The organism is Chryseobacterium lathyri (assembly GCF_019970085.1).
Taxonomy (GTDB): Bacteria; Bacteroidota; Bacteroidia; order Flavobacteriales; family Weeksellaceae; genus Chryseobacterium; species Chryseobacterium lathyri.
The window spans coordinates 633,268-690,938 of the sequence record NZ_JAHXYG010000003.1 but is presented as its reverse complement, the minus strand read 5'-3'; the positions used below and the strand labels follow the sequence as shown (position 1 = coordinate 690,938).

The window sequence follows — 57,671 nt, the reverse complement described above, 5'->3', positions numbered from 1 at the left end:
GCATCTGTAGTGTGAGGGAAAACGATAGTGTTTCCGTCTGCCACTTCACTTACAGCCTGAGCGAATGCCTTTGCTGAAAAGCTTTTAAGACCTTCATCTTTTACATTGATAACGTTTGATGCTCCATATTTGTACAATAAATCTGAAGAATCTGTTGGGTTTACAGAGATTGCCGTAACGGTATCTCCCGCCTGGTCTGCAACTGCTTTAGCATAAGAAACGGCTTCAAAAGCTGCTTTTTTGTAAACTCCATTTATATTTTCTGCGTATACGAATACTGCCATTTTTTTAAAATTTAAAGATTAAAAAATTTAAGGATTAAAAGATTGGAAATCAGATCAGGGCTCAACATATGTCCCTGTTTCAGCTTCTTTCTTTTAAATTTTTAGATTACTTTAGCTTCTTCGTGAAGTAATCTTACCAATTCATCCAAATTGTCAGGAGAAACCATTTTTACAGCAGCTCTTGGCGGCACGCTGTCATAAGTTACTCCCTGAACTTTCACCTCAGAAGAAGCAGGCTCTACTACCTGTAAAGGCTTCGTTCTTGCAGACATGATCCCTCTCATATTCGGGATGATAAGATCTTTTTCATCTACCAATCCTTTTTGTCCTGCGATTACAGCAGGTAATTTTACTGATATCGTTTCTTTTCCGCCTTCAATTTCTCTTACAGCTGTAGCTTCGCTTCCGTTTACATCTAAACCTACAGATGCATTGACGAAAGGCTGATTTAACAGCTGAGCGACCATTCCTGGTACTGAACCTCCGTTGTAATCGATAGATTCTTTTCCGCAAAGGATAAGGTCATATCCTCCGTTCTGAGCTACGGCAGCGATTTCTTTCGCTGTAGAATAGCTGTCTTTAGGATCAAGGTTTACTCTCACGGCATCATTGGCACCAATAGCTAATGCTTTTCTGATCACTGGTTCTGTAGCAGCATCTCCTACGTTGATCACTGTTACAGTTGCACCCTGAGATTCCTGAAGTTTAACTGCTTTTGTCAACGCAAATTCATCTAAAGGATTGATTACCCACTGAATTCCATTTTTGTCGAAGGCAGATTTATCTGCCGTAAAGTTAATCTTGGAAGTAGTATCCGGAACACTACTGATACAAACTAATATTTTCATGTGTACTATTTTATTTTTTCCCTTTTAGGCATAAAAAACCTTAGTGTTTTATGCTGAGATTTTGTTACATTTTACGTTGCTAATATAATTAAAAAATATATTATGCATGCATAATACTTATTTTTTTACTATTCAATACATTAAATGCATTTACTAGGCTGGTTTTGTTGCCCTAAATTCTATTTTGCTGGGCAGAACACGTGGATTCATTTTTAAAATATCCAGGACCAGATTCCCCATATCTTCGGGCTGGATCTTCCAGCTGTCTTTTTCTGAGGGAACGTTTCCGTTAAAATTGGTAGCGACTGATCCCGGCATAATAACCGTAGATTTGATGTTGTATTTTCTCAGATCAATCATTGCCGCCTGAGTAAATCCTACGACTCCAAATTTAGATGCATTGTAACCTGTTCCGTTTTCAAAGAAATTGGCGCCTGCCAGACTCGAAACCGTGATATAATAGCCTTGCGTCTTTTTTAATTCTTCTACAGAAGCTTTTAATGTGTAGAATACACCTGTCAGATTGGTTTCTATCATATCATTCCACTCTTCGGCAGTCAGTTCATCTACAGGTTTGAATATTCCCAATCCTGCATTGGCAATTACAAAATCCAGCCTTCCGAATGTCTCAGTAATATATTTTACAGCCTCTTCTTCACTTTCAAGGCTTCTTACATCTGAAACAATCCCCAAAACATTCTTTGAATATTTCTTAAGTTCTTCTTCAGCATTTTCAACATCATCTCTTTTACGTCCTGAAAATGCTACTGAAATACCGTTTTCCAATAATATTTTCGCTATTCCGAAACCTATTCCTTTGGTTCCTCCAGTTATATAAGCTACTTTATTTTCTGACATATTATTAATTTTAATGCTCTAAATAACAAAAACGCTTCAATTGAAGCGTTTTATATAGACTAAGATTTGTCAGGTATTTCTATAATTAATCTATAACAAAATAATTTATCTGAAAAATAATGAAAACTAATTTCATACAAAACTTAACCTATTTTTTTATAAATTTCTCAGAGAAATTACCATTTTCAGTTCTAATATTGATCAGATAAGTGCCAGCAGGAAAACTTCTAACATCAATTTTATCATTTTCTACCATCGACTGAACCTTTTTGCCAGCCGCATCATAGATTTCAATGTTTTTTATCTTAGAAGAAGTACTTATTTTAATAAAATCTGAAGCAGGATTAGGATACATAATTACCTTATTCTTATTTACAGTACTATTTGCTACAGATAATAATGCCTGGTTATATACTTTAACATTATCAATATAGGCTGTTCCGTCTGCATTATCATGTACGAAACGCAACTGGTTTATATCCATTGATTCTACTGCAATACCGGAATAGATCAAAATCCCGTTCAGATAGTATTTAACATCTGCAGCGGTTCCTACAACTGCAATATGGTACCAGGAATTCGGCTGCCACGTTCCCAATGCAGTGTCCATTACAGGATTTCCTGATAGTGTTTTCAGAACTTTAATTGCACCGGAATTATCAAAATCGAGTCTGACAATATATTTTTCGTCAGCGCTGCTTACTCCCTGAAAGCTAAAAATCGATCCATTAAGTTGGGACATATTGATATCGAAAGAAACCGTAAAACCGTTGTAGGGAAGCAATACAGGAAGATTATCAAATGCGCCGATGATAGGAATGGATTGGGTTCCATAAGTGTTTTCTTTTACAATCTTCAGAGAATTAATTCCGTCTGATGCATTATCCATAGAAATGATCTGGTTAAGCACGTTCGGGGGCATATCACCGGTTGGCGTGCTGATCCAGGTCCCCTGACCATGGATATTCCCGGTATAAAATCCATCTGAATATTCAAACGAAATGATCTGCTGCGCAAAGGAAAACACTGAAAACAAGCAGAATGCGACAGAGTAGTTTTTTTTCATAGTAATTATTTTAGGTTGAACTAAAAATAATCACATACATTAACTAAAAAAATATCATTTGATAGGGATATTACCATAAAAAAACGTAAAGCGCTCCGATTTTGGAACGCTTTACTGAATATGATTATAAAATATTTAATTATTTTGAATAGTTCTGGAAGAACAGCGGAATACTTTCAATTCCTTTATAGAAATTAAACAGCCCGTAATGTTCATTCGGTGAGTGAATTGCATCTGAATCCAGCCCAAAGCCCATTAGCACAGACTTAGCGCCCAATACTTTTTCAAACATTGCCGTGATCGGAATACTGCCTCCACTTCTATAAGGAAGAACTTCTTTACCAAATGCAGTTTCCATAGCCTGCTTAGCCGCTAAAAACTCTTTAGTATCACTTGGTAAAACATATGGCATTCCTCCGTGGTGAGGTGTTACTTTTACTTTAACATTCTCAGGAGCAATTTTTTCAAAATATTTTGTGAATTTTTCCGTGATCTCTTCAGGAGTCTGATAAGGAACCAGACGCATTGAGATTTTAGCAGAAGCTTTGGAAGGAATTACTGTTTTAGCTCCTTCTCCTGTATATCCTCCCCAAATACCATTACAGTCTAAAGTAGGACGGATAGAGGTTCTTTCAAGCGTTGTATAGCTTTTTTCACCCTCCACTCCATTGAGTCCGATAGATTTCTTGAATTCTTCCGGATTGTCTTTCAATTTGTTCATATCTGCTCTTTCAGCATCTGATACGGTTTCTACATTATCATAAAATCCGTCTATGGTAATATGTCCGTCTTCGTCGATTAGTTTAGCAATCATTCTGGAAAGTACGTGAATCGGATTAGGAACGGCTCCTCCATACAATCCTGAATGAAGATCTCTGTTCGGTCCTTCTATTTCAACTTCTACATAGCTTAAGCCTCTTAAGCCAGTTGTAACAGTTGGCTGTTCGTTGCTGTAAATATGAGTGTCGGAAATTAAAATACAGTCGCAAGACAACTTTTCTTTGTTTTCGTTAACGAAGTCTCCCAGGCTTACGGATCCTACTTCTTCCTCACCTTCCAAAATAAATTTAACATTACAAGGAAGAGAGTTTGTCTTCATCATCGCTTCAAAAGCCTTTAAATGCATAAAAAACTGTCCTTTATCATCCGCAGAACCTCTTGCAAAAATGGCTCCGTCAGGATGTAGTTCTGTTTTTTCAATATAAGGTTCAAAAGGTGGTTTTGTCCAAAGCTCCAATGGATCTGCCGGCTGAACATCATAATGTCCGTATACCAATACTGTTGGCAAATTTTTATCTAAAAGTTTTTCTCCAAAAACAATAGGATATCCTTTGGTTTTACATACTTCTACATTGTCAGCTCCTGCATTTTTAAGATATTCTGCAACAACATCCGCACATTTCAAGACGTCATTTTTATAAGCCGGATCTGCAGAAATAGAAGGAATTCTCAATAACTCAAATAATTCATCCACGAAACGCTGTTTGTTTTCATTGATGTAATTTAATGTCTCTTGCATTTTAAAAATTTGTTTCGTTAAAAATAAAAAAAATGCCCTGCTTGAGCAAGACATTCATATACTTTATTGTATTTAAATTATTTTGTAAATCTTACAGACATTTTTCTGTCAGACGCTCTTTCTGCATCAGATGCTTTTGCATCCACTTTTGCAAACTGGCTTCCATATCCTTCTGCTGAGACAACCTGTCCTCCCGCACCTAAAGCGGTAAGCTGAGCCTTGATAAAGTCAGCTCTTTCCTGAGACAATTTTACATTTTTAGCTTCATCTCCGGTCTTGTCAGTATACCCCCCAATTTTGATTTTTGAATCTGGGTAAGCTTTCAAAATTTTAGCAAGATTACTCAACTGCTCCTGAGAACCAGCTTCCAACTGATTGGCAGAACCCATTTTGAAGTTAACATTATCAAAGTCATACCATACATTTTTCAATCCATCTTCTGTAGCAGAAGCATATTGTCCGGATTTCAGGTATTTTACAATGCTGTCTTCCATTCCGTTAGCAAAACCTTTCAGAGCAACCCCATTTAAATCAATAGAAACCTGAGATCTCTTCTCAGCATGTTCAGAACCATGTCCTGCAGCAGCTTCATGACCGTGTGCTTCACCTCCACCCTGTGCATCATCGGAATATCTTTCTACTCCTTCTTCCAGTTTCAGAGTATTCTTGTTTCCTCCTGCCTGGATCTTTTTACAGCTTACGGCTACTGTTGCAACAGCTAAACATATAATGAATTTTTTCATATGTAAAATTTATTTTTTAAATGTCATATGGAATCGCATTATTTTAGCCGGTTATCATATTTTAACAGCAAGCGATTTCATGCTTAAATTTTTGATTGCCCAAAAGTAAGAAATCCTGCTTTTTTCGGCAACATTTTTATACTGATTTTAAAATAATTTTCCCTTTTTTGGATTGTGTAAAAATAAGGTAGCCTTCACCACCGTCTTTTATTCCATATTTCTTTTTGATATCTTCAGGTTTTAAAGGATAATTCTTTGAAATGATATTAAACTGCTCTTTCTTTTTAATCTGCTTAGATTCAACAGATTCCATTTCTAAAACTCTACCGGGGAAATCATTAATTTTCTGATCTGAAGTATAGAGATGGGTATTGGGATGAAGTTTTTTAAGCCCGAATCTTTCTGAGACCAGATTAAAAATTCCGGCTTTTAAAATACTGTTATTGGGAATGTATATGAATTTTTCAGGTTCAGAATATACAGCCTGGGTATTTTCTTCCTCACCAAATGTAAAGGTAAAAGAAGAATCTCCGCTCTCCAGATTAATACAGTTTACCATAATTTCCTTTCTTTTTTCATTGGACAGAAAAACAACGGCTTCTTTTACATCATTTTTCAGGGCTATTATTTCTATCCTGAAAATACCTGGCAATACCGAAATCAGATATTTTAAATCGATTAACGGTGAAAGTTTTATAATCACCTGATCTGCAGTCGCAAGAAGAACGTCTTTAATCTGGAGGATATCCGGCGAAAGATCTTCAAGCAGAAATACTTTATTTTTGTTGTGGTCTCTTCTTGCAGGATCTAAATAAATAACATCAAAATATTCTTTATTCGTGCTCAGAAATTCTTCCAGATTTTGATTGATGAATATCGCCTTTCGGTCTAAAACACCCCAGTTATGCTCGACAATATTCAACAATTCAGTATTCTGCTCTACCAAAGTAACTTCGCCAAAATTTTGGGACAGATAATAGGCATCGATTCCAAAACCACTGGTCAGGTCCGCGAATCTATTCCCTTTAAGGATCTGCGACTTGTAAAGTGCCGTTGTTTCCGAAGAAGCCTGCTCTAAATTAAGTTGCGGTGGAAAAATAATGCCTTCTTTCAGCAGAAACGGAAATTTCTTCTGGGCAGTTTGTTTTCCTTTAATCTGCTGGACGATTTCCAGCATGGAAACATTTGGAAACGGGGATTTTTTTAACAGAAGAGAATGCAGATCTGTATTCAGATTTGCATTGATATAGTTTTGAATTTCTTTGTTTAATAATTTGTTTTCCATAGATTTCCTGGAATTTTCAAATTTTATAAATGAATAATATAAATGATTATAAAATACTTCGACTCCGCTCAGAATGACGTTCTATGACTGTTCATTATATTTTTCAAGGCAATACCTAGATTTTATCTTTTATAAAAAATATAATCTGTCAATATCGGATCGATGCCGTTCTGCTTCAGAAGAGAATTGATCTGGCCTCGATGATAGGTTGAATGGTTCACGGCATGAAACAGCATTTCAAAAATACTATTTTCAAATTTTATTCCTCTTGAGTTCTGATATTCCACTCTGTTATCCAGATCGGATTTTTGAATGATATCAATACTTTTCAGAAAATTCTGCTGATTAATTTCATCAAGAGACTCAAAAGGGTTGACCTGCCAGACTTCAAATGAATTTTCGCCCAATATCCGTGAATTCCAGATCTGCTGGGCATTCAATATATGATTGATCAGGCTGATTGTTTTTTCATCAACTTTCGGCTTGTTTTCTGAAATATATTTTATCATTTCTTTGTTGAAATGATGGGTGTATTCAAAAAGGTCAATCAGTTTTTCTTTCATTACTTTTAGTTTGACTCTTTATGCATTATAATCGTATTGCGGGATAATGGATCTAAAATTTTAGGATCTTCATTATCAAAATCTATAAAAAATAAAAATTCCTTTTCATTAGTAAATTCAATAAGTCCCTTTAAAAATTGAACTTCTTCCAACTGTCCTTCCTGATTATTATAAGAAGCAATCAGTTTAAACCTGTAAGGTTTTGCAGAAAAATCAACATCATATTGAACATAACCTTTTTTACCCTGATTAGGGCCGTCCGGAATTGTATAATCTCTGCCATCGATTACCATTCCACTGTATTCAACATACGTAAAACCATCCGGAAAAAAAGTAAAAGATCCCTTATTATTTTTATCATCTGTTCCCGTCCATTTTCCATATAAATCTTTTACAGATTGTGAAAAACATGTTCCAAAAAACATTAGAAGAAGAAATATCCAGCTTTTTCTCATGATAATCCTAATGTTATTCAAACATTTCAGCCCAACGTACAGCTCTAATCCCTTTTTCGCTGTAAAGATCTTCAATGGACCTTTTAACGTCTAATTTGGGGTATAAATTCACTCCTATCAGCTTTATTTTACCTTCTTCCACCCATTTCTGTTCTTCAACAGCATGGTCATAGATCTTTTTCTGAATAATTCCCTGTTTTAAAAGCTCAAGATAACCGCCCGCTTCTTCTATTTCAACGAACAGTGCCCAAGATTTATCTGCAATCTGGCGGGTAATGGCTTCAACATAATAGCTTCCGTTCGATGCATCTTCAAATACATTAATAATGCTTTCATAAGCGAGAACAATCTGCTGCTTAAAGGAAATCTCTTCGGAGTTGTCGGTGCTTCTGTTTACAAGATAATTATTGCTGAACACCGCATCTGCTCCTGCAATCATTGCGGATGCCAGTTCTAGTGTCGAACGGATCAGATTATTTTCACTGTCTGCAACAGCCTTATTCCTTAAAGATGTCTCTGCAAAAATATATGGTGTTTCATTTAAACCATATTCTTTGGAAAGTTGGTTAAAAACTATTTTAAAAGCTCTCAGCTTAGCCATCTCAAAGAAATAATTCCCACCCACTGCTATTCTGAAAATCAGCTTATTTAAAATTTCAGGACCATAGACTTCAATAAGCTCTTTGGCTTTTGCCAGCGCAATTCCCAGCTGCTGATAAATAGCAGCTCCGGCATTCTGATGAAGTGAAATATCAACACAGATGTTTCTTCTGAAGTCTTTTGATAAAAGTTCTTTAGTCAGCTGGTCATCAATGATGCCTTCATTTTCTTTAAAAACATCAATCAGTGAAAAATACTGGTCTTCTTCTTTCGGGCTGATATGACCGGCAAGGTCTTTATTATTGACAAAAATTGTTTTTTGCTCAAGGTTTTCTACGTTGTGGTCTAAGACAAATGCAAATACATCTTCTTCCAGGCTTTCGTGATATCTTGCTACAAGATGGGTGTTTTCTTCAACTTTCGGCAGGTTTGCCAATGGTTTCTTAACTTCACTGTAAAAAGGTTTTACATCAATTCCTTCCAGATTTTCCTTATTTAAGATGGAATAAATGTCTTCTGTTTTAAGCTGTTTTTTTACTAAATTTTCCCAGTTTGGAAGTATATCTGCTGACATTGGCTGTTTATTATGGGTGAATGGTGAATTTTGCTTTGCAGGCAATGGTAAAATTATTAAAATTGACTATTAACCATTAATAATTCACGATTACGTTTATCATTTTTATGTGAATGGTGAATTTTGCGTCGCAAGTCAATGGTGAGTCATGAAAATTGACTATTGACCATTCACAGCAAAGCTAATTGACTTTCACATTTCAAATTTCTTATTTTTTAGCACTATTTGTGCTGTCTACTACCAAAATGAAGATCTCTTCATCCGGTTTTTTCATAAAATAATTTTCCCTTGCGTATTTTTCTTTTTCCGACTTATTGTTCATCAGCTTTTTATAAAAAGTATCATTTTTTTCGTACTCTTTTTTATAGTATTCAAGCTGGTCTTCATATCGGCTGATTTCACCGTTCAGTTCATTAATAACAAGGAAAGAGGTTTTATCAAAGAAAATCATCCAGACCAAAAACATACAGATTGTAATGGTATATTTATTCAGAACATATTTCTGGATCATTTTAAATGTTTCAGATTTCGGCTGAATGTCTTTAATAAGTTTGTTTTCTTCCATTTTAATGTTTTCTCAACGAATTTTTAATAACAGTAGTTAAAAAATCAATCGCTACGGAATTCTGTCTCATATTCGGAATGATCAGATCTGCGTCATTCTTGGATGGCTCAATGAATTCCTGATGCATTGGCTTCAAAGTGGTCTGATAACGGTGAAGGACTTCACTCAGATCTCTTCCTCTTTCCTGAGTATCCCGCCTGATTCTTCTGATCAGTCTTTCGTCTGAATCTGCATGAACGAATACTTTTAAATCAAATTCTTTCAGCAGTTCTTTGTTCGTCAATACCAGAATACCTTCTACTACCAATACATTTTTAGGTTCTACAGTGACGTGGTCGCCAGTTCGGGAATGGGTTACAAAGCTGTAAATGGGCTGTTCTATAGACTCATTGTTTTTTAAAGCTTTTACGTGTTTTATCATTAAATCGAAATCTATAGACTTTGGATGGTCATAATTGAGCGCCTCTCTCTCGGTCAGTGTCAGATTCGGGTTATCGTGATAATAATTATCCTGAGAAAGGATATTCATTCCTTCAATATCAAGCTGTTGCAGTATCTTATCAACAACTGTAGTTTTGCCGGATCCTGTTCCTCCGGCAATTCCTATTACAAGCATTCTTTTTTGTTTCTTTATAGTTGGTACAAATATACTATTTTAGATGAATGCAAGTAAAATAATAACTGTATTCTATTAAGTTATAATTTAGCTAATTTTGTAGGAAAATAAATTTTTTAGATAAAATTAAAATATGAAAACAACAAATTTATTGAGAATCTTCTTAGCTTCCCCAGGTGATGTAGAGCCCGAAAGAAAAATGATTTATTCACTAAAAGATGAATGGGATTTATTATTTGGCGGAGGAAATGACATAAAATTTGAAATTAGAGGATGGGAAAATTATTCATATCCTGGAGTGGGTGAAGATGCACAAGATGTTGTTAATAAAACCATTAAAGATGATTATGAAATTTTTATTGGGATTTTTTGGCAAAAATTAGGGACTCAAACTAAAAGAGCAGCTTCTGGTACTGTAGAGGAATTTGAAAGAGCAATGACCAAGTTTAAACAGGATAAGGAAAATACACATATATTAATGTATTTTAAAACCTCTACACCTGACAATATCAATGATATCAATTTAGAAGAATTCTCAAGAGTCAAAGAATTTAAAAATAAAATTTCTAAAGAAGAAGGAGTACTCTACAAAGATTTTGATAACACTGATGAATTAAAAAAGTATTTATCAATACACGTATCCTCACTTGTTAAAGATAAGTTCTCTAAAAAAGATGAGAAAAGTGAGAAAAAACAATTGGATATAAATCTTCCAGACTCAAATGAAAAAAATATTAAAATCTTCAATGATGAAATTGAAAAACTTGAAAGGTTGGCTAAAAATATAGATGATGGTGAATATATGGTTGAACAAAAAGAATTAAAGCAATTGGCTGAAAATACTAGTAATTTTTTTAATAGTAATGTTCAAGTTACATCTAGAATTAGCTCTTTAATAAAAGAAATTGGTGAAAAGATGAATATTCGAACTGATGAAATAGGAAAAGCTAATTCTATAAAAGATGAAAGATTAAAACAAAAAAAGGTAAAAAAAATCATGAATAATATGGCTGATGATTTTGATAATTATTCAAATGGTTTAGATTTACTTATACCTGAGTTTTCAGAAACATTTAACTCAGGTATCGAAAACTATACAAACTTGATTCTAAAATCAACATCATCTGATAGTATTGATGAGGAAAATAAAAAGCAGTTTAATGATGTTTTACCTGATTTTTATGAATCCTTAAATGGTGCAACAAATAGTATTGCATCATTTTTAGAAACTTTTACAAGATTATCTGCTGACGAAAAAACAAAATTTGGTAAATCAAAACGAAAGGCTGAATTATCAACAAATAACATTTTCAAAGTTTTCATACAAGGAAAAAAGGTTTTTAAAGAATTATTAGATGTTAACAATCTTTCTTAATTAAAGATTCTTTTTTAAGATTTAAGAATATTTTGATAAATCTATACTCAGAAATAGATACAAAGATAATTTTGACAAAACTAAGAGGCTGTCTAAAAAATAGACAGCCTCATTTCAGTTATGTTAAATAAAAGCTTTATTTTTTAATGAATTTTGCAGATAAATTAATTTCTTTTACGGTCAGGATATAATTTCCGGACGGAAGGTTTGAAACATCAATTCTGTTGCTGTTATTCTTTATCGTTGTTTCCATTACTTTTCGGCCTTCCATGTTATAAATTTCGGCTTTTTCTTCTTTGTTCCCTTTCAACAAAACGATAAGAACATCAGAAACCGGGTTTGGATATACTGAAACTGGGTTTTCTTTAACTGTTTCTTTGGTACCCAGTGTACAGCTGTATTCCGGAAGAACATAGCCTGCAGCTGTAAATTCCTCTGTCATAGCGGTGATATCATTACAATTGAACCCGAACTGTCCCAGCATATCGATACCGGCCTGTCTTACGGCAATGGCCGCATTTTGCTGGTTTGTTGTTGAAGTTGTTAAATCTAGTCCTTCCAAAAACGCTCTGTCTGTTTTCTCTTTTCCTATTCTGTTATAAATTCTCATCAGTGCCGCAGACCAAATCTGCGATTTATCATAATAGGATCCGGATCCCGGATATGTCATTGTAGTATTGGTTATTCTGCCATCCCAGAAAGCATTATGTCCATCCCAGCTGAACATCCAATTGTATTCCGGAGCAGATGAAGGCCATTGATTTAAGCTTCTGCTGTAAGACTGTGCCCAGTAATCGCCGCATCCTTCACTCAGACCATCTGCATTGGAAATTCCTCCTGCCAGCCAGTGATGAATTCCGTGTCCCAATTCATGTAAAATTACATCAGCATCTTCAGCATCGTCTACACCGCCTTCACCAAATCCAAGTGACTCACTTCCTGTCAGATAATGGGAGTTATCCTGACCACTAAAACCATGCGGATCAAATCTTAGTACCCCATTGTTTTGTGAAGGCTTGCAGACAATTCCTAAAGTTACGTTGATGTATCTTAAACTATTATCAAGGTGCCAGTAAGCATTCACTGCTTCAAATCCATCATCACTTCTGTTAAACAAAAACTGATTGGTAGACTGTGTAAAAATTCCTTTTGCAGGTGCCTCTATCTCCTTAATTTCTGCATACGTTCCCTTTAAGGTATAAATTCCGCCTGTAAAATCAATTTCAGGAATTGTCACTAAAGTTCTTGCAGCATCCAGGCTGGCGTTGGTAGCGTCGTTATTATCTACAAAATCACCTGCATAAGCTGATCCTGTTTTAGATAAAGGATCCGGTTGAAAAATGTAGGCACTCCCAGTTACCAAAGCCTTCTTTGATGTTACTTTTTTATCTTTTTTCTTATGAAGTGAATCATTTTTATCATGATGTTTTACAGAAATGTCTTTCATGCTGATCACATCACCTGTTTTTGCATCCACAATGGTTTCCCAGCTGCCGGGATTATCAAAAGAGCTGATCAGTACCCTGTAAACCAGTTTTGTTTCTCCTGAATCTGTAATGTAGATAAACAGCTTATTTTCTTCATAGGTAATCTCTCCTTTTGACCGGGAAGCTCTATGGGCTTTTTTAAGCGCTTCTGAAGCAGACACAGAGGGAACCGTATCAGTTTCTTTCAGGTTTTTCTTCAAACTTTCTGTCCCTGTATAACTTATTTTACCGGATTTGTTGAAATGGACCACAATTTCAGACTGAAAAACAGGAACGTCTTTTATCATCTGCTGAAATCGCAGGGTTTCTCCTGTATTGCTTTTGCGTACCGAGCTTAATGTGAGTCCGCTGAATCCCGGAATTCCTAAATTTCTTGAGTTTTCTTTGATCCAGCTTTTAGCCGGAGCTTCAAAAGATGATTCCTGAGCATGTAATACGGAACAGCATAATATACTCCCAAGAACCAGCGAAGTAATTTTTTGTTTCATTTATTTATATTTAGGGTGTGTCTTAATTGCTAATATAAATAAATATGACGAAATTTTTCACCAATAAGTGTATATTCTCTAAAAAAAACATGCTTTTAATAAAAAACACTGCCAATTGGCAGTGTTTTGCTTATACTATTTCGCTTGTTAATTCTCTCGAAAGCAGTTTTTCATGCATGGGCTTAAGGAGATCCATAGAACCTGTTTTTACTGTGCATTTGCCTTTGTAATGGACGAGCATTGTACATTGCTCCGCCTGTTCCAGGGTATGCCTGCAAATCTCTATCAGACAGTCTATCACATAATCAAATGTGTGAATATCATCATTATGGAGAACCAGTTTATATACTTCATCTGTGTCATCCAAAACCAATACTTCTTCTTCATATTGACGTTTTGGATCTTCGTAATCTTTTATGCTGTTATAAAAAATCATTTCTACCTTTTTAAACTTCCCCTATTTTATCGGCCAGGTCATTAAGTACATTCGGCCCTTCGTATACTAATTCTACGAGCTCTACACTCTTATTATTCATTTTCAGAATCTTGAAATGATAATTTTCCAAATCAAATTCGTCGTTTTCCTCCGGAATATCTTCCAGTTCATGCAGAATGAATCCTGCGAGTGAGTTGTATTCGCTTTCTTCAGAAAGAGGTAATTTTTTAGGCAGATATTCGTTGATTTCATCCAGTGGCTGCGTAGCCTGAACCCAATAAATATTATCTCCTATTTTATCTACCAGCTTATCTTCATCATCCTCTTCATCCTGAATTTCTCCTACAAGCTCTTCCAAAATATCTTCCAGGGTAATAATACCTTCTGTTCCTCCAAATTCATCAATAACTATTGCAAGGTGCTGTTTTTTCTGCTGGAAGATTTTCAGGAGGTCCGAGATCTTTTTGCTGCCCACAACAAAGAATGCATCACGCATAAGATCTTTAAGATCCTCATGGTTAAGGTCTCCTTTTCTCTTTACAAATTCCCTGATAATCTCTTTGGTATAGAAAATCCCAATCACATTATCTATGGAATCAAGATACACGGGAATACGCGAATAGCCACTATCCATGATCTTGTTGATAATTTCATTGATATCTTCTTCAAAGTCAATAGACGTGATATTCTGTCTTGGAACCATGATCTGCTTGGCGGAATGATCTGTAAAATCAAATGCATTTTTAATGATCTCATAATTCTCTTCTTCAATCTCGCCACTATCAGCACTCTGCTTTACCAGAAGCTGAAGTTCTTCGGTGGAATGAATTTCCTGTTCGGAAGCCGGATGTATCTTAATTAATCTTAGAAATGTATTCGACATCAGGTTCATCAACCAGATAAATGGTTTGAAAACCGTGTAAAAAACTCTTAATGGAACTGCTGTAGCCATTGTAGTCGCTTCCGACTTTCTAATTGCAATAGATTTCGGGATAAGCTCACCAAATACAATATGCATCACAGTAATTAATACGAAACTTGTCACCACTGAAATTGTGGTAATTGTTGTCTGGGTAAGCTCCACATTCAAAGAGTGGAAAATACTTTCAACTACGTGGTGCAGGGCACTTTCACCTACCCAACCCAACGCAAGAGATGCCAGGGTAATACCAAGCTGTGTAGCAGACAGGTATTCATCAAGGTGCTTGATAATATGCTCCGCCTGTTTTGCCATAGAGTTACCTTCGGCTGCTTTTAACTGGATCTGTGAATAACGAACCTTAACAATTGAGAATTCTGCGGCTACGAAAAAGCCATTTAGTAAAACAAGAAATAAGGCTAGCAAAAGCCTGACTATATCCGAGTCCATTTAGAAATTGTATAATATTTTAGTTTACAAAGATAGATAAAATATAAATAACAAAAAAAGCATCGATAATATCGATGCTTTAATATTATGTTAAAATAATTCTTTACGAATTTTTCAAAGCTTCTGCTCCGGAAACGATCTCTAAGATTTCGTTTGTAATGGCAGCCTGTCTTGCTTTGTTGTAGAAAATGACAAGATCATTTTTAAGTTCCTGCGCATTATCTGTAGCTTTGTGCATTGCTGTCATTCTCGCGCCATGCTCAGAGGCAACTGAATCTAAAACTGCTTTGAAAACCTGGGTTTTGATCGCTTTAGGGATCAAATTATCAAGAATTTCATTTCTGTTCGGTTCAAAGATATAATCTGTTTCCACCTGAGTTTCTTCAGCTTTTTCAGCCATAGAAATCGGAAGAAGCTGTTCAGTAGTTACTTCCTGAGTAGCAGCATTAACAAATTTGTTGTAGATTAAATAAACTTCGTCAAATTTACCTTCTTTAAAGCTGTTCATTACTCCTTCAGTAACATGAGATACTGTATCAAAGTTTAAGTTATCAAAAACAGCACTTTCATTAGAGTATACCGTACGGGTTCTTCTTACCGCATCAAAAGCTTTTTTACCGATGGTAAGCACTTCAACTTCGTATTGAGACTTATCTCTAAACTGGATGTTAAGCTCTTTTACGATAGATGAATTGAAAGCTCCTGCAAGACCTCTGTTTGAAGTAACAGCGATGAAAAGAATCCTCTTCACTTCTCTTTTTTGAGCATAGATAGAAACCTGATCGGGATCAGAGCTAGAATTTACATTCTGGATGATTTCCTGCAGTTTTTCAGAATAAGGTCTTAGCATTACGATGGCATCCTGTGCTTTTTTAAGCTTCGCAGCGGAAACCATTTTCATAGCACGTGTAATCTGCATCGTAGATGAAATTGACGTAATTCTACCTCGTATTTCTTTTAAGTTTGCCATTAATTTGGGTTCAAAGTTTATGGTCTAAAGTTTAAGGTTTAAAACGGATTCTAAACCTTAAACAATGAAGATTTTAGTTATATTTAGAAGCTAAGTCGTTAGCAGCCTGTTTAAGAACGTTGGTAATATCGTTGTCGATTTTACCTGCTTTAATAGCCGCCATTGTGTCAGGGTGCTTAGATCTTAGGAATTCGATATATTCAATCTGGAATTCTTTTACTTTTCTGATCGGAACGTTTCTCAATAAGTTCTCAGTTCCAGCGTAGATCATAGCCACCTGGCTGTCTACAGGAAGTGGAGAGTTTACCGGCTGCTTAAGGATCTCAACGTTTCTTTCTCCTTTAGAGATTACCGCTAAAGTAGAAGCATCAAGGTCAGAACCGAACTTAGCAAACGCTTCCAATTCTTTATATTGAGCCTGGTCTAATTTAAGAGTACCGGATACTTTTTTCATTGATTTGATCTGAGCATTACCTCCTACTCTGGATACAGAGATCCCTACGTTGATCGCAGGACGAACCCCTGAGTTGAATAGATCAGACTCCAAGAAGATCTGTCCGTCTGTAATAGAGATTACGTTAGTCGGAATATATGCAGAAACGTCACCAGCCTGAGTTTCGATAATTGGAAGTGCAGTTAATGAACCACCACCTTTTACGATTGGTCTTAATGAATCTGGTAAATCGTTCATCTGGCTCGCGATTTTGTCATCAGCAATAACTTTCGCTGCTCTTTCCAATAGTCTTGAGTGAAGATAGAAAACGTCTCCAGGATAAGCTTCACGGCCCGGTGGTCTTCTCAATAGTAGAGAAAGCTCACGATACGCAACCGCTTGCTTGGATAAATCATCATAAACGATCAATGCCGGTCTACCAGTGTCTCTGAAGAACTCACCGATAGATGCTCCAGCCATAGCAGAATATACCTGCATTGGAACCGGATCGGATGCGTTAGCCGCAACAATTACAGTATATGCTAAAGCTCCTTTATCAGAAAGGGTTTTAACGATTTGCGCTACAGTAGAAGCTTTCTGACCAATAGCAACATATATACAATATACAGGCTTACCTGCATCAAAGAATTCTTTCTGGTTGATGATCGTATCGATCGCAACGGTAGTTTTACCGGTCTGTCTGTCCCCAATGATAAGCTCTCTCTGACCTCTTCCTACAGGGATCATAGAATCAATCGCAACGATACCTGTCTGTAAAGGCTCAGTTACCGGCTGTCTGAAGATAACCCCAGGCGCTTTTCTTTCCAATGGCATTTCGTATAAATCCCCAGTAATAGGACCTTTACCATCGATAGGGTTACCAAGAGTATCTACTACTCTTCCTAACATACCTTCTCCTACTTTGATAGAAGAGATTCTGTTTGTTCTTCTTACTGTATCTCCTTCTTTTACTAATTTACTTTCCCCAAGTAGAGCAACACCCACGTTGTCTTCTTCAAGGTTAAGTACAATACCTTCTACATCACTAGAAAATTTCACCAACTCTCCGTATTGTACGTTTTCTAACCCGTATACACGAGCAATACCATCACCGATGGTTAAAACTGTACCTACTTCCTCAACGTTGGATTGAGTGTCGAAGTTGGCCAATTGCTGTTTTAAGATCGCAGATACTTCTGCCGGATTTATTTCTGCCATTGTATGGTTGTTTTTTCTTTAATTTAATTGAAAATCTTTTTTAACCTGGTTAAGTTTTGTCTTTACAGATGCATCGATCTGCTGATCACCTACTCTTAAAATGTAGCCTCCTAAAATATCTGGCTTCACATTTAAATTCAGATCAAAGTTTGAATCTGATTTTACTAGATTGGTAGATCTTAGAATCTGATCAAGGTTCTCTTTAGAAAGCTGAGTCGCTGTAGTAAGAGTTATTCTCTGTACTCCATTGATATCCTCTACTTTATTGATGAACTCCTGAGCAATATTTTTCAGTTGGTTCTCACGTCCGTGCTTGATCACTAATCTGATCAGGTTCTGTGAAGAAACTGAAAAATCTTTAAAGATCTGGTCTGCTACCTCTATTTTCTTTTTTGCATCAATGTAAGGTGTAAGGAAGAATTTATTCAAATCTGCAGATTGAGACATGATCTTCTTTACATCTTTCATTTCAGAAAATACAGCAGCTGTCTGACCTGTTTCATTGGTGAAATCAAGCAGTCCCTGTGCGTATCTTTTAGCTACTTTAGATGTAAGCATTCTTAGTTAAGGTTAGATTTGTTTAAATAATTTTGAACTAATTCGTTTTGAGCTTCGTTGTTATCCAACTTCTGCTTAAGGATAGATTCAGCAATATTTACAGATAAAGCACCGATTTGAGTTTTGATGTCTGCCATAGCAGCATTTTTCTCAGCATTGATTGTCTGTTTAGCTGCCTCAATCATTTTATCTCCTTCATTTTTAGCAGCATCTTTAGCTTCACCTACGATTCTATCTTTAATCTCTCTGGCTTCTTTAAGGATAGCATCTCTTTCGACTTTAGCTTCACGAATAATTCTTTGGTTATCCTCCTTTAAAGTTTCCATCTCTTTTCTTGCTAATGTAGCTTGATTAAGAGCATCAACAATAGAAGTTTCTCTGTCGTTTACTGCATTTACAATTGGTTTCCAAGCATATTTTGCAAGAAGAAACAATAGGATAACAAAAGTAAGGGTCATCCAAAACAAAAGTCCAATTCCAGGTTCTATAATTCCCATATCTGTAAATTCTTTTTTAAGTGTTATTTTATGGATTGTTTTTAAAATTCTTAGCAGCAGCCAACCGCTTCACTGCTAAGAATGTTTTTTTGAGGATAGATTACTTGATGAAAGCACCAAAGATAATCGCGATAAGACCAGCACCTTCAATAAGACCAGCAGCAATAAGCATTGCTCCTTGAATCTTACCAGCTTGCTCTGGCTGTCTAGCGATAGCATCCATTGCGTGACCTCCGATTTTACCGATACCTAGACCTACACCTAGTACTGCTAAACCGATACCTACGTAAACTAAACCTGCTCCAGTTGACATGTCCATAATAAATAAATTATATTAGTTAAAAAATTATTTTAATATTTTTCTTTTCAATTAATTAATGTGCATGTTCTTCGTGACCATGCTCGTGCTCGTGTTCTGCAACTGCAATACCAATAAATAAAGCTGATAATACAGTGAAGATATATGCCTGTAAAGCTGCTACCAATAATTCCAATACAGAAACAAATAATGCTAATGGTACAGATGCAAATCCCAAGAATGGAGATTTGAAAATGAAGATCAAGGAAATAATCGCCAAGATCATAATGTGTCCTGCTGTAACGTTAGCGAAAAGACGCATCATTAAAGCAAAAGGCTTTGTAAAGATTCCAATAATCTCAATTGGGACCATGATAGGATACAATAAGATCGGAACTGGTGGCATAAAGATATGTTTCCAATAATCTTTATTAGCACTGAATAATGTAATTAATAATGTAATGATTGCTAAAACTGCAGTAATTGCTATATTACCTGTAAGGTTTGCTCCAAACGGGAAGAAAGGAATTAATCCAAATAAGTTGTTAAACCAAATAAAGAAGAATGCGGTTAATAAATAAGGCATATATCTTTTATATTTAACAGATCCAATGTTTGGAATAGCCACTTCATCTCTTATAAATACAATTACTGGTTCTAATAATTTTCCAGCTCCTCTTGGCAATTGAGACTTTTTATAGTTTCTTGCCATGCCTATGAATATAATTGCCATAAAAATCACTGACAACAACATTGAAGCTGCATTTTTAGTAATTGAAAGATCAAAAAACACTTCGCTTGATTTTTGTTTTCCACTGATAATTGAAAATAATGTTGCTTTTTCAATCCCTTTAGTAGAAACTACCTGCCCATGCTCTAAAGTATATCCATCATGCTCATGTCCGTGAGATATACTGCTAGAAAGAAAAGTATGCCATCCTTCATTATCCTTAATAATAACAGGCAAAGGGATAGAAACGTGATGTTCTTCACCACTATCATCTTTTGTAGTCCATAAATGCCATTCATTTGAATCACCAATATGTTCCATGATCATTTTGGTTGCATTGAAGCTGTCTCCGGCTTCTTTGTGTTCTACTTTTTCAGCTGACTTTTCACCATCAGTTTCATGTTGTGCAGTAGCAAAACCACTAATAAACACAAATAAAAATGCGAAAAATAATGAAGAAATTTTTCTGTTCATATCTCTTTTTTAATCGTGTGCAAATATATCGATTTTATTAAACTTTACCAATATTAAAAATTGATTTTTATCATCAAAAAAATCAAGACTTGTTAATGAGTTTTATTATGGATAAATAGATAAAGAATGATGCAACAACAAAGCAGATCACGATAAAGAGAAAATTTTCTCTCGTTTTATCAACTATTATTAAAGAAGTAATAATCCAAAAAATATCTTTACCAATATTTATTGTAAGAAATCTCATTCCTGCGTCAGGTTTACCATATAAATATTTTTTAAATAATATGTATATAACAATATTTAGAAATGTAGCTAAAAATACAATAATAAAACTATCCCAAAAATTCATTCTACAAAAATAGAATTATAATTTAGAAAACAAATCTCAATACCTTATATAATATATATTGTCAAAAATTCCTTATTTTTGCAAACCTATAATTTACAATACATATGTTTAATAGTTTACAGGATAAATTAGACAAGGCTCTACATAATATTTCCGGACGCGGAAAAATCACAGAAATCAACGTGGCGGAAACCGTAAAGGAAATCCGTAGAGCGCTGGTAGATGCCGATGTTAACTATAAAGTTGCAAAAGATCTTACCAAAAGAGTTCAGGATAAAGCTTTAGGACAGAACGTTCTTACTTCCCTTACACCGGGACAGTTGATGACGAAGATTGTTCATGATGAATTAGTAGATCTGATGGGAGGTTCCCAGGAAGGAATCAATCTTTCAGGAAAGCCGACCGTAATTCTTATTGCAGGTCTTCAGGGTTCCGGTAAGACAACTTTCTCCGGAAAACTGGCCAATTACTTAAAAACAAAAAGAACTAAAAAACCTTTATTGGTTGCCTGTGACGTTTACCGTCCCGCTGCGATCGACCAGCTTAAAATATTGGGCGGACAGATCGGGGTTCCGGTATTTACAGAGGAAGGTTCTACCAATCCTTCTACCATTGCTGAAAATGCAATTAATTTCGCAAAAGCAAACGGTCATGATGTAGTGATCGTCGATACCGCTGGACGTCTTGCGATTGACGAGCAGATGATGAACGAGATCAAATCTGTACATTACTTCATTAAGCCTCAGGAAACTTTATTCGTAGTAGACTCCATGACCGGGCAGGATGCTGTAAATACAGCTAAAGCATTCAACGATGCGCTGAATTTTGATGGTGTTGTTCTTACCAAATTAGACGGTGATACTCGTGGTGGAGCTGCCCTAACGATCCGTTCTGTGGTTGAAAAACCAATCAAATTCATTTCTACAGGTGAGAAAATGGAAGCTTTAGATCTTTTCTACCCGGAAAGAATGGCAGACAGGATCTTAGGAATGGGAGATGTAGTTTCCTTAGTAGAAAGAGCCCAGGAACAGTTTGATGAGGAAGAGGCTAAAAAGCTTCACAAAAAGATCGCTAAAAACGAATTCGGATTTGATGATTTCCTTAAACAGATCAACCAGATCAAAAAGATGGGTAATATGAAAGACCTTATGGGAATGATTCCAGGGGTTGGAAAGGCAATCAAAGATGTTGAGATCAGTGACGATGCTTTCAAACACATTGAAGCAATCATCTACTCTATGACACCCGACGAAAGAAGAAGACCTTCTATCATTAATACCCAGAGAAAACAGAGAATTGCAAAAGGTGCAGGAAGAAAGATTGAAGATGTGAATCAACTGATGAAGCAGTTCGAACAGATGGGCAAAATGATGAAGATGATGCAGGGACCTCAGGGAAAACAGATGATGCAGATGATGAGCAAAATGCCAAATATGCCAGGCATGGGCGGAATGATGGGAAAATAAAAATAACAAGGCCTAAACAAAAAGACATAAAAAAACTCTCAGAATAATTTCTGAGAGTTTTTTATTTTTATTTGAATTTATATCCTAATCCGATCTGGAAGAAATTCATTTTCAGCTTTTCATCGTTTACTGGATCTTTGATCATATTGGTCAGTCCGAAACTGTAACGGGCATCTACAAATAATCCTTTGTATACGTTATAATCAGCCCCTAGAACCAAACCGAATTCAGCAGACTTAAGGTTATCATCAAAGTTCTTTTCCAGGAATTGTTCACCTTCATTTACAGCCTGTGGATTTGCCATTCCTCCTGATACATCAATATTTACTTTCGTGTTGGTTCTGAAGCTTACAAAAGGTCCTGCGTATACTCCAAGTTCAGGGGTAGCATAATATCTTGCAGTTACAGGAACTACAATTCTGTTGAAATTGAATTTTTCCGTAACAGTAATTCCCATTGTTGAAACTTCAACTTTCCCACCCAGGTTTGCATACTGAACTTCTCCCTGCACAGCAAATTTATTATTGAATTTATGCTCTACCAAAGCGCCTACATAAAAGCCTGATTTAGATTTCAAGCCTCCACTTACCCCTTCAAATGCATCAAGATCGTCATTTGAGTTCAGTTTTGATAATGCATACCCCGCTTTTACACCGAATTTTGTCTGCGCATTCATTCCTGCACAAAAAGCAAGAGCTGATGCCAATAAGATTTTTTTCATGGTTATTTTATTTTAAAAAAGTTTTTAAAGATAAAAAAGCCCTAAAATAATTAGGGCTTCTATTTTTACAAATGCTTTGTTAATTACTTAGCAAATACATATTTAACTCCGAAAGTTACAGAAGATAAATTCAAACCGAACTTATAGTTGTTTACGCTCTTAGCACCATCAACGTCTAATTTAGAAGTGTTGTATCCAAATTCACCGATAGTAGCTTCAATGCTCCAGTTTTTGTTTAAGAAATAATCTAAACCTGGCTTAACGTTAACACCGATTGAAGTATAGTTAGCTTTGTCAGAAGTAGACGCAGTGTTCGTAGTTGATCCTATTGTAGTTGTTGTTGTAGCTTCGTCTTTAAATTGTCCGAATTCCATTGGAACTTCTAATTGACCGAAGATATATAATTTGTCAGCTAAAGTCCAATATTTTCTTACGAAAGGAGCAACAACAAATGCAGATTGAGTACCTTTAGTTTCAGAAACAAAGCTACCACCTGCAATTGATCCAGTTGTAGTTTTAGTAACTTTATCACTTGCATAACCTACTCCTAAACCTACAGCAAGGTTAGTCCCTACAAAGTATCCTGCAGTTGGAACGATTCTGAAGCTTTCTACTTTAGTATCATTGTTGTTGTTTTCTTCCTGAGAATAACCAACTTGTCCTGAAATATATGCAGTTCCTTTTGCAATTTGAGCATTAGATAAACCGAAAAGTGCAACAGCACCCGCTAATAATAATTTTTTCATTTTAAAAAATTTTAATACTTTCTGAGGGCAAATTTACAGTGGCTCTCGCTAATATTAAAATTTGTTAACGTGATTAATATCATCGATAAACATTGGTGTTTTCCGAAAATAAAGCATATTCATTACAGGATTTTGATTTTTTCACAATATTTAGAATAAAAAAATTACAATTTTTCAATAACAGCGAAAAATACTTAGTTTATTTAATTTTACCAATTTCTTTAAATTATGTTTTTTTTCCATAAACATCATGAATAATAAGATTATAAACCGTTAATATTTAACATATTAGTCTTAATATTAAGCAAATATTTATATCTAAAGACAATTTTTCTTCTTTATTAAGTATACATTGTAAAAAAGAAACTCCGGCCTTTAACAGCCGGAGTTCTGAATTATTTTCTACTTTTTCTTATTTGATGAAGAAGTTGTATCCAATATTAATGGCACCTACGTTCCAGTTGGCTGTATACCATCCGTAGTCACGCTTGTTGCTGATTGTCTGGTATCCTAAATAAAGTTCACCTGTAGACATCTGGTATCCAAATTTAGGCTGAGCATAGAAACCACCATCTACTCCATCTTTTGTAGAAATTCCGTATCCAAGATCTAATCCTACAAAGATAGGAGCTCCTGAGAATTTATATTTACCGGAAACTGCTACAGGAATAAATCCGAAATCATCAAAGTTATCTTTTCCAAAGAAATGTGAATACCCTGTGGTAACTCCAAGATCAAGTCCTTTTGTAATGTTCCACATATAGGCAGCATCCACCCCTAATGTAAATGAAGAAGCATCACCAGCATCACCTACCGGAACACCGATGTGACCTCCCAGTTTAAAACCTTCCTGCGCCTGTGCAGCACCGCCTAGCAGCGCAAAAGCACCTAGTAAAAATAGTTTTTTCATTTTTTAAATAGTTTGATTGATGCTGCAAAATTACTAAATATTTTATTATTAACATAAAATTAACGGGAGACGTCTCTTAGAAATAAAAGAAGCGGGCCTAAATTGGCCCGCTTCATATTTTTAACAAGTTCTTAAAAATTAATTTTCTCCGAATTTGAACCCAACACCTACCTGGAAGAAGCTGTTAGTCAGTTTTCCATCTCCGGAATCCTTAGCTAAGTTAGAAACTCCCATGTTGTATCTGGCGTCAAAAAACAAACCATTTTCCAAAGCATACTCAGCACCCAGGAAAGGAGCAATATTCAAAGTGTTAACCTGGTCTTTAATGTCTCTCTCATCATCTGCAGAGATTTCGAATCCTGGAATCATTCCCAAACCAAGATCTGCTACAGTTTTTGTTTTTGCAGAAATGATAAGTCCGAAACTTGCTCCGGCAGAAACTGATAAACCTTCAGTAATGAAGTATTTAGCAGAAACAGGAATCAAAATAGTCCCGAAAGTGGTCTTGTTCTTAATGTTAAAGAATGTACCTGCTTCATCCTCATCTTCCACTCTTTCAGTAATTTTACCTCCTAGTGGCGAGTATAAAACTTCACCCTGAAGAGCAAATTTATCACTTAGTTTATGCTCTACCAAAACACCTGCATAGAAAGTGTGTGAAGGATCTGTATTTTCAGAATTCCCGTCGTCTTTAAATTTTAAAGTTGAAAGTGAGTAACCGGCTTTAGCCCCGAATCTTGTTTCTTGAGCGCTTAGATTAGCGCTAACTACAGCCGCCGCTGCAATAAGTAAAAATTTTCTCATGATTATTTTTTAGTATTCGGTCACAAAACTAAGTTTTTTTTTTAGAACACCAAATAGTGGGTAAAAATATTATCACAAACAATTAATACTAAATGTAAAAACATTCGGTTCAAGCAGTTCCAATTAACCCTTCAGCCTCTTGTCCTCTTCGTTGTATGCCAGAATGATCTTTTTCACAACAGGATGTCTTACAACATCTTCTTCAGTAAGGTGTACAAAACCGATTTCTTTAACATCTCTGAGAATTCTCATAGCTTCTTTCAATCCGGATTGTTGTTTCGGCGGCAGATCGATCTGGGTTGGATCTCCTGTGATGATGAATTTAGCATTCATTCCCATTCTTGTCAGAAACATTTTCATTTGGGCATGAGTTGTATTCTGTGCTTCATCAAGGATTACAAAGGCATCATCCAGCGTACGCCCTCTCATGAAAGCCAACGGAGCGACTTCAATCACTTTCTTCTCCATAAACCCTTCCAGTTTTTCATGAGGGATCATATCTCTAAGCGCATCATATAAAGGCTGCAAATACGGATCCAGCTTTTCTTTAAGATCTCCGGGTAAAAATCCAAGGCTCTCTCCTGCTTCTACCGCAGGTCTCGTCAGGACAATTCTTTTCACCTCTTTATCTCTCAAAGCTCTCGCTGCCAAAGCCACACTGGTATACGTTTTTCCGGTTCCCGCAGGTCCTATCGCAAAAACCATATCTTTTTTCTCGGTTTCTTTTACCAGTTTCTTAAGATTGGTAGTTTTAGCTTTAATGATCTTACCGTTGACCCCCTTTACAATAATATCCTGATCGAAAATCAGTTGTTTTTCATTCTCGTCCTTAATATTCAGGACATTCTCAACGTCTTTTAAAGCGATAGAATTGTTTTCAGAGATAAATTTTACAAGATTATCCAGTTTCTGTCTGAGTATATCTAATGCTTCCTGATTACCCATTGCAAAGACAAAATGGTCTCTTCCGGTAATCTTAAGGGTAGGAAAGCTTGATTTTAATAAGTTGAAATATTGGTTATTAACGCCATAGAAGGTCTTTACATCGATGTCTTCTAAATCATATGTTAATTCAAACATGCAGTATTTTATTTTTATTAGATTTTAAAATTAAAGCTTTTTTTCAAATTTATATCAATTCTTTTCTACAATCTTTTGGGGCTTTCTTTTTATTTTAAATAACTTTGCAGGAAACACTATTTATTCTATCAACGATCCATGTCAATTATTACCCTTACTTCGGATTTCGGAAATTTAGATTACAGAGTTGCCGCTGTGAAAGGCAAAATTCTGTCTTTAAATTCTAAGGTTAATATTGTTGATATAACCCACGAAATTCAAGCTTTCAACCTGATACAGACATCGTATATTGTACGCAACGCCTATAAATATTTCCCTAAGGGGACAATTCACATTCTTTCTGTAGACAGTTTTTACAACAGATCCAGAAAAAACATTCTTTATAAGGCAGACGGCTCCTACTTTTTAGCAGCAGACAACGGACTTTTAAGCCTTGTCTTTTTTGATATAAAACCGGAAGCGATATACGAAATCACTTTGAACAACCGCTTCGATGATGTGGTAAACTTTACTTCCACCGATGTTTTTGTGCCTGCAGCAGTACATCTTGCGAATGGCGGACTTCCAGAAGTAATAGGCCGGAAAATAGATTCGGCAAAGGAACTTCTTTTTCCGAAACCTGTCTTCAATGAATCTGAAAAAATGATCATTGGAGAAGTAACCTATATTGATAATTTCGGAAATATAATCTCAAATATCAGTAAAGATTTTTTTGAAAACACAGGCAAAGGAAATGAAGGCTTTACTATAAAATTCAGAAATTTAACACTTTCAAGGGTATATTCCAGCCATACTGAAGTGGTTTCCGACTGGGAAAAGGAAACAGAATTCCACGGACAGTCGGCAGCGATCTTCAATGATAGTCAGCTTTTGGAGCTTACCATCTATAAAGGGAGTAAAAAAAACGGGGCCAAAAGCCTGTTTGGGCTCAATGTAGGCGAGAATATCTACGTTGAATTTGTCTAAGATTATATATTCCATAAAAAAACCGATTTTTTTTATATATTTGTCAAAATCTAAAAATTAAAAATGGCAGAATACAAATTATTGCTTCCTTCCATGGGAGAAGGTGTTATGGAAGCGACAATTATCACTTGGTTATTCAATGAAGGTGATAATGTAAAAGAGGATGATTCCGTAGTTGAAATTGCAACAGATAAGGTAGATTCAGACGTTCCGACACCGGTTTCGGGGAAAATTGTAAAAATCCTGAAACAAAAGGACGAGGTTGCTAAAGTTGGTGAGGCCATTGCCATTTTAGAAATTGAAGGAGAAGGCGGAAATACAGCTTCAGAAGAAGTACAAACAGAAACTCCGGCAGCCGCTCCGGATACAGAAACTTTAAAAGCTATTGAAGAGCCGTTACAGGCTGCAGCTTCCAATGTAGAGTTTTCAGGAGACCTTTACCTGTCACCATTGGTAAAATCAATTGCACAGCAGGAAAACATTTCTGAATCTGAGCTTAAAACGATTAAAGGAAGTGGTTTAGAAGGAAGAATCACAAAAGAAGATATATTAGCATACGTTTCCAACAGAGGAAACCAGCCGGCTCAGCAGGCTGTTTCTGCACAACCAGCAACTCCGGCAGCGCCAAAAGTTCCGGCTTCAGCACCGGTTTCTACGGTTCCTGTAGCAGCAGGTGACGAGATCATTCCAATGGACAGAATGAGAAAGATTATTGCTGAAAACATGGTAAAAGCAAAACAGATTGCTCCACATGTTACTTCTTTCATCGAAACAGACGTTACCAATGTTGTAAAGTGGAGAAACAAGCATAAAGATATTTTCGAAAAACGTGAAGGAGAAAAACTGACTTTCATGCCAATTTTCGTGAAAGCTGTAGTGAAAGCTATCCAGGATTTCCCAATGATCAATGTTTCTATTAACGGTGAAAATATCATTAAAAAGAAAAATATCAATATCGGTATGGCTACAGCTCTGCCGGACGGAAACCTTATCGTTCCTGTAATTAAAAACGCTGATCAGTTATCGCTTTCAGGCTTGGCAAAAGCGATCAACGATTTGGCGTACAGAGCGAGAAACAAAAAACTAAGACCGGAAGATACTCAGGGAGCAACGTATACCATTTCTAACGTGGGAAGTTTCGGAAACCTTATGGGAACTCCTATTATTCCTCAGCCTCAGGTCGCTATTTTAGCTATTGGTGCTATCGTTAAAAAGCCTGCAGTTCTTGAAACTAAAGACGGTGATGTAATTGCCATCCGTCAGCTGATGTTCATGTCTCACTCTTATGACCACAGAGTGGTAGACGGATCTTTAGGAGGGATGATGCTGAAGCATGTTCATGATTATCTTCAGAACTGGGATCTGAATACAGAAATTTAATACCTGATAACTGATAAGGGACTCATTATTTAAAGGTCATGCGGAACTTATCAAACATCTTACCATACAAAACCTCCGAAAAATCCGGAGGTTTTTTTACTATTAAAAGATTATCTGTACATTTGAGTTAAATACGAAACTAACCATAAAACACAATAATCTTAATAAAAACATCACAACCCCATCTTAAATATGAAAGAAGTAACTTTGCTTGCAATAATTTCGTTATGTGTCATCATTGCCACTTATTTTGTTGAATTTATCATAGGATTTTTCAACATTAATGATATCATGTACGTATACCGTGTTTGTGGCGTAATAAGCCTTCTGGGCTATGTCGGCATCTTACCTTTCTTTATTAAGCTCTATCAAAAACAGCGATAATGGATAATGAGCTAAGAGAACTTTTTGAGATCAAAGAAGATGATCATACAATATTTGTTTCAGAAAAGAAGCCAAATACTGCAAAGCATATTCTTATTCGTCTTGCCATATTTATAGCCGGAACTATAGGTTTTACAGCTGTGATATTTAATGCTAACGGCTGGGACGTTTTAGGTTACCTGATAATTATGTTTGCTTTTCATGCTATCTGGTTTTTTTGTATTCTTATTGAAGCACTCATCCTGCACATCAATAATAAATACATCCTCAGGAATGCCAATCTGAAATTTTCGGCTGTTGTACTGATTCTTTATTGTGTAGCCTATATTGCTATTTTCAATCCACAGTATTAATCATTGCTTTCATCAATATAATATAAAAGCTTCCTTTTGGAAAGCCCCTATATGTATGTATCTCAAATCCGTGGGAACTTTTTTAATAGGATTTTTTAATACCATCTAATTTCCCTATTTTTTCGGTTTAATAAAATGTCCCAGTCCACAAATGCTGAAAATTTTCTCCCTCATCCGAACAGGCCTTAAAAAGTCTTTTGACAATATCCGCAACGAGCAGCTGAAAAACAATCTGCTGCAGGCCATTCCCTTCTGGATCGGTTCTGTGATCACCGGCTTTTTTGCGGTGATGTATGCTAAGATATTTGCATGGGGAGAACATCTGTTGCATTTCATGATGAACTGGCATTCGTGGATGATCTTTATTATTGCTCCCATTGGTTTTGTCCTTTCATGGTGGCTGGTGAAAGAATTTGCTCCCAACGCCAAAGGCAGCGGTATTCCGCAGGTGATGGCCGCTGTAGAACTTGCCAATCCGAAGGAACATACCAAAATCAGGAGCCTTTTAAGTCTTAAAATCATCGTTTTTAAAATTATTTCATCTGTCATTCTGGTGATCGGAGGCGGTGCTGTAGGACGTGAAGGACCTACCATCCAAATTGCCGGTTCTGTGTTCAGAAAGGTCAATGAATATCTTCCCCACTGGTGGCCGAAAATCTCAAAGAAGAACATGATCATGACCGGTGCGGCTGCGGGACTTGCTGCGGCATTTAATACACCTTTAGGAGGAATTGTATTTGCCGTAGAAGAACTTTCCAAAACGCATATCAATTACTTCAAAACCGCTTTATTTACGGCAGTGATTATTGCGGGCTTAACAGCCCAGACTTTAGCGGGATCCTATTTATATTTAGGCTATCCTAAAACCAATGATGTATCTCTGATGGTTATGTTTCCGATTATCCTTGTCGCGGGAACTTCCGGAATCCTGGCCAGCCAGCTTTCCGTAATGATGCTTAAGATGAGTGACTGGAAAAAAAGAAAACTTAAAACAGATAAAGCCAATATTATTTTTCTGGTGCTTTGCGCACTGTTTATTGCTTCCATAGCATATTTTATCAACCGCGAGATTCTTGGATCCGGAAAAGAAATCATGGAACGCGTGCTTTTTACTAGCGACAAACATGAAGAATGGTATGTCCCAATCTTAAGAATGCTTGGCCCTGCCCTGTCTTTTACCTCAGGTGGTGCAGGAGGAATTTTCGCCCCGGCCCTGAGTGCGGGTGCCAGTATAGGATCTGTAATCTCCGGGGCCATTCATTTGACAGCCAACGAAACCAATGTAGTAATCCTCGCAGGAATGGTAGCTTTTCTTACCGGAATTACAAGAGCTCCCTTTACTTCCGCTATTATCGTACTTGAAATGACGGACAGACATTCCCTGATCTTCCACCTGATGCTGGCAGGAATGGTATCTTCCATTGTTTCTATTTTAGTAAGCAGACATTCTCTGTATGATGTGATCAAGGTAAATTTTCTAACGGAAATCAGAGAGAAAGATTAATAGAATCATTATATTTATTAGCGATTCCTGTTATTTTTTGGCTTGAAGTTAGCAGAGGAATTAAAAAAACAGAGTATCAAATCTCTCACTGTCAATTTTAAACTAAAAAACAGCAACCTGTAACTGCCAACTATTTCGCACAACTGTTGTATATTACAAATATATTTTCTAATTTTGCACCTCGAAATAATTAACAAATTCATTTAACATTATGAACAATTACGAAACTGTTTTCATTTTAACTCCCGTTCTATCTGATGCTCAGGTAGAGGAAGCAGTGAAAAAATTTGAAGATCTTTTAAAAGAAAAGAACTGTGAAATCGTTGCCAAAGAAAACTGGGGATTAAAAAAACTAGCTTATCCAATTCAATTGAAAAAGAATGGATTCTACACTTTAATCGAGTTTAAAGGTGAAGGTACTGTAGTTGCTGATTTAGAATTAGCATTCAAACGTGACGAAAGAGTAATCCGTTACCTGACTACAAAACTTGACAAGCACGCTGTTGAGTACGCTGTAACTAGAAGAACTAAAATCAAAGCGGCTAGAGCTTAATTATTAACCCTATTTTAAAAAAAGACAAGACATGGCAATAGACGAAATGGCTAAACAAGCCTCAGCTGGAGGAGAATCTGAAGTAAAATTCCTTACTCCACTTGATATCAATACAAAATCTGAAAAGAAATATTGTAGATTCAAAAAATACGGAATTAAGCACGTTGATTACAAAGATGCTGATTTCTTATTACAGTTTGTAAACGAGCAAGGTAAAATCTTACCAAGAAGATACACTGGAACTTCTTTAAAATACCAAAGAAAAGTTTCTGCTGCTATCAAAAGAGCAAGACACCTTTCTTTACTACCTTACGTAGCTGACTTATTGAAATAAGACAAAAAATAAATAAGAGAAGAGGACAACCTCTTCTTTTGTTGCTGAATAAATAATTTAATTCTAACTTGATTTTAGATAAGAGATCTAAGATTTCAGATAAACAGACATTGTCTTCCATCTAATTTCTAATTTCCAGCATCTAAATTCTAAAAAAAGGACAACAACAATGGATATCATCCTAAAAAAAGACGTAGAAAACTTAGGACTTGAGTTTGATACAGTAAGCGTAAAGCCTGGTTATGCAAGAAACTTCTTACTTCCTCAAGGAATTGCACTTTTAGCAACTCCTAAAAACAAAGCAGCTCTTGAAGCTACTTTAGAAGCTAGAAAAGAAGAAGAAGCTAAATTAATCGCTGCTGCTAACGCTGTAGTAGATCAGTTAAAGAAAACTTCTGTTACTATTCCTGCAAAAGTAGGTTCTGGCGACAAGTTATTCGGATCTATCAACAATGCAGATCTTTCTGCTGCTCTTGCTAAAGCTGGAGTTTCTGTAGAGAAGAAATACATTAAAATCCCAGGGAACACTATTAAAAGAACTGGTAAAGTTACTGCAAACATCAGACTACACAGAAATGTTGAGTACAACTTTGAATTCGACATCGTATCTGACGCTCCGGTAGAAGCTCCTAAACCAGCTGCTCCTAAAGCTAAAGTAGTAGAAGAAACTCCTTCTGAAGAAGCTTAAGATTCTAAAGAGATTTTCTCAAATATATAAACCACTTCCTTTGAAGTGGTTTTTTTTTGTATTTGTTGTATTGATATTTTTTTAACTACCCCGTCTTTTGCGTTGCAAAAATCCACCCCTTCAAGGAAGGAGAATTAGGGTCAGGAAAAGCTTGAGGTAAATATTTATTTCTTTTTCCATTGAATTCCTCAACGCTACTCTATATCACAAATCACGGAACCTCCAAAAAACTCTCAAACTCTCCTACTCTCCACAACCTACTTATCTCCTTTCAGTTTCTGCTGATATTCTGTAGGCGGTACCCCAATTACTTTTTTAAAGATATTACTGAATGAAGAAAGACTGTTATAGCCTACCATCATCGCTATTTCGTACATATTGTATTTGCCTTCCAACATTAATTCCAATGAACGGGTGATTCTCAGCGCCCGTAAAAAACGGACGTAATTCATGCCTAAAATCTCTTTAAACTTCCGAGAGAGAGTTCTGGTGCTCATGCCAAATTCTTTCGCCGTAGATTCAATGGTAAGAGGTTTTTCAAGGTTAGCATGGATGTATTTGGCAATCTTCAGAAGGGTTTCATCTTTTGGAAAAGGATGCTGAACCGGAAAAGCCAGCTTTTTATCTCTTTTTTCGGGAAGAATTCCTTTTAAGGCTTTAAGGAAATAATATTTAGCACCATCATTTTTTGTGATTTTCCCATCCCAATCTTTGGTATACAAGATCATTTCCCTGAGCAAGTGACTGACCGAATAGATATTAATTTCATCAAAGAAGCCACTTTCATTCTCCTCTTTTTTAAAATAAAAATTGTATAAATCTACTTTTGGGCTGGTTGAGAAAATATAATGCGGCGTTCCTGCCGGGATCCACATAAAGCATCTTGCCGGAAGATACCAATGTTTAAGATCCGTAAAAACATGAACAATACCGCCCTCTGCATATACCAACTGGGCAGAACTGTGATGATGAATGTCTGTGGTAACATCTCCTGTAAGCACATTATACACATAAAATTCTGCATCATCATCTTCTACCGCTTTAAAATGGCTGTCATTCATACAATAAAGGTATAAAGAAAATTTTAAATTGGCGTAAATGAGCAAATCTTTTTCTGCTTTCACAAATCAGGTCCCATACTTCGCATCGTAACTTTGCAACATCAAAATCATTTTAGCAAAAATCCTTTAATTAAATTATGAATATGATATTTAACGCATGTAAATATCAGTGCATGACGTTGTACTTACTGCTTACAGGTAGTTTTTTACACTCACAAATGATCGATTATCAGCATATCAGCCTTCAACAGGCTATTGAGACCGGTTTGAAAAACAACAAAAATATACAGATAAGCCACTTAAAAAAGGAAATGTCTGTCACCAGGGAAAAGGATCTTGCCATGGAAAAACTTCCGGATATAGAATTTCACACCAGCTATAGTCAGGTAACTAATCTTTTCCAGCATCAAAACGGCATTTTCAATAAAGCCACGAAATATGATGTTATTAACGGGATGTATGATTTTACGCTTTCGGCATCAATACCTGTGTATATGGGTGGGAAAATCAGGAATTCAGAGAAAAAAGCGTCTATTGATACCGAAATTTCAGCCTTGCAAACCCATCAGGATGAAAGGCAGCTTAAAATGGAGATCATTACTGCTTTTCTTCAGATCCATCATTTAAAGGAACAGCAAAATCTTATCAATGATAAAATGAAAGAGGATTCTGTAAATATAAAACAGGTAAAAGCTTTAAAAGCCAATGGAGTTGTTACGGTAAATGAAGTTCTGAGAACAGCTTTACAGCTTTCCAACCATACCATGAGCTGGACAGAACTGGACAACGATATACAAATTGCTGAACACAAGCTTAAAACCATCCTTTCTCTTCCTGAAAACCAGGAAATGCATGTAGATACGGAGGATCTTATCTCCGACAGAGCTACGATTCCCTATATTGATGAACTGACGGAAACTGCTTTAAGTAAGAACGAATCCGTAGAAATGACCCACAAAAATCTTTCGTTAAAAGAACTGGATCAAAAAATTATAAAAGCAAATTATTTACCCAAAATTACGGCAGGAGGAGAATACTTTATCAAATATCCCAATATGATGTTCTTCCCTCCTGAGCCTTACGCCTACCGTTTGGGAATGCTTGGAGTGAATCTTACTTATCCCATCGAAAATTTGTATAAAAACAAATACAAGATGCAGGAAGCCCGGGAAAATATTGATCTGGCAAAGCTCCAGATTGAAGAGAATGATGAAAAGGTAAGACATACCGTTTATGAAGCTTATAAAAAATTCGAAGAAACCGATCAGAAAGTGAAGATTGCTGAAGAAGCCATTGGCCAGGCCAAAGAAAACTACCGTATTGTAAAGACAAAATATGCGAATAAACTAAGCCTGATCACAGAACTCATCGATGCAGATAATGCTTATCTGGAAGCTGAATCCAATCTTATCTCCGTAAAAATTAACCGACAACTAAAATATTATCAACTCCAGTACACGATTGGAAACTTATAAAAACTATGGCAAAGAAACAACTGACACAAAAGGAAAAAAGAATCAACAAGTCAATTACACTTCTGGCCTGGATCCTGATCATCAGCGGCATCACAGGCATGGTAAGTTTCTATCTCTTCTCAAGAAAAAACGTCACCACAAACGATGCTCAGATCGAACAGTATATTACCCCTGTTTCCAGTAAGGTTTCAGGATTCATTAAAAGTATACGTTTTGAAGAAAACCAGTTTGTGCACCAAGGAGATACCTTGATTGTTATCGATAACAGAGAATTTGTCAACCAGGTAAAAATGGCTGAGGCCGGCCTTCATGCCAATGCAGAAAACATCACAACCATTGAAAGTGGGGTTAATACAAAGAAAAGTGATTCAAAGATTATTGATGCCAAAATAGCTTCAGCAAAAATTGATATATGGAGAACAGAACAGGATTTTAAGAGGTATAAGAACCTGGTTTCTGAAGACGCCGCTACCGAACAGCAGTTTGAGAATATAAAAGCCTCTTACGAGCAGGCCAAAGCCAATCTTTTAGCCTTAGAACAACAGAAAAATTCAGTAAAAGCTGGTGCTAATGAACAGCAGACCAAAGTTGCCCCGGTAAAAAGCCAGATCCAGCAGAGTTCCGCAAATCTTAATAATGCCAGACTTTTTCTTTCATATACTGTGATCACCGCTCCGTACGATGGCTGGGTAGGCAAAAAAACAATCCAGGAAGGACAGCTGATCAAAGAAGGCCAGGCTCTGGTACAAATGGTAAGCAAGGAAAAATGGATCATTGCCAATTATAAGGAGACCCAACTCGGCCAGATTGATACGAAACAGGAAGTAACAATTACTGCAGATGCCTATCCTGAAATTGAGTTTAAAGGAAAAGTAGTTTCCGTATCGCCAGCATCAGGCTCACAGTTTTCTCTGGTAAAGCCTGATAATGCTACGGGAAACTTTGTCAAAATCGAACAGAGATTTCCGGTAAAAATCATTCTCGATACCAATCAAAATAACGAAAAACTGCTTTCCGGAATGAATGTCCTGGTGAGCGCGAAGAAGATATAACGTTTTTGTGTGGGAGGGTTTTAAGTTTTTAGAGTTTTAGAGTTTTAGAGTTTTAGAGTTTTAGAGTGAAAGGTAGTAAACATTACAAATCCAATTTCTACATCAATAACAGCCAGATTAGATTTTTTTTAGCGGAAAGACGAGACTGCAGCGACAGGCTTTTGGTTATTCTTTAGCGTTTGTCATCTTACCTTTACTTTTACATTCTGCTCTTTGTCTTTCCGCATTTTATTTCGATGAAATAGTGAGAAATATCTATGCCTTCACATTAAATTAATAATCACCAATTATCGCATTTACACATCTTATGCAGCATAATACAGTTTATCACAAATGGGTCCCGCAATGGCTGAAGCTGCCGCTTCTGGTGTTGGCACTATTTCCCCACCTGATGTTGTTGTCGCTTTTGCATTCCAATAGCGCCTTCACTTCTTCTTTTATGGATGTAGATTCAGATGACATCCAGTATTTATTGATTCTGATGTATGGAACCTTTGTGGTCACTCTTTTGGTTTTACAGAGGTTTATGGCTTATTTCAGCGTTAAATATTATGTTTTGCTGATGTCTTCCATTTCTGTGATCATTCTTTATGCCCTCTCGGTTACCAACAATTACCAGGTCATCCTGGTCATAAGATTTCTGGAAGGCATTTTCGGGCTGCTGGAAGGCGCTATTTTTCTCCCACTGATCATTGCTGAATTGAAAACCAAACACGCTAAGGTAATAGCCTATCTTTTCATGTATACCATCATGCTCACAGGAGGAACAGTCACTACATCACTACTTAAATCAAGCATTGAAAATTATGATTTCCGGCATATGATCTTGATGATGGTTTATTTTCATGTTTTTGTCCTGGTTATCGGAATCGCTCTTTTCAATACCAACCGGTTTTTTCCTAAAATGCCGCTTTATCAACTGGACATCACAAGTTGGTTCCTGTTGTGGGCCTGTCTTCAGTCAGGAGGGTATGCCATCATTTACGGAAAAAGACTGATGTGGTTTGAGTCTGATACCATTATCATGTGTCTTTTTATATTTCTTCTTTCAGGAGGATTGTTTATGCTGAAGCAAAGGAATTCCAAAAGACCGATCTTTCATTTTGAAGTATTCAGCTCAAAGAATGTGATTGCCGGGATGATCCTTTTTTTTATTTTTTATCTGATCCGTTCCGGCCTGAACAATGTCTACAGCATTATGGCAACGGTCTGGAAATGGCCATGGGACTATATTGTCAACATTCAGTACTGGAATGTGGCAGGGACGTTTATTGGTATTTTTTTATCGGGGATCTGCCTGATGCGTGGCATTTCTTCAAGGATTGTTTTTTTTACCGGATTTTTGCTGCTGGCAGTAGACTGTGCATGGTTTACGTATACTTTTTATCCGGACACTACCCTTTCTACAATCTGTCCGCCTTTACTTCTGCAGGGAATTGCTCAGGGCTTACTGTTTACGCCCCTTGTTTTCTTTCTTATTTCCGGAACGCCGGAAGAATATCTCTCCAATGCAACAGCTTTAGGAACTACAACCCGTTTCTGGACCACTGCTATCGGCTATGCTTTAATGCAGAACCTGATGCTTTTTTTAACCTTAAAGCATTCTGACACTTTAAGCTTTAATCTTACAGATACCAATCCGGTTTTTTACAGTCAATGGAACCAGATATTCGGAGCTCAACTCTCTAAACTGCCCGTGAATGAGTCTTTATCAGTGACTGCCGGAGCCTTTAAAGCAAAAATAACAGCCCAGTCGATCCTCCTTTCCAATATGGAAATTTTCACAGGACTGTTCTGGCTGGCATTGATCACGGCGTTTGCTTTACTGCTTTACCACCCTGTGAAAATTGCGGTGAGAAATATTATGTGATTTTAGGCCGAAAATTTGCTGTACTTTCCGAAATTTGAATTGTAATGGGAATTCAGGAAATCGTAGATCATCAGAAAGCTTTTTTCAAGACACAGCAAACGAAGAATATCAAGTTCAGAAAAATGTATCTTGAAAAGCTCCGTGATATTATTGTAAAGAATGAAGAGCTTTTGTATGAAGCTGTTTACAAAGATTTCGGCAAATCAAAGTTTGATACTTTTACCACAGAGATTTCCTTTGTTTTGAATGATATTAAGTATTATCTGAAGAATTTAAATGCACTTTCAAAACCTAAAAGAGTCAGGACCAACCTGGCCAATCAACTTGGAAAAAGTAAAATTTACCCGGAACCTCTAGGAAATGTTCTTGTTATAGGTGCATGGAATTATCCTTATCAATTGTCGCTTTCCCCTGTAATTGCTGCGCTGGCAGCAGGAAACTGTTGCGTTTTAAAACCAAGTGAAATTGCAGAAAACACGATGAAGGCAATGGTAAAAATCATCAATGAAAATTTCCCTCCCGAATATCTGTATGTGTATGAAGGCGGTATTGGTGAAACCACAGAGCTTTTAAAGTTAAAATTCGACAAAATATTCTTTACCGGAAGCACTAAGGTTGGAAAGATCATTTATCGGGCTGCTGCAGAACATTTAACGCCTGTTGTGCTTGAATTGGGCGGAAAATCGCCCGCTATTGTAACCAAAGATGCAGATCTTGAGGTAGCTGCCAAAAGAATTGTATGGGGAAAATTCCTCAATGCCGGACAAACCTGTGTAGCACCGGATTATCTGCTGGTCGAAGAACCTATCCATGAACAGTTTTTGGAAACACTGAGAAAGTATATTATGGAATTTAAGTACGGACCGGACTCTGAACATTATACAAGAATTATCAATCAAAGAAACTTCCAACGTTTGGTAAAGCTAATCGATAAAGAGAAAATTTACTCTGGTGGAAATTTCGATGAAAGCAAATTGTTTATAGAGCCTACCCTTCTGAATAATGTAAGCTGGGAAGATGATGTTATGCAGGAAGAAATTTTCGGTCCGATACTCCCTGTTATTAGCTTTACCAATTTTAATTTGGTTCTTACTACCATCCTGGAGTTTGAAAAACCGCTGGCCGCTTATCTTTTTACCCGGAATTCTGAAGAAAAAGAAGCGTTCACCACGAAATTGTCGTTTGGTGGAGGATGCATTAATGATGTGATCATGCATTTAGGAAATGACCGTCTTCCTTTTGGAGGGGTTGGAAACTCAGGTATTGGAAGTTATCATGGAATATATGGTTTTGAAGCATTTTCTCATCAGAAATCCATTCTTGAAAAAGCAACCTGGGGTGAACCTGATATAAAATATCCGCCTTATTCGGATAAAAAACTAAGCTGGATCAGGAAGTTACTGTAAATAAAAAACCGGGAAATTTCCCGGTTGTATTTTTTATGACTTTGGAGCCCACTGGTCAAAGAACTCTTTTACTTTTTCTTTGCTGTATCCTTTTCCTTCTTCAAGAACAGAACTGTCTTTTAAAACATGAATCATTTTTCCGTTTTTATCCAAAACTATGAAAAAAGGATAGCCAAGCTTTTCTTTAATGTCCACATATTTAGCAAAAACTTTTTCATTTTTATTTTCCGGGGAATAATTCAAATGATAATACAAATAGTTTTTATCTACAGTTTCCTTCAGTTCAGGAGTGTTCTGAACAAAATTATTAAAGCGCAGGCACCAGATACACCAGTTTCCTCCGGCCTGAATCACAATATTCTTACCTTCTTTTTTAGCCTGAGCCACTAGCTTGTTAATATCAGCTTCAGCATTAGCTTTAGGATCATAAGGTTTGGGAAGTTTTGCTTTTTCTTCTGCTGCTTTCTTCTTCGCATCCAGCTCTGCATGATCAGGTTTTACCAGAAGGGCATTATCCTGCTTTCTTGCTTCCGGTACATTTTTGGTTTCCTGAGAAAAAGCAAGTATGCTTAGTCCAAGAAAAGCTATGATCGACAATTTTTTCATAACATAAAAATAAAAAAAATAATACTTATTGCAAGCAAAAATAGAACCATAATTTTATTATCACTAGATTTGCATGTTTTATGAATTTCCTAATCAAAATATTATATCTCATTTCTAAACTTCCGCTTAAAGTATTGTATATTTTTTCGGACGTTATGTTTTTCTTAAATTATTATCTGGTAGGCTATCGCAAGAAGGTAATTACGCAGAATCTCCAAAACTCTTTTCCTGAGAAGTCTGAGGAAGAAATAAGAATTATAAGAAAGAAATTTTATCTTAATTTTTCAGATTATCTTGTAGAAACCATTAAATCTTTCAGTATTTCTGAAACGGAATCCCGGGTAAGAATGCAGCACATCAATCAGGAAGCATTCCATGAAGCTAAAGCAGAAGGAAAAAATGTGATCATGCTTGCCGGACATGTTTTTAACTGGGAATGGATGAATGCTTTCGCAAGAATTATTCCGCAGAAACATTGCCATCCGGTATACAGAAAAGTAAACAGTGATTTCTGGGAGAACCAGATGAAAAAAGTTAGGAATAAGTTTGGGAATGAAGCTCTAGAAGCCAATGAAGTGATCATGAATATCTTCAGGTCTAAAAATGATGGTGAATCGGCTTATATGTTTGTAGCGGATCAGACCCCGCATGTTGCCCACGTCAATTACGGATTAGAGTTCCTGCACCAGAGAACCCCTGCATTTATAGGATACGATAAGCTGGCTACCAGAATGGACCTTGCCTTCATTTACTGTGAAATGAAGAAAGTAAAACGGGGATACTACCAGGTAAACTACCACAGGATCTATCCTGACGGTGAAAAGTTTACGGAACATGAAGTGGTAAGAAAATTTCATAAGCTTCTGGAAAACACTTTACATAAGCACCCGGACAATTATCTCTGGTCACATAGAAAATGGAAGTACCAGGATTCTATTAAATCGTTTGATGCTGAAAAAATATAATCCTGATGCCTAAAAATTTAGCAGTTGTCATTTTAAACTGGAACGGTAAAAACTGGCTTGAAAAATTTCTTCCCAGTGTTGTTGGTTTTTCCCAAGATGCAGATATTTATGTAATAGATAACCTTTCTACCGATGATTCTATAGAATTTGTACAGACTCATTTTCCTATCGTAAAAATCGTTAAAAACAATCAGAATTATGGTTTTGCAGGGGGGTATAATGAAGGTTTAAAGGAAATAAAAAACGAATATTATTGCCTTCTCAATTCTGATGTGGAGGTTACCGAAAACTGGATCAATCCTGCCTTGAATCTGCTCGAAAAAAATCCTTCTATCTCAGCCGTACAGCCTAAAATTTTATCTTTCAACAATAAAAAGCAGTTTGAATTTGCCGGGGCTGCCGGAGGCCTTATTGACAATCTGGGCTACCCTTACTGCCGGGGACGTGTATTTGACGACCTTGAAGAGGATAACGGCCAGTATGATGATGAAACAGAGATATTCTGGGCTTCAGGATGTTGCTTTTTTATTCGTTCAAAAGATTTTTGGGAGCAAAATGGTTTCGATGAAAGGTTTTTTGCTCATCAGGAAGAGATTGATCTTTGCTGGAGACTGATTAATTCGGGGAAGAAGATCTTTTATACGGGAAAATCAAAAGTATACCATGTAGGGGGCGGAACCCTGAATAAGCAAAGTGCACAAAAGACTTATTTAAACATCAGAAACAATCTTTCTATGATGTTGAAAAATCTGCCGTTTCCTAAACTGATAGGACTCATATTTTTCAGGCTGTGCTTAGACGGAATTGCAGGAATTTATTTCGGACTCAAGAATGGATTTCCACACCTTTGGGCTGTGGTAAGGGCTCATTTCGGGTTTTATGAGCAACTTCCAGGAACATGGAAACTTCGTCAAAGGCATCAGAAAAATATATTCTACCAGTCGAAGTGGCTGATCTTCAGACATTTTTTAGGTGGAAGGAAGTAGGTTTTAGGGATTTTAGGGATTAGGGAAATAAAGTACAATATCTGACGCTTAAAGGAGTATAGTATTTTACAGGAAAAATTCTTAACTTCAAAAAACTTTAAACCTTGAATATTAAATAAAACCAGCATCTAACCAATCAGCAACACATAATTCTTAACTCATCACTCAAAAAAATGGATTTCTGCGCAATAGATTTTGAAACAGCCACTCACGAAAAAAGTTCAGCGTGTGAAATGGGCATATGTGTTGTTCAGAATTCCAAAATCGTAGAAACGAAAACCTGGCTGATCAAACCGCCCAGTTTCCCTTATTTCAGCAGATTTAATATTGGTGTTCACGGGATAACTCCGGAAGATGTGCAGGATGCTCCTACTTTTGATGAGATCTGGTATGAAGCTGAAGAAATGATGTATGGCACCCTGATGATCGCCCATAATGCAAGCTTTGATGCAGGGGTTTTAAGGGGCTGTTTTGAGCATTACGGCATGTTTACCCCAAAACTGAATTACCTTTGCAGCATTCAGCTGGCTAAAAAATCATGGAATTATCTTCCGAAATACGGTCTGAAACATCTGGCAGAACATCATCAGATCAACCTTAACCATCACCGGGCCGGAGACGATGCGGAAGCCTGTGCAAAAATTGCCCTGCTGGCTTTTGAAAAATTAATTATTACTGAAAATGAAGAAATACACGAGTCTTTTCTAAAGTATATTAAAAAATTATAACTTAAAAAGCCTCTACTACCGACTGCTATTCACAATCATTATTTTATTTCCTACATCATCTCAAAAGGAATACTCCTAATTGCTTAACACTTCAGAGAGCAGGTTGAATTTTGGAATCTCAATTTCAAAAGTTTCCTGGGTATCCATGTTTTTAACAAGGTATTTTCCGCTCATATTTCCTACTCCGGACCGAAGCATTACATTGGAGAAATAAGCAAAATTTTCGCTTACAGGAATTTCTGGTGTCAATCCTATTACACCATCTCCTGTAATCTCAGTGTATCCAAAGCCTACATCGAAGATCAGCCATTTTCTTTTCAGTACTTTAATCGGAAAGCTGCCGTCATTTTCTATCGTAATATTATACTTGAAGACGTAACGGTTTTCAGATGGATAACTGTTTTTACTATCATATTCAGGTATTACTGAAACTTTGATATTGGAAGTCATTTTTGAGAACATCATCTTAGTATTTCTTTAACAGATACAAAAATCTCGCCTTTTTAGGGCGAGATTGTGTTAATATTAAAATTTCTTAAAATTTATAATCCAAGACCTTTTCTTTCGTCACCTCCCATTAGTATTTCAACTGGGTTGTCGATACCTTCTTTTACCGCTACAAGGAATCCTACAGATTCTTTTCCGTCGATAATTCTGTGGTCATAAGACATTGCCACATACATCATTGGTCTGATCACTACCTGACCGTCAACTGCTACCGGTCTTTGGATAATGTTGTGCATTCCAAGGATAGCAGACTGCGGAGGGTTGATGATTGGTGTAGACATCATAGATCCGAAAGTACCACCGTTTGTAATAGTGAATGTACCTCCAGTCATTTCATCAACTGTAATTTTACCGTCTCTTACTTTGGTAGCAAGATCTTTGATATTGGCTTCAACTCCAGCGAAAGACATGTTTTCGGCGTTTCTCAATACCGGAACCATTAATCCTTTAGGACCTGAAACCGCGATTGAGATATCGCAGAAATCATAGTTGATCTTGTAATCTCCGTCAATAGATGCATTTACATCCGGATACATCTGTAATGCTCTTGTCACCGCTTTTGTAAAGAAAGACATAAAGCCTAGTCCTACTCCGTGTTTCTGAGCAAATTCTTCTTTATATAGTTTTCTTAGTCTGAAGATTTCAGACATGTCAACTTCATTGAAAGTTGTCAACATGGCTGTTTCGTTCTTTACAGAAACTAATCTTGAAGCGATTTTTCTTCTTAGAACTGAAAGTTTAGTCGTCGTTGTAGTACGAGCTCCTGTTGCCGTAGAAGGGCTTCCTCCTAAAGCAGGAACAGCAGCTAATTCTGCATCAGTCTTAGTGATTCTTCCGTCTCTTCCGCTTCCTGAAACCTGTCCAGCCTCAATACCTTTCTCATCAAGAATCTTTTTAGCTGCAGGAGACGGAGCTCCTGTTGCATACGTTTGTGGAGCCGGTGCCGGAGCAGCTGGTTTTGGAGCTTCCTGTTTAGCTGGTTCAGCAGCTTTTGGAGCTTCTTCCTGTTTTGGAGCTTCTGCAGCCGGTGCGCTTGCGCCTTCAGGTTTTGCAGCATCCATATCAATTAAACAAACTACCTGGCCAACCTGTACTACATCACCCTCTTCTGCTTTTAACGTGATTACACCGCTTTGTTCTGCAGGCAATTCAAGAGTTGCTTTATCTGAGTCTACTTCTGCGATTGGCTGATCTTTTTCTACATAATCACCATCTTTCACAAGCCAAGTTGCAATTTCAACTTCTGTAATGGATTCTCCCGGTGAAGGAACTTTCATTTCTAAAACTGACATATTGAGTATTTTTTATTTTTTTAATTGGGTATTATTCTTAATTACGCTGTAACGGGTCTTTTTGCAGGAGCATCATCTCTGTCGAAAACTCTGTTGATCACTGCATTCTGGTTTTTCTCAAACATTTTGTGGCTTCCCGGAGCCGGAGCACCGCTTGGTACCGGAGCTACTACCTGGATTCCTGTATCTCTGAAGTTTCTCAGGATATAAGACCACGCTCCCATGTTTTCTGGTTCTTCTTGAGCCCAAACCAATTGTGTTCTGTTACTATACTTGCTGAAGATCGTTTCTAATGCATCTGCCTGAAGCGGATACAGCTGCTCCAATCTTACCAGTGCAATATTTTCACAGTTAAGCTCTTCTTTCTTCGCTAATAATTCGAAGTATAATTTACCTGAACACAATACTAATTTTTCTACTTTTTTAGGGTCTGCTGTAGGATCGTCCAAGATCGGCTGGAATGAACCGTTTGCAAAATCTTCCAGTGGAGAAACCACTTTCGGGTGTCTCAACAGAGATTTAGGGCTCATTACGATCAACGGCTTTCTGAATGTCCATTTAAGCTGTCTTCTTAATAAGTGGAAGTAGTTAGCAGGTGAAGTGATATTGGCTACCACCATATTTTCGTTCGCACAAAGCGTTAAGAATCTTTCTAATCTTGCTGAAGAGTGTTCTGCACCCTGACCTTCTGAACCGTGAGGCAGTAACATTACCAATCCGTCCTGAATCTTCCATTTTTCCTCTGCAGCAGCCAGATACTGGTCAACGATGATCTGAGCACCATTCACAAAGTCTCCGAACTGAGCTTCCCAGATCGTCAGTGTATTAGGAGAAGCCATTGCATATCCATAGTCGAAACCTAAGACTCCGTATTCTGAAAGGTGAGAGTTGAATACATCAAATCTGCTTTCTGATACATGTCTTAATGGGATATATTCTTCTTCTGTATCTTCAGTTTTCACCACCGCATGTCTGTGGGAGAATGTTCCTCTCTCTACATCTTCTCCGGAAATTCTCACATTATGCCCTTCCACAAGAAGTGTTGCATAGGCCAACCATTCTCCAAGAGCCCAGTCTAATGAATTTCCTTCGATAGCCTTAACACGGTTATCAAACAGTCTTGTAATTTTATTGATGAACTTTTTATCAGCAGGAAGAGATGACATTTTAATCGCCAGCTCTTTAAGTTTAGCCAGGTCATATTTTGTATCTACAGGAATCTGAACTGCCCCTCTTTTTCCGATTGGATAGTTGGTCCAGTCTTCTGCCATGAAAAGATCCATTGCATTTTTTTCGATCTCTTTGGAAGCATCAAAGTCTTTATCTAAAAGTGCTTTGAAATCTGATTCCATTTTTGCAATAAGATCATTGGATGTAATGCTGTCCTTAAGTAATTTATCTTTATAAATTTCTCTTGGATTAGGATGTTTAGAAATTAGTTTATACAAATTAGGCTGTGTGAATCTAGGTTCATCACCTTCATTGTGTCCATATTTTCTGTACCCTAATAAATCGATATAAACGTCTTTACCAAATTTCGCTCTAAAATCTGCTGCAAAATGCATGGCATGAACTACCGCTTCAGCATCATCTGCATTAACGTGCATTACAGGTGATTCTGTTACTTTTGCAATGTCTGTACAGTATGTTGAAGATCTGGCATCAGCATAGTTTGTAGTAAATGATACCTGGTTGTTGACAACGATATGAACAGTTCCTCCTGTTCTGTACCCTTCTAAGGTCATCATCTGAGCTACTTCATAAGCAATCCCCTGACCTGCAATAGCACCGTCACCGTGGATTACGATAGGAAGAATTTTGGAACCGTCTCCTTTGTATTTGTCATCTATTTTCGCACGGCAGATTCCTTCTACAAGAGCTGCTACGGTTTCAAGGTGAGATGGATTGGGTGTAAGGTTGATGGCCACTTCTTCTCCGGAAGCGGTTTTCACTTTTTTAGATGATCCTAAGTGATACTTAACGTCACCTGAGAATACATCCTCTTCAAATTCTTTTCCTTCAAATTCTGAGAAGATTTGCTTATAAGATTTTCCGAAAATGTTTGATAAAACATTCAGTCTTCCTCTGTGGGCCATTCCTAATACCACTTCATCCACTCCAAGTTGAGAAGATCGTGAGATCAGCTGATCCAATGCGGGAATTAATGTTTCGCCTCCTTCCAGAGAGAATCTTTTCTGTCCTACAAATTTTGTGTGAAGATAGTTTTCAAAAGCTACTGCCTGATTCAATTTTAATAAAATCTCAGTTTTCTCATTAGCAGAAAGGCTTGGGTGGTTTTCGTTCACCTGAAGCCACTTCTTAATGAAATCTTTTTCTTCAACGTTGTTGATATACGTATACTCTACCCCGATAGAATCGCAGTAGATATTTTCCAAATGCTTGATCAGGTCCTGTAATGTAGCAGGCTCTTTCATTCCTGTTTCAACAGCACAGTTGAATTTTGTGTTTAAATCCTCCTTGCTCAAACCGAAGTTCTCGATGTCTAAAGTAGGCGTATAATGTCTTCTTTCTCTGACAGGATTTGTTTTTGTGAACAGGTGCCCTCTTGTTCTGTAAGCCTCGATAAGGTTTACTACCTTGAACTCTTTTTTGATGTGCTCAGGAACTTCTCCGCCGGCTACTGCCTGAGAGATCTGCTGTACTGCCGGAGCAGCATTGGCCGGAGCCTGGATATATTGGATGTTATCGTCATCTCCATAGTTCTCCAAAGCAAAATCAAAGCCTTGAAAAAAGGCTTTCCATGATGGCTCTAAAGAATCCGGGAATTTTAAGTACTGTTGGTATAAATCCTCAATTAACTGAGAATGAGCTGCGTTTAGGAATGAAAATCTGTCCATTATTACAGTTTATCTATTATTAAAATTTATTTGTAGAATTAATCTTCAAATTTAATAAAAAAAACCGAGTTAAGACAGCCTGAAACCGTTAAAAAAAATTAAGAAAAAAATAATCGAAAAAAAATTACTTAAACACTGATAATGAGAGCTTAATATTCACCTCCTGCCCTTCAATCGGACGTTCAATAAAGGTTTGCCGGATATCTCCGAAGCGCATCTCGTCTTTTTTAGCCTTCTGAATCAGCTGCTGAACCGCCCGTATTCTGCCCTCGTAGCTTCCTTTGTAGTACATCACATAATTTTGAGAAGGATTTACAGTCCGGAAATTGAAATTATTATCCGGAACTCCTATCTTTTTGGAAAGAGGAATTCCCAGGAAATAAGAAACTTCTTTGTCTTTGTAATTATCGGCATCGGTAATCAGTACCGGGAAGCCAAATTCATCGTCTTTTTTACCGAGATCCATTGTGACATAGTTATACACTTTGCTGTAATTCATAACGATGTTTTTATACAGTGCTTCTTTCTTGTTGGATGCACTTACATTGATGCCCAGCAACAGCTTATCTTCCTCGTTTTCCACCATGAGACTGTCATACTTGATGGAAGCCATCTGATTGTCTTTTTCCACTTTATTGCCCAAAACATTTTTCAGATTGACCATGCTTTTATTAATATTTTCGGCAAACCGGTCTTCTGTCCAAAAATTTTCCACTCTTCTGAATACGGAAAGTTTAGGCGTATGCACATACCAAGTAATCTTTGTTTTGTCCGCAGAAACAGGCTTGAACTGAACATCCACTACCGTTGGGCTTTCATTCCTGTCTTCAAAAAGCTGGTATCTCAAGCTTTTAGCAGGATTTTCATACCGGATGAACATTTCTCCGTCCGTATCATTTTTCGGATCTACATAGCTTATTGCACTTCCCTGACCTTCATAAGGGGTATAATAATCGATATCAATTGATGGTGAACTTGTAAAAAAATTGTTCCAGCGGGTAAAATGCTGGAGATTATTAAACTGGGAAAAGACTTTATCGATGGGATAATCGACTTCTTTTTCTATCTTAAAATCCTTGTTTTCGTCCACGAAAAAATACATGGAAGCAGCATAGGCTCCTACCACAAGAACAAGAATTACGGCTATTATTTTAAAAAAACGCATCACGCAAAAGTAAGACAAATAAAAAAAGTAACCAATATCTCAGTTATTTTGAAAAATTTATTTCTAAAATAAGCCACATTATAAAAGTGAATTATTCAATTTTTATTTTTGAAAAAACTGCATTATAATTGGAAATTTCAATTATTAATTTATTATTTTATAAAAATAACTCCACTTTTAAATATTGAAATAACGGTATATTTTTTGATGCGTGAAAAAGCCTAAAATTAAATATTTTTCTATGAAGAAGTTATTTGTATTTCCTTTGATTTTACTTTTTTCAACGGGTTTTTCTCAGTATTCAATTTCAGAAATTCCTGAAGACGGCTATCTTAATAAAAGAAGCTTATATATACAGAAAGAGGAGACCCAATAATGTCTCCTCTTTTATGTATAGCTAGTCAACTAACCATATCTTTCATTATCCGATATGGGTTCCCGAAGGAAGAACAGCTCCTTTTTTCACCACTACAATTCCATCCTGTACGGAATGGGTTCCGTAATCGCCATCCGGAATATGCTTTCCGCCGATAATTTTTACATTGTCGCCGATATAGCAGTTTTTATCAAGAATAGCCATTTCAATATAGCAGTATTTTCCTATTCCCATGTTCGGGTACCCGTTTCTGTCATTAAGCACAATTTCGGTAGTATTCTGGTAGAAATCGGCTCCCATTACGTAAGAATTGACAATCGTACTTCCTTTATCTATTCTGGTTCTGTTCCCAATCACAGAATTTTCGATCTTATCGGCCATAATGATACATCCATCCCCGAAAACAGCTTTGCTTACGTATGAACCGTTAATTTTGGACGGCGGAAGCATCCTTGCTCTTGTATAAATGGGTGAAGAGGAAAAAAGATTAAACTGCGGAAAGTCCTGACACAGATCCAGGTTGGCTTCGTAGAAAGATTCTATGGTTCCGATGTCTGTCCAGTAGCCTTCATACTGGTAGCTCAGTGTTTTGTATTTTCCGATAGAATTTGGAATAATATCTTTTCCAAAATCATCCCCGGCTCCATCTTCAAACATTTTTTTAAGAATGGTTCTCGTGAAGATATAAATTCCCATCGAGGCCAGATATTCTTTTCCCTTACGCTTGTTTTCTTCTGAAACTTCAGATTTTAAGCCATCCAGAATATCATATTCCGGTTTTTCATAGAAAGATGTAATGTTTCCGTCGTCGTCAGACTTTAAAATTCCGAATCCTGTGGCGTCTTTTGCCACCACGGGAATGGTAGCAATCGTCACATCACCTCCGTTTTTAATGTGAAAATCGAGCATTTCCCTGAAATCCATCTGATAAAGCTGGTCACCGGAAAGGATCAGAATATAGTCATAATCATATTTTTCGAGATGCTTCATCGACTGGCGGACCGCATCTGCTGTTCCCTGGTACCAGCTATCGTTTTCCACGTTCTGCTCAGCAGCAAGAATATCTACAAATCCTTTGCTGAAAATGTCAAAGTGATAAGAATTCTTGATATGTGAATTTAAGGAAGCTGAATTGAACTGCGTTAAAACCAGGATCTTATTGAGTCCCGAATTCAGACAGTTGGAAATAGGAATATCTACCAGCCTGTATTTTCCTGCAATAGGAACTGCCGGTTTGGATCTTGAATATGTTAACGGGAATAATCTTGTCCCTCTGCCGCCTCCCAAAACAATGGAGATTACATTTCGTTTCATAGGTATCTTGCGTTTTATTGAATTAAATTTACTGTTCTATTCTTAGTGTTTACTGCTAATCTAAAGCACTCTTTAGATTATGATCAGCAAAAGAAATCCGGAAATTTTCGTGATATCAGTTATTATATAAAGCTATATATTTTTCCGCAGATTTCTCCCATGCAAAATCAAATTTCATGTTGGCATGGATAAGATCTTCCATAATTCCTTTTTGGTTATAAATTCCCAATGCCCTGTTCATGGCATGTACTATATCGTCTACTCCCGGATAGGTAAAATTTAATCCCGCTCCTCCGGTTGAAATATCTTCCACTGTATCTCTGAGGCCTCCGGTATATCTTACAACAGGAACTGTTCCGTACCTCATAGAATACATCTGGTTTAGCCCACATGGCTCCACGCGCGACGGCATCAGCAGAAAGTCCGCGGATGCATAGATCTTATGGGAAAGGTATTCTTTATACCCCAGATCCAGCGCAAAATTGGTATATGTGTATGCATATTCTTTAAGTTTGTTTTCAATATAAGCATTTCCAGAGCCCAGGATCATAATATTCAGTGCACCATAACTCTGCTTAATGCTTTTCCAGACTACATCCGGCAGGAAATCCGCTCCTTTTTCGGTAGCAAATCTTCCTATAAAGGCAAACAGAGGAAGTTCCGGCTTCAAACCATATTCTTTGCAAAGCTTTTCTTTATTTTTCTTCTTTTGGGCTACCGCATTTTTAATATTAAAATTAAAATCCAGCATCGGATCGGTTTCAGGGTCCCATACTTCCGTATCAATCCCGTTGATGATTCCGTATGCTTTTCCGAACTCCTGGCGCACCAGGCTTTCCAGTCCGCGGAAACTGATAAACAGTTCTTCAAGATAACCTTCAGAAACAGTTGTAAAAGCATCTGCACATTTGATCATGCTTGCCAGCGGGTTGATGAGTCCGTTCCAGTCCATTAACCCCCATTTGTAGGAATCAAAATGGGGCATATAATTCGCCATATTCCAGCTCATCATTCCCTGGTACTCTCCATTGTGGATGGTGCCGATAGTTTTTACACCCTTTAAAAATTCAAATTCAGGACAATGCTGCGTCATAAAAGGGACTAACCCTGTATGATAATCGTGGCAATGCAATACATCCGGACGGATCTTCATAGCACTCAGCCAATGAAGTACCCCATGCTGAAAGGCTAAAAACTGGAAACTTTCATCCTGATATCCGTAAGGGTTTTCCCTATCTAAAAGTCCGGGAATTTTCAGCATATACAATTCAAATCCCAAAACATCTGTTTTCTCCTTCATGACCTGGACCTGAAGCATATTTTCTCCCTGATGAATAAAACCATCAAAAACTATGTCAAACTCATGATCATGAACAAAAGATTTATTATACCAGGGCATAACAACCTTGGCTTCTATTCCCTTTATTTTGTTCTGATATTTCGGCAGCGCTCCCACAACATCTGCAAGACCACCTACTTTTGCTACCGGATAACATTCTGTACTTAAATGATATATTACCATAATTTCACTGTCATTTATATTTCATCAAACCCTATTGTAGTCCTCAGCATCTAATGATTATTTCTTGTGTTGTTTTATTCTCTGTAATTTATATTTCTTATCTTTTTTCTGTCTTAAAACAATTCCTGCCATTGGTGGAAGTTTTACCGTGACAGATTTTGGATGCCTCATCCATTCTTCCTGCTTCTCACTCAGAATATCAGCATCTACACCGCTTCCGCCATATTTCTGGTCATCAGAGTTGAAAATAACCTCCCAATGAGTCCCTACATTAACTCCGATGGTATATTCTAAAACCTGTGGAACCATGTTGAGAACGACCATCAATACATCATCCCTTCTTTTGCCTTTTCTAAGATACACATAGACTGAATTCTCGAGATCATCCGCTTCCACCCACTCAAATCCGTTTTTATCAAATTGATTTTCATAAAAAGCAGTTTCGTTCCTATATAAATGATTTAGATCTTTGACTAAACTTTGCATTCCTTTATGAACCGGATACTGCAGCAGATGCCAATCAAGGCTTCTGGTAAAATTCCATTCACCGGTCTGGGCAAATTCGTCCCCCATAAAAAGAAGCTTGGCTCCCGGATGAGTGTACATGTAGACATATAGGGTGCGGAGATTGGCAAATTTCTGCCATTCATCACCCGGCATTTTATAGATCAGGCTCGCTTTTCCGTGTACCACTTCATCATGCGACAGCGGCATCATATAATTTTCGTTATACATATACACGGATGCAAAAGTGATTTTATGATGGTGGTATTTCCTGTTTTCCGGAGCTTCTTTAAAATAATCCAGCGTATCATGCATCCATCCCATCATCCATTTCATTCCGAAGCCTACCCCGCCATCATGAACAGGTTTTGTAAGCATAGGGAAATCCGAACTTTCCTCAGCTATCGTAACAATACTGTCTCCAAATTCTTTATAAACAGCCGTATTGAATTCCTGCAAAAAAGCTTTGGCTTCAAGATTTACATTTCCCCCTTCAATATTAGGCTCCCATTCTCCTTCGTTCCTTGAATAATCAAGATGAAGCATAGATGTGACTGCATCTACACGAAGTCCGTCTGCATGATAGCGTTCCAGCCAGAACATCGCATTCGAGATCAGGAAAGATTTCACTTCATTTCTGCCGTAATTGAAAATATAAGACTTCCAGTCAGGATGAAACCCTTTTCTGGGATCTTCATGTTCATAAAGGTAAGAGCCATCAAAACGGTGCAACCCGTTGGCATCTCCCGGAAAATGAGACGGTACCCAATCCAAAATAACCCCAATATCATTTTTGTGAAGCTCATTGATCATAAACATCAGATCCTGCGGCGAACCGAAACGTGAGGTCGCTGCATAAAAGCCGGTAATCTGATACCCCCAGCTTGGATCATACGGATACTCCATAACAGGCATGAATTCTACATGCGTAAAGCCCATCTCCTTTACATAAGGAACTAATTTCTCAGCAATATCACGGTAATTCAAATATTTATCCGGCGCATCACCTTGTCTTACCCAGGAACCTAAATGCAGCTCATATACAGATAGCGGGGCATTCAGACTGTTGCTTTTCCAGCGCTTTTCCATCCATTCCTCATCACTCCATTCGTACCAGGTTGTGGAAACCAGCGAGGCTGCCTGCAGATTTTGCTCCCAGCTTAAAGCAAAAGGATCACTTTTCTCCAGAATTTCACCTCTGGCAGTTTCTACAGCATATTTATATAACGTCCCCCAGGTAAGTCCGGAGATAAATCCTTCCCAGATTCCCGATCCGTCCCACCGCGGAAACAGAATATGATCTTTATGATTCCAGTTGTTGAAATTCCCTATAACGGAAACTTTTTTTGCATTAGGAGCCCAAACCGAGAAATAGACACCTTTTACACCCTCTTTTTCAACAGAATGTGCTCCAAATTTCCCATACAGCTTATAATGCCTGCCTTCTTTGAAAAGGTAGATATCATGATCTGTGAACAGCGTATAGGTTTTAACAGAATTCATCAAGATATAGTTATACTTTATTTTTCTTTGAAACTACGAAAATTCCCCACAATAACGATTAATAATTAATCAAATAATTATTATGTTAATTTCCCGATTTTGGGCACAAATATCAAATATATTATTTTTTATATTTATCTTTTTATGATTTTAAAACAATCTTTTTTATAAATTTAGCTTCAAAATTATATTAAACACATAGGATGAGGTTTGAACTTTATACTGAAGAAAGCGACGACAGACCGGTATACATCACCGGAAATTTCAATAACTGGAATCCCAGAGACTCCAATTATCAGCTTAAACAGCTGGATCCTAACAATTATTTTATAGAAATCGATGACAAGATCCTTCCCGATATTGTGGAATACAAATTTACAAAAGGAGGCTGGGAAAATGTGGAACTCGATAAATACGGAAATATCACTCCAAATCGTAAAGCAGAAAAGTCTGCAGGAAAAACTTCTGATATAATAGAGAAATGGAGACTCAACTGGGGACCTTTCAAAAAGGAGTTTTTCCCAATTGCAGAAGTTATTTCGGATGAATTCTACATTCCCCAGCTTGACCGTTACCGGAAAGTATGGGCTGTACTTCCCTATGACTATTACGTTTCTGAAAAAAGCTATCCCGTACTTTACCTTCAGGATGCCCAAAATCTTTTCAACGAAGGAAGTGGGTACGGAAACTGGGAAATTGATAAAAAGCTTTCTATTTTAGCGGAATATGGACGTGGTGATGTTATTATCATTGCGATAGAACACGGCAGTGAAGAACGTATCAAGGAATATATCTTTGACAATGACAATATTGCGAACGGCTCGGAAGGAAAAAAATACATCCGTTTCATTACAGATACTTTAAAGCCTTTTGTGGATGAACACTACCGCACGAAAAAAGACCGTGACAATACAGGAATCGGGGGCAGCTCATTGGGCGCGCTGATCAGTATTTACAGCGGATTTCTTTATCCTGAGGTTTATTCTAAACTGTTGATCTTCTCCCCTTCACTTTGGGTGGAACCTAACAATAATTTTCCGATGATGAGCTTCAGGGTTCCTTTTAAAACCAAAATATACCTGTATGGAGGTGGTCAGGAAGGTTCCAAAATGGTAAAAAGAATCCATGTTTTTGAAGAATATCTAAAGCGTTGGGAAAAGAAGAATCTTTTTGACTTTGAATTCAGGACCAGCATCAATCCGGAAGGAACCCACAGTGAATTTTACTGGTCCCAGGAGTTTCCCAGAGCCATTGAGTGGCTGTTCTATGACAACACGGAAAATCCGGTAGAAGTAAAACCACAACAACAGAGCATTAAAAATTAAGCTTATGAAACTGATCAACAAAAAAAATAAAAAATACACACAGGTTTTTCACCTTTTCACAGAAGAAGAATGGAAAAAATCCAGCAAAAATTACAATAAAAACATCTCTTCTTTTTTCTCCGGAAAGAAATATGAGGTTTTCATTCATACTGATGAGGAAAGGATCATGTATCTAATCGGTTTGGGCAAATCCACGCTGCAGAATTTTGAGGTTCAGCAGGTAGCCGTTAAATTCTCCCAAACACAAAAAGACAAGCTTCAGGCTATTCCTAGTCTCGTTTTAGCAGATTTTCTGAATGAGAAACAGTTCGAAGAGTTCGTAAAAGGTTTACTTTTTGGAACATACAGCTATCCTTTTGATAAAAAGCATGCTTTCTGGAATCCAAAATTTGAGATCCATTTTGAAAATTTAAGCCAGAAAAAACTAGATACAATCAGCTCAAAAGCTGAAGCGTTAGCCAACGGACAAACAACCTGTCAGGAATGGTTGAATAAGCCGGCTAATCTTAAGAAACCTGATATATTAAGTCTGTTTCTGAAAAATATGGCCAAGAAATATGATTTAAAATATACTGTATTCAATAGAAAAAAATGCGAAGAATTAGGCCTGGGCGCTTATCTGTCGGTTAACCAGGGAAGTGCTTATGATGCCGCTTTCACCATTATCGAATATAAAACTACCGTTAAAAATGCCAAAACATTTGGTTTAGTCGGGAAATGTGTCCTTTTTGATACAGGAGGTATTTCTCTGAAGAACCCGGACAATATGCATTACATGAAATCTGATATGGGAGGTGCCACGGCAGTTATCGGAACCCTGATCTATGCAGCAGAAATGAAGCTTCCGGTGAATATCGTTGCCGTACTTCCTATCACGGATAATGCCATTTCTGAAAAGGCTTTTCTTCCAAGCGACGTTATTACGGCCTACAACGGAAAAACCATTGAAGTAATCAATACGGATGCAGAAGGCAGAATGATTCTCGCTGACGGACTTTCTTATCTTGCCAGAAACTATAAAACGGATTTTCTGATTGACCTTGCTACCTTAACAGGAAGCTCTGTAAGAATGTTCGGCGATACCTGCGGAGCCATGTTCTCCAATCATGATGAGCTGAAAAGCCTTCTGGTAAAAACCGGAGACAATACCAACCAAAGAGTATGGAATCTTCCTTTATGGGATGTATGGAAAGATGATATACAGTCTGACGTTGCAGATCTGAAAAACATCTCTATGAAACCTATCGGTGATTGCATCATAGCCGCTAAATTTCTGGAGCAATTTATTGAAAACCATCCTAAATGGGCACATCTGGATATTGCAGGAGTTGCTTTCGGAAGTACGGGATATTCAAAAGAAAAAGCAGCAACCGGCTTTGGAGTACAGCTGCTGGCCGATTTAATTGAAAATTATCACTAAAAATTAGTTTTTTTCAAAATTTCTCTGTATACTTGAGTATGTATTTTCAAAAACGCAGTTTATTGTGATTTTTAACATTAATTAATCAATAAAAAATTGCTTTTATTTTTGATAATTTACTAAAAACTAAAAAACATTATATGGAGGAGAAAACAATAGTATGTATTTCGTGCTATTACAAGGGCTATGACTTCATGGACGAAATGAAGAAGCTCGGTAATAAAATTATCTTGATAACATCAGAAGGCCTTAAAGAAAAAAACTGGCCATGGCATGCTATTGATGAGGTATTTTATATGTCTGAATTAAAACCTTCTGTCTGGAATCTGGATCATCTGGTCCAGGGGTTTTCACATCTCATGAAAACCAGGAAAGTAGATGCTGTAGTGGCCCTCGACGATTATGATGTGGAGAAGGCTGCATTGATCAGAGAAACATTCCGTATTCCGGGAATGGGACAGACTACACACCGCTATTTTAGGGATAAGCTGGCTATGCGCCAGAAAGCGAAAGATTCGGGTATCAATGTTCCGGAGTTTACAGCAGTTTTTAATAATGATGAAGTGAACAGCTTTGTAGAGAAAGTTCCGGCTCCCTGGGTATTAAAACCCCGCTCAGAAGCATCAGCATCAGGGATTAAAAAATTTTCGTCCCAAGATGAGCTCTGGAACGAACTGAATGCCCTTGGTGAAGAGCGACATCTTTTTTTGCTGGAAAGTTTTAAACCCGGAGATGTCTATCATGTGGACAGTCTGACTTTTAATAAAGAAATTGTATTTACATCTGCTTCCAAATACCTTGCACCACCTATGCAGGTTTCTCATGAAGGCGGTGTATTCAGATCCAAAACACTGGGAAGATATTCCGATGAATTTAAAGCCCTTGAAGAAGTCAATGCCAAAGTTCTTTCCAGTTTCGGATTAATGAACGGAGCTACCCATACTGAATTTATCCGTGGAAAAGCCGATGGAAAATGGTATTTCCTTGAAACATCCTCCAGAGTTGGAGGCGCACACATTCCTGATCTTGTTGAAGCCTCCAGTAATATTAATATCTGGCGGGAATGGGCCAAGATTGAAGATGCCCTTCTGCGTGGAAAAAGCTATAAGGCTTCGAAACCTACAGGTTACTATTCAGGTCTCATTATTGCCCTGATCAAAGATAAAGAGCCTGATTACAGTGTTTT

Annotated in this window: 55 protein-coding genes (2 of these 55 only partly in view); 20 read left to right on the top strand and 35 right to left on the bottom strand. The window is 37.0% G+C overall.

All coding sequences use genetic code 11. The features are described 5' to 3' along the window. The 12 genes from LC418_RS12560 to udk form a co-directional block, all read right to left on the bottom strand. Positions 1–284 carry the beginning of an electron transfer flavoprotein subunit alpha/FixB family protein gene (locus LC418_RS12560; protein WP_223559369.1) on the bottom strand. It extends 664 nt beyond the left edge of the window, so 284 of the gene's 948 nt are visible here — the first part of the coding sequence; its start codon is at positions 282–284; the stop codon falls past the left edge of the window. Between the two features lie 101 nt (positions 285–385). Beyond that, complete coding sequence (locus tag LC418_RS12555; protein ID WP_111958055.1) at positions 386–1,132, bottom strand: electron transfer flavoprotein subunit beta/FixA family protein; 747 nt, start codon at positions 1,130–1,132, stop codon at positions 386–388. 153 nt (positions 1,133–1,285) lie between these two features. Beyond that, positions 1,286–1,990: an SDR family oxidoreductase gene (locus tag LC418_RS12550; protein ID WP_223559368.1), complete on the bottom strand. Its 705-nt coding sequence runs from the start codon at positions 1,988–1,990 to the stop codon at positions 1,286–1,288. 148 nt (positions 1,991–2,138) lie between these two features. Next, entirely contained in the window at positions 2,139–3,056 is a 918-nt protein-coding gene (locus tag LC418_RS12545) for a T9SS type A sorting domain-containing protein (protein ID WP_223559367.1), read from the bottom strand. 139 nt (positions 3,057–3,195) lie between these two features. Beyond that, positions 3,196–4,575, bottom strand: a complete 1,380-nt coding sequence (locus LC418_RS12540) for a dipeptidase (RefSeq protein ID WP_223559366.1) — start codon at positions 4,573–4,575, stop codon at positions 3,196–3,198. A gap of 77 nt (positions 4,576–4,652) precedes the next feature. Beyond that, positions 4,653–5,318 carry an OmpA family protein gene (locus LC418_RS12535; RefSeq protein WP_223559365.1) on the bottom strand — a complete coding sequence of 222 codons (666 nt, stop codon included), beginning with the start codon at positions 5,316–5,318 and terminating at the stop codon, positions 4,653–4,655. Between the two features lie 136 nt (positions 5,319–5,454). Continuing rightward, on the bottom strand, positions 5,455–6,603 hold the full coding sequence (locus LC418_RS12530; protein WP_223559364.1) for a class I SAM-dependent methyltransferase: 1,149 nt from the start codon (positions 6,601–6,603) through the stop codon (positions 5,455–5,457). A gap of 122 nt (positions 6,604–6,725) precedes the next feature. Further along, complete coding sequence (locus tag LC418_RS12525; protein ID WP_223559363.1) at positions 6,726–7,166, bottom strand: DinB family protein; 441 nt, start codon at positions 7,164–7,166, stop codon at positions 6,726–6,728. A gap of 5 nt (positions 7,167–7,171) precedes the next feature. Then, on the bottom strand, positions 7,172–7,621 hold the full coding sequence (locus LC418_RS12520) for a hypothetical protein (protein WP_223559362.1): 450 nt from the start codon (positions 7,619–7,621) through the stop codon (positions 7,172–7,174). Between the two features lie 13 nt (positions 7,622–7,634). Further along, positions 7,635–8,795, bottom strand: coding sequence for a methylmalonyl-CoA mutase family protein (locus LC418_RS12515; RefSeq protein WP_223559361.1), 1,161 nt, complete (start codon positions 8,793–8,795; stop codon positions 7,635–7,637). A 208-nt stretch (positions 8,796–9,003) separates the two neighbouring features. Next, on the bottom strand, positions 9,004–9,360 hold the full coding sequence (locus tag LC418_RS12510) for an FtsB family cell division protein (protein WP_111958073.1): 357 nt from the start codon (positions 9,358–9,360) through the stop codon (positions 9,004–9,006). Between the two features lies 1 nt (position 9,361). After that, entirely contained in the window at positions 9,362–9,976 is a 615-nt protein-coding gene (udk, locus tag LC418_RS12505) for a uridine kinase (RefSeq protein ID WP_111958075.1), read from the bottom strand. Positions 9,977–10,109: 133 nt separating this feature from the next. Here udk and LC418_RS12500 point away from each other — a divergent pair, with 133 nt between their 5' ends. After that, on the top strand, positions 10,110–11,351 hold the full coding sequence (locus tag LC418_RS12500) for a hypothetical protein (RefSeq protein WP_223559360.1): 1,242 nt from the start codon (positions 10,110–10,112) through the stop codon (positions 11,349–11,351). Between the two features lie 136 nt (positions 11,352–11,487). Here LC418_RS12500 and LC418_RS12495 read toward each other — a convergent pair whose 3' ends face one another. From LC418_RS12495 to atpB, 9 genes are all read right to left on the bottom strand, one after another. After that, positions 11,488–13,326, bottom strand: coding sequence for a T9SS type A sorting domain-containing protein (locus tag LC418_RS12495; protein WP_223559359.1), 1,839 nt, complete (start codon positions 13,324–13,326; stop codon positions 11,488–11,490). 130 nt (positions 13,327–13,456) lie between these two features. Then, the gene (locus LC418_RS12490) at positions 13,457–13,762 is read right to left on the bottom strand and encodes an ATP-dependent Clp protease adaptor ClpS (protein ID WP_223559358.1); all 306 of its coding nucleotides are present in this window, start codon (positions 13,760–13,762) and stop codon (positions 13,457–13,459) included. Between the two features lie 10 nt (positions 13,763–13,772). Next, a complete protein-coding gene (locus LC418_RS12485; RefSeq protein WP_111958081.1) occupies positions 13,773–15,131 on the bottom strand; it encodes a hemolysin family protein in 1,359 nt (452 codons plus the stop codon). A gap of 103 nt (positions 15,132–15,234) precedes the next feature. Next, positions 15,235–16,101 carry an ATP synthase F1 subunit gamma gene (gene atpG, locus LC418_RS12480; RefSeq protein ID WP_111958083.1) on the bottom strand — a complete coding sequence of 289 codons (867 nt, stop codon included), beginning with the start codon at positions 16,099–16,101 and terminating at the stop codon, positions 15,235–15,237. A gap of 73 nt (positions 16,102–16,174) precedes the next feature. After that, positions 16,175–17,752 (bottom strand): F0F1 ATP synthase subunit alpha, encoded by a 1,578-nt coding sequence (atpA, locus tag LC418_RS12475; RefSeq protein WP_111958085.1) that lies wholly within the window; start codon positions 17,750–17,752, stop codon positions 16,175–16,177. A gap of 18 nt (positions 17,753–17,770) precedes the next feature. Then, positions 17,771–18,310, bottom strand: coding sequence for an ATP synthase F1 subunit delta (gene atpH, locus LC418_RS12470; RefSeq protein ID WP_111958087.1), 540 nt, complete (start codon positions 18,308–18,310; stop codon positions 17,771–17,773). Positions 18,311–18,312: 2 nt separating this feature from the next. Further along, the gene (locus LC418_RS12465; protein WP_223559357.1) at positions 18,313–18,807 is read right to left on the bottom strand and encodes a F0F1 ATP synthase subunit B; all 495 of its coding nucleotides are present in this window, start codon (positions 18,805–18,807) and stop codon (positions 18,313–18,315) included. 100 nt (positions 18,808–18,907) lie between these two features. Then, positions 18,908–19,126, bottom strand: coding sequence for an ATP synthase F0 subunit C (locus tag LC418_RS12460; RefSeq protein WP_056031560.1), 219 nt, complete (start codon positions 19,124–19,126; stop codon positions 18,908–18,910). 55 nt (positions 19,127–19,181) lie between these two features. Further along, complete coding sequence (gene atpB / locus LC418_RS12455; protein WP_223559356.1) at positions 19,182–20,309, bottom strand: F0F1 ATP synthase subunit A; 1,128 nt, start codon at positions 20,307–20,309, stop codon at positions 19,182–19,184. 456 nt (positions 20,310–20,765) lie between these two features. Here atpB and ffh point away from each other — a divergent pair, with 456 nt between their 5' ends. Further along, a complete protein-coding gene (gene ffh / locus LC418_RS12450; protein WP_223559355.1) occupies positions 20,766–22,127 on the top strand; it encodes a signal recognition particle protein in 1,362 nt (453 codons plus the stop codon). 67 nt (positions 22,128–22,194) lie between these two features. Here ffh and LC418_RS12445 read toward each other — a convergent pair whose 3' ends face one another. The 5 genes from LC418_RS12445 to LC418_RS12425 all read right to left on the bottom strand — a co-directional run bounded on the left by LC418_RS12445 (position 22,195) and on the right by LC418_RS12425 (position 26,388). Then, entirely contained in the window at positions 22,195–22,848 is a 654-nt protein-coding gene (locus tag LC418_RS12445; RefSeq protein ID WP_223559354.1) for a porin family protein, read from the bottom strand. A gap of 83 nt (positions 22,849–22,931) precedes the next feature. Next, positions 22,932–23,594 (bottom strand): outer membrane beta-barrel protein, encoded by a 663-nt coding sequence (locus LC418_RS12440; protein WP_111958095.1) that lies wholly within the window; start codon positions 23,592–23,594, stop codon positions 22,932–22,934. Positions 23,595–24,006: 412 nt separating this feature from the next. Beyond that, complete coding sequence (locus LC418_RS12435; protein ID WP_111958097.1) at positions 24,007–24,504, bottom strand: hypothetical protein; 498 nt, start codon at positions 24,502–24,504, stop codon at positions 24,007–24,009. Positions 24,505–24,642: 138 nt separating this feature from the next. Further along, positions 24,643–25,308, bottom strand: coding sequence for a porin family protein (locus LC418_RS12430; RefSeq protein WP_223559353.1), 666 nt, complete (start codon positions 25,306–25,308; stop codon positions 24,643–24,645). Positions 25,309–25,431: 123 nt separating this feature from the next. Continuing rightward, a complete protein-coding gene (locus tag LC418_RS12425) occupies positions 25,432–26,388 on the bottom strand; it encodes a PhoH family protein (protein WP_223559352.1) in 957 nt (318 codons plus the stop codon). Positions 26,389–26,526: 138 nt separating this feature from the next. On the opposite strand from LC418_RS12425, the gene LC418_RS12420 reads away from it, so the two are divergent. The 7 genes from LC418_RS12420 (at position 26,527) to rplI (ending at position 32,550) form a co-directional block, all read left to right on the top strand. Beyond that, a complete protein-coding gene (locus LC418_RS12420; RefSeq protein WP_223559351.1) occupies positions 26,527–27,354 on the top strand; it encodes an SAM hydrolase/SAM-dependent halogenase family protein in 828 nt (275 codons plus the stop codon). Between the two features lie 63 nt (positions 27,355–27,417). After that, positions 27,418–28,734 carry a dihydrolipoamide acetyltransferase family protein gene (locus LC418_RS12415; protein WP_223559350.1) on the top strand — a complete coding sequence of 439 codons (1,317 nt, stop codon included), beginning with the start codon at positions 27,418–27,420 and terminating at the stop codon, positions 28,732–28,734. 383 nt (positions 28,735–29,117) lie between these two features. Then, complete coding sequence (locus tag LC418_RS12410; protein ID WP_111958107.1) at positions 29,118–29,471, top strand: hypothetical protein; 354 nt, start codon at positions 29,118–29,120, stop codon at positions 29,469–29,471. Positions 29,472–29,622: 151 nt separating this feature from the next. Further along, on the top strand, positions 29,623–30,975 hold the full coding sequence (locus tag LC418_RS12405; RefSeq protein WP_223559349.1) for a chloride channel protein: 1,353 nt from the start codon (positions 29,623–29,625) through the stop codon (positions 30,973–30,975). 211 nt (positions 30,976–31,186) lie between these two features. Further along, positions 31,187–31,528: a 30S ribosomal protein S6 gene (rpsF, locus tag LC418_RS12400; protein ID WP_034706729.1), complete on the top strand. Its 342-nt coding sequence runs from the start codon at positions 31,187–31,189 to the stop codon at positions 31,526–31,528. A gap of 31 nt (positions 31,529–31,559) precedes the next feature. Next, positions 31,560–31,862, top strand: a complete 303-nt coding sequence (gene rpsR, locus LC418_RS12395; protein WP_034706728.1) for a 30S ribosomal protein S18 — start codon at positions 31,560–31,562, stop codon at positions 31,860–31,862. A gap of 169 nt (positions 31,863–32,031) precedes the next feature. Next, a complete protein-coding gene (rplI, locus tag LC418_RS12390; protein ID WP_111958111.1) occupies positions 32,032–32,550 on the top strand; it encodes a 50S ribosomal protein L9 in 519 nt (172 codons plus the stop codon). A 257-nt stretch (positions 32,551–32,807) separates the two neighbouring features. On the opposite strand, the gene LC418_RS12385 is transcribed toward rplI, so the two are convergent. Continuing rightward, the gene (locus tag LC418_RS12385) at positions 32,808–33,611 is read right to left on the bottom strand and encodes a helix-turn-helix domain-containing protein (protein ID WP_111958113.1); all 804 of its coding nucleotides are present in this window, start codon (positions 33,609–33,611) and stop codon (positions 32,808–32,810) included. A 173-nt stretch (positions 33,612–33,784) separates the two neighbouring features. Between LC418_RS12385 and LC418_RS12380 the strand changes: the two genes are divergently transcribed. The 4 genes from LC418_RS12380 to LC418_RS12365 all read left to right on the top strand — a co-directional run bounded on the left by LC418_RS12380 (position 33,785) and on the right by LC418_RS12365 (position 39,414). After that, positions 33,785–35,086, top strand: a complete 1,302-nt coding sequence (locus LC418_RS12380; RefSeq protein ID WP_223559348.1) for a TolC family protein — start codon at positions 33,785–33,787, stop codon at positions 35,084–35,086. A 5-nt stretch (positions 35,087–35,091) separates the two neighbouring features. Further along, a complete protein-coding gene (locus tag LC418_RS12375) occupies positions 35,092–36,138 on the top strand; it encodes an HlyD family secretion protein (protein ID WP_223559347.1) in 1,047 nt (348 codons plus the stop codon). A gap of 307 nt (positions 36,139–36,445) precedes the next feature. Next, positions 36,446–38,008, top strand: a complete 1,563-nt coding sequence (locus tag LC418_RS12370; protein WP_223559346.1) for an MFS transporter — start codon at positions 36,446–36,448, stop codon at positions 38,006–38,008. A 44-nt stretch (positions 38,009–38,052) separates the two neighbouring features. Beyond that, the gene (locus LC418_RS12365) at positions 38,053–39,414 is read left to right on the top strand and encodes an aldehyde dehydrogenase (protein ID WP_223559345.1); all 1,362 of its coding nucleotides are present in this window, start codon (positions 38,053–38,055) and stop codon (positions 39,412–39,414) included. Between the two features lie 33 nt (positions 39,415–39,447). Here the strand turns inward: LC418_RS12365 and LC418_RS12360 are convergent, their stop codons facing one another. Beyond that, positions 39,448–40,020 carry a thioredoxin family protein gene (locus LC418_RS12360; RefSeq protein WP_111958125.1) on the bottom strand — a complete coding sequence of 191 codons (573 nt, stop codon included), beginning with the start codon at positions 40,018–40,020 and terminating at the stop codon, positions 39,448–39,450. 80 nt (positions 40,021–40,100) lie between these two features. Between LC418_RS12360 and LC418_RS12355 the strand changes: the two genes are divergently transcribed. From LC418_RS12355 to LC418_RS12345, 3 genes are all read left to right on the top strand, one after another. Further along, positions 40,101–40,985 carry a lysophospholipid acyltransferase family protein gene (locus tag LC418_RS12355; RefSeq protein WP_223559344.1) on the top strand — a complete coding sequence of 295 codons (885 nt, stop codon included), beginning with the start codon at positions 40,101–40,103 and terminating at the stop codon, positions 40,983–40,985. A 5-nt stretch (positions 40,986–40,990) separates the two neighbouring features. Then, on the top strand, positions 40,991–41,971 hold the full coding sequence (locus tag LC418_RS12350; protein ID WP_223559343.1) for a glycosyltransferase family 2 protein: 981 nt from the start codon (positions 40,991–40,993) through the stop codon (positions 41,969–41,971). A 173-nt stretch (positions 41,972–42,144) separates the two neighbouring features. Beyond that, entirely contained in the window at positions 42,145–42,699 is a 555-nt protein-coding gene (locus LC418_RS12345) for a 3'-5' exonuclease (protein WP_111958131.1), read from the top strand. Between the two features lie 75 nt (positions 42,700–42,774). Here LC418_RS12345 and apaG read toward each other — a convergent pair whose 3' ends face one another. The 4 genes from apaG to LC418_RS12325 all read right to left on the bottom strand — a co-directional run bounded on the left by apaG (position 42,775) and on the right by LC418_RS12325 (position 48,521). Next, positions 42,775–43,164 (bottom strand): Co2+/Mg2+ efflux protein ApaG, encoded by a 390-nt coding sequence (gene apaG, locus LC418_RS12340; protein WP_111958133.1) that lies wholly within the window; start codon positions 43,162–43,164, stop codon positions 42,775–42,777. 77 nt (positions 43,165–43,241) lie between these two features. Continuing rightward, positions 43,242–44,498 carry a 2-oxoglutarate dehydrogenase complex dihydrolipoyllysine-residue succinyltransferase gene (gene odhB, locus LC418_RS12335; protein ID WP_111958135.1) on the bottom strand — a complete coding sequence of 419 codons (1,257 nt, stop codon included), beginning with the start codon at positions 44,496–44,498 and terminating at the stop codon, positions 43,242–43,244. Positions 44,499–44,539: 41 nt separating this feature from the next. After that, the gene (locus tag LC418_RS12330; RefSeq protein ID WP_111958137.1) at positions 44,540–47,356 is read right to left on the bottom strand and encodes a 2-oxoglutarate dehydrogenase E1 component; all 2,817 of its coding nucleotides are present in this window, start codon (positions 47,354–47,356) and stop codon (positions 44,540–44,542) included. Between the two features lie 124 nt (positions 47,357–47,480). Next, positions 47,481–48,521 carry an SRPBCC domain-containing protein gene (locus tag LC418_RS12325; RefSeq protein WP_111958139.1) on the bottom strand — a complete coding sequence of 347 codons (1,041 nt, stop codon included), beginning with the start codon at positions 48,519–48,521 and terminating at the stop codon, positions 47,481–47,483. Positions 48,522–48,762: 241 nt separating this feature from the next. Between LC418_RS12325 and LC418_RS20920 the strand changes: the two genes are divergently transcribed. Further along, the gene (locus LC418_RS20920) at positions 48,763–48,897 is read left to right on the top strand and encodes a hypothetical protein (RefSeq protein WP_262901789.1); all 135 of its coding nucleotides are present in this window, start codon (positions 48,763–48,765) and stop codon (positions 48,895–48,897) included. Positions 48,898–48,942: 45 nt separating this feature from the next. Here the strand turns inward: LC418_RS20920 and LC418_RS12320 are convergent, their stop codons facing one another. From LC418_RS12320 to glgB, 3 genes are all read right to left on the bottom strand, one after another. Next, positions 48,943–50,211: a glucose-1-phosphate adenylyltransferase gene (locus LC418_RS12320; protein WP_111958143.1), complete on the bottom strand. Its 1,269-nt coding sequence runs from the start codon at positions 50,209–50,211 to the stop codon at positions 48,943–48,945. Between the two features lie 115 nt (positions 50,212–50,326). Next, on the bottom strand, positions 50,327–51,733 hold the full coding sequence (locus LC418_RS12315) for a glycogen synthase (RefSeq protein WP_223559342.1): 1,407 nt from the start codon (positions 51,731–51,733) through the stop codon (positions 50,327–50,329). A 57-nt stretch (positions 51,734–51,790) separates the two neighbouring features. Beyond that, positions 51,791–53,740, bottom strand: coding sequence for a 1,4-alpha-glucan branching protein GlgB (gene glgB, locus LC418_RS12310; RefSeq protein ID WP_223559341.1), 1,950 nt, complete (start codon positions 53,738–53,740; stop codon positions 51,791–51,793). A 203-nt stretch (positions 53,741–53,943) separates the two neighbouring features. Between glgB and LC418_RS12305 the strand changes: the two genes are divergently transcribed. The 3 genes from LC418_RS12305 to LC418_RS12295 form a co-directional block, all read left to right on the top strand. Next, positions 53,944–55,065: an alpha/beta hydrolase-fold protein gene (locus LC418_RS12305; RefSeq protein ID WP_223559340.1), complete on the top strand. Its 1,122-nt coding sequence runs from the start codon at positions 53,944–53,946 to the stop codon at positions 55,063–55,065. Between the two features lie 4 nt (positions 55,066–55,069). Continuing rightward, entirely contained in the window at positions 55,070–56,485 is a 1,416-nt protein-coding gene (locus LC418_RS12300; RefSeq protein WP_223559339.1) for a leucyl aminopeptidase family protein, read from the top strand. A gap of 140 nt (positions 56,486–56,625) precedes the next feature. Beyond that, positions 56,626–57,671: the 5' portion of an ATP-grasp domain-containing protein gene (locus LC418_RS12295; protein WP_223559338.1), read on the top strand. Its footprint extends 166 nt past the window's final position; only the first 1,046 of its 1,212 coding nucleotides appear in the window; the start codon lies at positions 56,626–56,628; its stop codon lies beyond the right edge, outside the window.

What these genes read in the sequence shown, in the direction of transcription:
- LC418_RS12500 (WP_223559360.1), top strand. Translation starts at nt 10,110, where the DNA reads ATGAAAACAACAAATTTATTGAGAATCTTCTTAGCTTCCCCAGGTGAT.
- LC418_RS12555 (WP_111958055.1), bottom strand. Translation starts at nt 1,132, where the DNA reads ATGAAAATATTAGTTTGTATCAGTAGTGTTCCGGATACTACTTCCAAG.
- LC418_RS12300 (WP_223559339.1), top strand. Translation starts at nt 55,070, where the DNA reads ATGAAACTGATCAACAAAAAAAATAAAAAATACACACAGGTTTTTCAC.
- LC418_RS12545 (WP_223559367.1), bottom strand. Translation starts at nt 3,056, where the DNA reads ATGAAAAAAAACTACTCTGTCGCATTCTGCTTGTTTTCAGTGTTTTCC.
- LC418_RS12360 (WP_111958125.1), bottom strand. Translation starts at nt 40,020, where the DNA reads ATGAAAAAATTGTCGATCATAGCTTTTCTTGGACTAAGCATACTTGCT.
- rplI (WP_111958111.1), top strand. Translation starts at nt 32,032, where the DNA reads ATGGATATCATCCTAAAAAAAGACGTAGAAAACTTAGGACTTGAGTTT.
- LC418_RS12315 (WP_223559342.1), bottom strand. Translation starts at nt 51,733, where the DNA reads ATGGTAATATATCATTTAAGTACAGAATGTTATCCGGTAGCAAAAGTA.
- LC418_RS12520 (WP_223559362.1), bottom strand. Translation starts at nt 7,621, where the DNA reads ATGAGAAAAAGCTGGATATTTCTTCTTCTAATGTTTTTTGGAACATGT.
- atpA (WP_111958085.1), bottom strand. Translation starts at nt 17,752, where the DNA reads ATGGCAGAAATAAATCCGGCAGAAGTATCTGCGATCTTAAAACAGCAA.
- LC418_RS12490 (WP_223559358.1), bottom strand. Translation starts at nt 13,762, where the DNA reads ATGATTTTTTATAACAGCATAAAAGATTACGAAGATCCAAAACGTCAA.
- LC418_RS12430 (WP_223559353.1), bottom strand. Translation starts at nt 25,308, where the DNA reads ATGAGAAAATTTTTACTTATTGCAGCGGCGGCTGTAGTTAGCGCTAAT.
- atpG (WP_111958083.1), bottom strand. Translation starts at nt 16,101, where the DNA reads ATGGCAAACTTAAAAGAAATACGAGGTAGAATTACGTCAATTTCATCT.
- udk (WP_111958075.1), bottom strand. Translation starts at nt 9,976, where the DNA reads ATGCTTGTAATAGGAATTGCCGGAGGAACAGGATCCGGCAAAACTACA.
- LC418_RS12525 (WP_223559363.1), bottom strand. Translation starts at nt 7,166, where the DNA reads ATGAAAGAAAAACTGATTGACCTTTTTGAATACACCCATCATTTCAAC.
- LC418_RS12385 (WP_111958113.1), bottom strand. Translation starts at nt 33,611, where the DNA reads ATGAATGACAGCCATTTTAAAGCGGTAGAAGATGATGATGCAGAATTT.
- glgB (WP_223559341.1), bottom strand. Translation starts at nt 53,740, where the DNA reads ATGAATTCTGTTAAAACCTATACGCTGTTCACAGATCATGATATCTAC.
- rpsF (WP_034706729.1), top strand. Translation starts at nt 31,187, where the DNA reads ATGAACAATTACGAAACTGTTTTCATTTTAACTCCCGTTCTATCTGAT.
- LC418_RS12420 (WP_223559351.1), top strand. Translation starts at nt 26,527, where the DNA reads ATGTCAATTATTACCCTTACTTCGGATTTCGGAAATTTAGATTACAGA.
- odhB (WP_111958135.1), bottom strand. Translation starts at nt 44,498, where the DNA reads ATGTCAGTTTTAGAAATGAAAGTTCCTTCACCGGGAGAATCCATTACA.
- ffh (WP_223559355.1), top strand. Translation starts at nt 20,766, where the DNA reads ATGTTTAATAGTTTACAGGATAAATTAGACAAGGCTCTACATAATATT.
- LC418_RS12345 (WP_111958131.1), top strand. Translation starts at nt 42,145, where the DNA reads ATGGATTTCTGCGCAATAGATTTTGAAACAGCCACTCACGAAAAAAGT.
- rpsR (WP_034706728.1), top strand. Translation starts at nt 31,560, where the DNA reads ATGGCAATAGACGAAATGGCTAAACAAGCCTCAGCTGGAGGAGAATCT.
- atpH (WP_111958087.1), bottom strand. Translation starts at nt 18,310, where the DNA reads ATGCTTACATCTAAAGTAGCTAAAAGATACGCACAGGGACTGCTTGAT.
- LC418_RS12425 (WP_223559352.1), bottom strand. Translation starts at nt 26,388, where the DNA reads ATGTTTGAATTAACATATGATTTAGAAGACATCGATGTAAAGACCTTC.
- LC418_RS12380 (WP_223559348.1), top strand. Translation starts at nt 33,785, where the DNA reads ATGACGTTGTACTTACTGCTTACAGGTAGTTTTTTACACTCACAAATG.
- LC418_RS12405 (WP_223559349.1), top strand. Translation starts at nt 29,623, where the DNA reads ATGCTGAAAATTTTCTCCCTCATCCGAACAGGCCTTAAAAAGTCTTTT.
- LC418_RS12535 (WP_223559365.1), bottom strand. Translation starts at nt 5,318, where the DNA reads ATGAAAAAATTCATTATATGTTTAGCTGTTGCAACAGTAGCCGTAAGC.
- LC418_RS12410 (WP_111958107.1), top strand. Translation starts at nt 29,118, where the DNA reads ATGGATAATGAGCTAAGAGAACTTTTTGAGATCAAAGAAGATGATCAT.
- LC418_RS12365 (WP_223559345.1), top strand. Translation starts at nt 38,053, where the DNA reads ATGGGAATTCAGGAAATCGTAGATCATCAGAAAGCTTTTTTCAAGACA.
- LC418_RS12440 (WP_111958095.1), bottom strand. Translation starts at nt 23,594, where the DNA reads ATGAAAAAATTATTATTAGCGGGTGCTGTTGCACTTTTCGGTTTATCT.
- LC418_RS12320 (WP_111958143.1), bottom strand. Translation starts at nt 50,211, where the DNA reads ATGAAACGAAATGTAATCTCCATTGTTTTGGGAGGCGGCAGAGGGACA.
- LC418_RS12510 (WP_111958073.1), bottom strand. Translation starts at nt 9,360, where the DNA reads ATGGAAGAAAACAAACTTATTAAAGACATTCAGCCGAAATCTGAAACA.
- LC418_RS12355 (WP_223559344.1), top strand. Translation starts at nt 40,101, where the DNA reads ATGAATTTCCTAATCAAAATATTATATCTCATTTCTAAACTTCCGCTT.
- LC418_RS12515 (WP_223559361.1), bottom strand. Translation starts at nt 8,795, where the DNA reads ATGTCAGCAGATATACTTCCAAACTGGGAAAATTTAGTAAAAAAACAG.
- LC418_RS12540 (WP_223559366.1), bottom strand. Translation starts at nt 4,575, where the DNA reads ATGCAAGAGACATTAAATTACATCAATGAAAACAAACAGCGTTTCGTG.
- LC418_RS12330 (WP_111958137.1), bottom strand. Translation starts at nt 47,356, where the DNA reads ATGGACAGATTTTCATTCCTAAACGCAGCTCATTCTCAGTTAATTGAG.
- LC418_RS12375 (WP_223559347.1), top strand. Translation starts at nt 35,092, where the DNA reads ATGGCAAAGAAACAACTGACACAAAAGGAAAAAAGAATCAACAAGTCA.
- LC418_RS12350 (WP_223559343.1), top strand. Translation starts at nt 40,991, where the DNA reads ATGCCTAAAAATTTAGCAGTTGTCATTTTAAACTGGAACGGTAAAAAC.
- LC418_RS12415 (WP_223559350.1), top strand. Translation starts at nt 27,418, where the DNA reads ATGGCAGAATACAAATTATTGCTTCCTTCCATGGGAGAAGGTGTTATG.
- LC418_RS12465 (WP_223559357.1), bottom strand. Translation starts at nt 18,807, where the DNA reads ATGGGAATTATAGAACCTGGAATTGGACTTTTGTTTTGGATGACCCTT.
- LC418_RS12445 (WP_223559354.1), bottom strand. Translation starts at nt 22,848, where the DNA reads ATGAAAAAAATCTTATTGGCATCAGCTCTTGCTTTTTGTGCAGGAATG.
- LC418_RS12460 (WP_056031560.1), bottom strand. Translation starts at nt 19,126, where the DNA reads ATGGACATGTCAACTGGAGCAGGTTTAGTTTACGTAGGTATCGGTTTA.
- LC418_RS20920 (WP_262901789.1), top strand. Translation starts at nt 48,763, where the DNA reads ATGAAGAAGTTATTTGTATTTCCTTTGATTTTACTTTTTTCAACGGGT.
- LC418_RS12325 (WP_111958139.1), bottom strand. Translation starts at nt 48,521, where the DNA reads ATGCGTTTTTTTAAAATAATAGCCGTAATTCTTGTTCTTGTGGTAGGA.
- LC418_RS12305 (WP_223559340.1), top strand. Translation starts at nt 53,944, where the DNA reads ATGAGGTTTGAACTTTATACTGAAGAAAGCGACGACAGACCGGTATAC.
- LC418_RS12370 (WP_223559346.1), top strand. Translation starts at nt 36,446, where the DNA reads ATGCAGCATAATACAGTTTATCACAAATGGGTCCCGCAATGGCTGAAG.
- LC418_RS12550 (WP_223559368.1), bottom strand. Translation starts at nt 1,990, where the DNA reads ATGTCAGAAAATAAAGTAGCTTATATAACTGGAGGAACCAAAGGAATA.
- apaG (WP_111958133.1), bottom strand. Translation starts at nt 43,164, where the DNA reads ATGATGTTCTCAAAAATGACTTCCAATATCAAAGTTTCAGTAATACCT.
- LC418_RS12530 (WP_223559364.1), bottom strand. Translation starts at nt 6,603, where the DNA reads ATGGAAAACAAATTATTAAACAAAGAAATTCAAAACTATATCAATGCA.
- LC418_RS12485 (WP_111958081.1), bottom strand. Translation starts at nt 15,131, where the DNA reads ATGGACTCGGATATAGTCAGGCTTTTGCTAGCCTTATTTCTTGTTTTA.
- atpB (WP_223559356.1), bottom strand. Translation starts at nt 20,309, where the DNA reads ATGAACAGAAAAATTTCTTCATTATTTTTCGCATTTTTATTTGTGTTT.
- LC418_RS12435 (WP_111958097.1), bottom strand. Translation starts at nt 24,504, where the DNA reads ATGAAAAAACTATTTTTACTAGGTGCTTTTGCGCTGCTAGGCGGTGCT.
- LC418_RS12495 (WP_223559359.1), bottom strand. Translation starts at nt 13,326, where the DNA reads ATGAAACAAAAAATTACTTCGCTGGTTCTTGGGAGTATATTATGCTGT.